This is a genomic window from Cyclobacteriaceae bacterium, assembly GCA_025808415.1.
In the GTDB taxonomy this organism is placed as follows: Bacteria; Bacteroidota; Bacteroidia; order Cytophagales; family Cyclobacteriaceae; genus UBA2336.
Genome location: CP075525.1, coordinates 3341729 through 3399399, shown reverse-complemented (window position 1 = coordinate 3399399; position 57671 = coordinate 3341729). Strand labels below are relative to the sequence as shown.

50 protein-coding genes and 1 tRNA gene (1 of these 51 cut by a window edge) are annotated in these 57671 nt (G+C 43.7%); 21 read left to right on the top strand and 30 right to left on the bottom strand.

Annotation, left to right across the window (positions count from 1 at the left end; all coding sequences use genetic code 11):
- The 3 genes from raiA to KIT51_15055 all read right to left on the bottom strand — a co-directional run.
- On the bottom strand, positions 1-274 hold the 5' portion of the coding sequence (gene raiA / locus KIT51_15065; GenBank protein UYN86173.1) for a ribosome-associated translation inhibitor RaiA. The gene continues 20 nt to the left of window position 1, outside the view; only the first 274 of its 294 coding nucleotides appear in the window; its start codon is at positions 272-274; its stop codon lies off the left edge, out of view.
- Between the two features lie 98 nt (positions 275-372).
- On the bottom strand, positions 373-2772 hold the full coding sequence (locus KIT51_15060) for a penicillin acylase family protein (protein UYN86172.1): 2400 nt from the start codon (positions 2770-2772) through the stop codon (positions 373-375).
- Positions 2773-2779: 7 nt separating this feature from the next.
- A complete protein-coding gene (locus tag KIT51_15055) occupies positions 2780-3748 on the bottom strand; it encodes a hypothetical protein (protein ID UYN86171.1) in 969 nt (322 codons plus the stop codon).
- Positions 3749-3828: 80 nt separating this feature from the next.
- On the opposite strand from KIT51_15055, the gene KIT51_15050 reads away from it, so the two are divergent.
- Together KIT51_15050 and KIT51_15045 are read left to right on the top strand one after the other, a co-directional pair.
- Positions 3829-4272: a cytochrome B gene (locus KIT51_15050; protein UYN86170.1), complete on the top strand. Its 444-nt coding sequence runs from the start codon at positions 3829-3831 to the stop codon at positions 4270-4272.
- Between the two features lie 137 nt (positions 4273-4409).
- On the top strand, positions 4410-6167 hold the full coding sequence (locus KIT51_15045; protein UYN86169.1) for an OmpA family protein: 1758 nt from the start codon (positions 4410-4412) through the stop codon (positions 6165-6167).
- A gap of 15 nt (positions 6168-6182) precedes the next feature.
- Here KIT51_15045 and KIT51_15040 read toward each other — a convergent pair whose 3' ends face one another.
- From KIT51_15040 to KIT51_14995, 10 genes are all read right to left on the bottom strand, one after another.
- Complete coding sequence (locus KIT51_15040; GenBank protein UYN86168.1) at positions 6183-7853, bottom strand: hypothetical protein; 1671 nt, start codon at positions 7851-7853, stop codon at positions 6183-6185.
- Between the two features lie 111 nt (positions 7854-7964).
- Complete coding sequence (locus tag KIT51_15035; protein ID UYN86167.1) at positions 7965-10403, bottom strand: ABC transporter permease; 2439 nt, start codon at positions 10401-10403, stop codon at positions 7965-7967.
- A gap of 405 nt (positions 10404-10808) precedes the next feature.
- On the bottom strand, positions 10809-12119 hold the full coding sequence (locus KIT51_15030) for a hypothetical protein (GenBank protein ID UYN86166.1): 1311 nt from the start codon (positions 12117-12119) through the stop codon (positions 10809-10811).
- Between the two features lie 121 nt (positions 12120-12240).
- The gene (locus tag KIT51_15025) at positions 12241-14673 is read right to left on the bottom strand and encodes an ABC transporter permease (protein ID UYN86165.1); all 2433 of its coding nucleotides are present in this window, start codon (positions 14671-14673) and stop codon (positions 12241-12243) included.
- Between the two features lie 24 nt (positions 14674-14697).
- The gene (locus tag KIT51_15020; GenBank protein UYN86164.1) at positions 14698-17067 is read right to left on the bottom strand and encodes an ABC transporter permease; all 2370 of its coding nucleotides are present in this window, start codon (positions 17065-17067) and stop codon (positions 14698-14700) included.
- A gap of 14 nt (positions 17068-17081) precedes the next feature.
- Complete coding sequence (locus KIT51_15015) at positions 17082-19472, bottom strand: ABC transporter permease (protein UYN86163.1); 2391 nt, start codon at positions 19470-19472, stop codon at positions 17082-17084.
- Positions 19473-19500: 28 nt separating this feature from the next.
- Positions 19501-21951 (bottom strand): ABC transporter permease, encoded by a 2451-nt coding sequence (locus tag KIT51_15010; protein UYN86162.1) that lies wholly within the window; start codon positions 21949-21951, stop codon positions 19501-19503.
- A gap of 12 nt (positions 21952-21963) precedes the next feature.
- Positions 21964-24381, bottom strand: coding sequence for an ABC transporter permease (locus KIT51_15005; GenBank protein UYN86161.1), 2418 nt, complete (start codon positions 24379-24381; stop codon positions 21964-21966).
- Positions 24382-24515: 134 nt separating this feature from the next.
- A complete protein-coding gene (locus KIT51_15000; protein ID UYN86160.1) occupies positions 24516-26477 on the bottom strand; it encodes a KUP/HAK/KT family potassium transporter in 1962 nt (653 codons plus the stop codon).
- Between the two features lie 32 nt (positions 26478-26509).
- Positions 26510-27814, bottom strand: a complete 1305-nt coding sequence (locus tag KIT51_14995) for an NAD(P)/FAD-dependent oxidoreductase (protein ID UYN86159.1) — start codon at positions 27812-27814, stop codon at positions 26510-26512.
- Between the two features lie 181 nt (positions 27815-27995).
- On the opposite strand from KIT51_14995, the gene KIT51_14990 reads away from it, so the two are divergent.
- Positions 27996-28736, top strand: coding sequence for a hypothetical protein (locus KIT51_14990; protein ID UYN86158.1), 741 nt, complete (start codon positions 27996-27998; stop codon positions 28734-28736).
- Between the two features lie 71 nt (positions 28737-28807).
- Here KIT51_14990 and KIT51_14985 read toward each other — a convergent pair whose 3' ends face one another.
- From KIT51_14985 to corA, 3 genes are all read right to left on the bottom strand, one after another.
- A complete protein-coding gene (locus KIT51_14985) occupies positions 28808-29770 on the bottom strand; it encodes a calcium/sodium antiporter (GenBank protein UYN86157.1) in 963 nt (320 codons plus the stop codon).
- Positions 29771-29838: 68 nt separating this feature from the next.
- Positions 29839-30828, bottom strand: a complete 990-nt coding sequence (locus tag KIT51_14980) for a calcium/sodium antiporter (protein UYN86156.1) — start codon at positions 30826-30828, stop codon at positions 29839-29841.
- A gap of 33 nt (positions 30829-30861) precedes the next feature.
- On the bottom strand, positions 30862-31881 hold the full coding sequence (gene corA / locus KIT51_14975; GenBank protein ID UYN86155.1) for a magnesium/cobalt transporter CorA: 1020 nt from the start codon (positions 31879-31881) through the stop codon (positions 30862-30864).
- Positions 31882-32007: 126 nt separating this feature from the next.
- Between corA and KIT51_14970 the strand changes: the two genes are divergently transcribed.
- Positions 32008-32982: a polyprenyl synthetase family protein gene (locus KIT51_14970; GenBank protein UYN86154.1), complete on the top strand. Its 975-nt coding sequence runs from the start codon at positions 32008-32010 to the stop codon at positions 32980-32982.
- Positions 32983-33038: 56 nt separating this feature from the next.
- On the opposite strand, the gene KIT51_14965 is transcribed toward KIT51_14970, so the two are convergent.
- The 8 genes from KIT51_14965 to KIT51_14930 all read right to left on the bottom strand — a co-directional run bounded on the left by KIT51_14965 (position 33039) and on the right by KIT51_14930 (position 38999).
- Complete coding sequence (locus KIT51_14965; protein UYN86153.1) at positions 33039-33557, bottom strand: hypothetical protein; 519 nt, start codon at positions 33555-33557, stop codon at positions 33039-33041.
- Between the two features lie 34 nt (positions 33558-33591).
- Positions 33592-34131 carry a hypothetical protein gene (locus tag KIT51_14960; protein UYN86152.1) on the bottom strand — a complete coding sequence of 180 codons (540 nt, stop codon included), beginning with the start codon at positions 34129-34131 and terminating at the stop codon, positions 33592-33594.
- Positions 34132-34140: 9 nt separating this feature from the next.
- Positions 34141-34830 carry a hypothetical protein gene (locus KIT51_14955; protein ID UYN86151.1) on the bottom strand — a complete coding sequence of 230 codons (690 nt, stop codon included), beginning with the start codon at positions 34828-34830 and terminating at the stop codon, positions 34141-34143.
- 235 nt (positions 34831-35065) lie between these two features.
- Positions 35066-35725: a hypothetical protein gene (locus KIT51_14950; protein UYN86150.1), complete on the bottom strand. Its 660-nt coding sequence runs from the start codon at positions 35723-35725 to the stop codon at positions 35066-35068.
- Positions 35685-35852 carry a hypothetical protein gene (locus KIT51_14945; protein UYN86149.1) on the bottom strand — a complete coding sequence of 56 codons (168 nt, stop codon included), beginning with the start codon at positions 35850-35852 and terminating at the stop codon, positions 35685-35687. The genes KIT51_14950 and KIT51_14945 overlap by 41 nt, the downstream gene beginning before the upstream one ends.
- Entirely contained in the window at positions 35825-36403 is a 579-nt protein-coding gene (locus KIT51_14940; GenBank protein ID UYN86148.1) for a hypothetical protein, read from the bottom strand. The genes KIT51_14945 and KIT51_14940 overlap by 28 nt, the downstream gene beginning before the upstream one ends.
- A 576-nt stretch (positions 36404-36979) precedes the next feature.
- Entirely contained in the window at positions 36980-37447 is a 468-nt protein-coding gene (locus tag KIT51_14935) for a hypothetical protein (protein UYN86147.1), read from the bottom strand.
- A 115-nt stretch (positions 37448-37562) separates the two neighbouring features.
- Entirely contained in the window at positions 37563-38999 is a 1437-nt protein-coding gene (locus KIT51_14930; GenBank protein UYN86146.1) for a DUF5106 domain-containing protein, read from the bottom strand.
- A gap of 174 nt (positions 39000-39173) precedes the next feature.
- Here KIT51_14930 and gldA point away from each other — a divergent pair, with 174 nt between their 5' ends.
- From gldA to dnaN, 5 genes are all read left to right on the top strand, one after another.
- Positions 39174-40100 (top strand): gliding motility-associated ABC transporter ATP-binding subunit GldA, encoded by a 927-nt coding sequence (gene gldA, locus KIT51_14925; protein ID UYN86145.1) that lies wholly within the window; start codon positions 39174-39176, stop codon positions 40098-40100.
- Entirely contained in the window at positions 40097-40825 is a 729-nt protein-coding gene (gene gldF, locus KIT51_14920) for a gliding motility-associated ABC transporter permease subunit GldF (GenBank protein UYN86144.1), read from the top strand. The genes gldA and gldF overlap by 4 nt, the downstream gene beginning before the upstream one ends.
- Positions 40819-42504 carry a gliding motility-associated ABC transporter substrate-binding protein GldG gene (gene gldG / locus KIT51_14915; protein ID UYN86143.1) on the top strand — a complete coding sequence of 562 codons (1686 nt, stop codon included), beginning with the start codon at positions 40819-40821 and terminating at the stop codon, positions 42502-42504. Before gldF ends, gldG begins: the two co-directional genes overlap by 7 nt.
- Positions 42501-43439, top strand: a complete 939-nt coding sequence (locus tag KIT51_14910; protein UYN86142.1) for a DUF4340 domain-containing protein — start codon at positions 42501-42503, stop codon at positions 43437-43439. The genes gldG and KIT51_14910 overlap by 4 nt, the downstream gene beginning before the upstream one ends.
- Positions 43440-43534: 95 nt before the next feature.
- Positions 43535-44659, top strand: a complete 1125-nt coding sequence (gene dnaN, locus KIT51_14905) for a DNA polymerase III subunit beta (GenBank protein ID UYN86141.1) — start codon at positions 43535-43537, stop codon at positions 44657-44659.
- Positions 44660-44712: 53 nt separating this feature from the next.
- On the opposite strand, the gene KIT51_14900 is transcribed toward dnaN, so the two are convergent.
- The gene (locus KIT51_14900) at positions 44713-45216 is read right to left on the bottom strand and encodes a metallophosphoesterase family protein (GenBank protein UYN86140.1); all 504 of its coding nucleotides are present in this window, start codon (positions 45214-45216) and stop codon (positions 44713-44715) included.
- 127 nt (positions 45217-45343) lie between these two features.
- Between KIT51_14900 and KIT51_14895 the strand changes: the two genes are divergently transcribed.
- Positions 45344-47794, top strand: a complete 2451-nt coding sequence (locus KIT51_14895; protein ID UYN86139.1) for a carbohydrate binding family 9 domain-containing protein — start codon at positions 45344-45346, stop codon at positions 47792-47794.
- Positions 47795-47917: 123 nt separating this feature from the next.
- Positions 47918-48508, top strand: a complete 591-nt coding sequence (locus tag KIT51_14890) for a hypothetical protein (protein UYN86138.1) — start codon at positions 47918-47920, stop codon at positions 48506-48508.
- A gap of 2 nt (positions 48509-48510) precedes the next feature.
- On the opposite strand, the gene KIT51_14885 is transcribed toward KIT51_14890, so the two are convergent.
- Positions 48511-49305 carry a glycoside hydrolase family 16 protein gene (locus tag KIT51_14885; GenBank protein ID UYN86137.1) on the bottom strand — a complete coding sequence of 265 codons (795 nt, stop codon included), beginning with the start codon at positions 49303-49305 and terminating at the stop codon, positions 48511-48513.
- Positions 49306-49471: 166 nt separating this feature from the next.
- Between KIT51_14885 and KIT51_14880 the strand changes: the two genes are divergently transcribed.
- From KIT51_14880 to KIT51_14855, 6 genes are all read left to right on the top strand, one after another.
- Positions 49472-49544: transfer RNA gene (locus tag KIT51_14880), tRNA-Gly, on the top strand.
- A gap of 131 nt (positions 49545-49675) precedes the next feature.
- Positions 49676-50644, top strand: coding sequence for a YafY family transcriptional regulator (locus KIT51_14875; protein ID UYN86136.1), 969 nt, complete (start codon positions 49676-49678; stop codon positions 50642-50644).
- A 6-nt stretch (positions 50645-50650) separates the two neighbouring features.
- Positions 50651-50995 (top strand): MmcQ/YjbR family DNA-binding protein, encoded by a 345-nt coding sequence (locus tag KIT51_14870; protein UYN86135.1) that lies wholly within the window; start codon positions 50651-50653, stop codon positions 50993-50995.
- A 224-nt stretch (positions 50996-51219) separates the two neighbouring features.
- Complete coding sequence (locus KIT51_14865) at positions 51220-51432, top strand: hypothetical protein (GenBank protein UYN86134.1); 213 nt, start codon at positions 51220-51222, stop codon at positions 51430-51432.
- 11 nt (positions 51433-51443) lie between these two features.
- Positions 51444-51947 carry a dihydrofolate reductase gene (locus KIT51_14860; protein UYN86133.1) on the top strand — a complete coding sequence of 168 codons (504 nt, stop codon included), beginning with the start codon at positions 51444-51446 and terminating at the stop codon, positions 51945-51947.
- A 31-nt stretch (positions 51948-51978) separates the two neighbouring features.
- Positions 51979-52551, top strand: a complete 573-nt coding sequence (locus tag KIT51_14855; GenBank protein UYN86132.1) for a YkgJ family cysteine cluster protein — start codon at positions 51979-51981, stop codon at positions 52549-52551.
- On the opposite strand, the gene KIT51_14850 is transcribed toward KIT51_14855, so the two are convergent.
- Positions 52536-52736: a hypothetical protein gene (locus KIT51_14850; GenBank protein UYN86131.1), complete on the bottom strand. Its 201-nt coding sequence runs from the start codon at positions 52734-52736 to the stop codon at positions 52536-52538. The genes KIT51_14855 and KIT51_14850 overlap by 16 nt on opposite strands.
- A gap of 215 nt (positions 52737-52951) precedes the next feature.
- Between KIT51_14850 and KIT51_14845 the strand changes: the two genes are divergently transcribed.
- Positions 52952-53500, top strand: a complete 549-nt coding sequence (locus tag KIT51_14845) for a DUF255 domain-containing protein (protein UYN88603.1) — start codon at positions 52952-52954, stop codon at positions 53498-53500.
- Between the two features lie 267 nt (positions 53501-53767).
- Here the strand turns inward: KIT51_14845 and KIT51_14840 are convergent, their stop codons facing one another.
- Together KIT51_14840 and KIT51_14835 are read right to left on the bottom strand one after the other, a co-directional pair.
- Positions 53768-54307, bottom strand: coding sequence for an HD domain-containing protein (locus KIT51_14840; protein UYN86130.1), 540 nt, complete (start codon positions 54305-54307; stop codon positions 53768-53770).
- Complete coding sequence (locus KIT51_14835) at positions 54307-55455, bottom strand: tetratricopeptide repeat protein (protein ID UYN86129.1); 1149 nt, start codon at positions 55453-55455, stop codon at positions 54307-54309. The genes KIT51_14840 and KIT51_14835 overlap by 1 nt, the downstream gene beginning before the upstream one ends.
- A 132-nt stretch (positions 55456-55587) precedes the next feature.
- Here KIT51_14835 and KIT51_14830 point away from each other — a divergent pair, with 132 nt between their 5' ends.
- Together KIT51_14830 and KIT51_14825 are read left to right on the top strand one after the other, a co-directional pair.
- Positions 55588-56079 (top strand): nuclear transport factor 2 family protein, encoded by a 492-nt coding sequence (locus KIT51_14830; GenBank protein UYN86128.1) that lies wholly within the window; start codon positions 55588-55590, stop codon positions 56077-56079.
- 31 nt (positions 56080-56110) lie between these two features.
- Positions 56111-56611, top strand: coding sequence for a histidine phosphatase family protein (locus KIT51_14825; GenBank protein UYN86127.1), 501 nt, complete (start codon positions 56111-56113; stop codon positions 56609-56611).
- A gap of 72 nt (positions 56612-56683) precedes the next feature.
- Here the strand turns inward: KIT51_14825 and KIT51_14820 are convergent, their stop codons facing one another.
- Positions 56684-57106, bottom strand: coding sequence for a hypothetical protein (locus KIT51_14820; GenBank protein UYN86126.1), 423 nt, complete (start codon positions 57104-57106; stop codon positions 56684-56686).
- An 84-nt stretch (positions 57107-57190) separates the two neighbouring features.
- Between KIT51_14820 and KIT51_14815 the strand changes: the two genes are divergently transcribed.
- Complete coding sequence (locus KIT51_14815) at positions 57191-57601, top strand: OmpA family protein (GenBank protein UYN86125.1); 411 nt, start codon at positions 57191-57193, stop codon at positions 57599-57601.
- Positions 57602-57671 lie beyond the last annotated feature (70 nt).

Genomic DNA, 57671 nt, shown 5'->3' with positions numbered 1-57671 from the left:
ATTCCTTAAGTTGGCGCTGCAGGGTGTCAGTTACCTTATGAATGCCTTCTTCGAACGATTCAAACTTTTTGCTGACGAATAAATCGTTGCCCGGAATGACCACCCTGATTTCACAGATTTTATTATCGCGCTTTTCTGACTTTTCAACGCGAAGCACCACCCGGCTTTCCACGATGCGGTCACTGAAGCGTTCAAGTTTTTCAACTTTTTCATTTACGAGATCAAGTAAGTCCTGCTTGGGACTAAAATCGAGTGTTTGAATATTGATTTTCATATGGGTATAGTATTCTGCTTATCTGAGGGTAAAGAAAGGAGTTTCGGTGTATTGTTGAACAATATCAATCATTTTTTTGAAATGATATTTGTCATCACCTATTGCGGCTTCAACACCAGCTTATTCTTGTGCCGGGCAACAATCTCATCCCTGTTCATGAGCATTTTTCGGTATTTTCCTGTGGCAAACATTTCGGCCTGGTCCTTATAATGCGGGCTCATTACGTTTCCGCTTTGTCCGGAGGGTGATATGGTTTCTCCGTTTTCGATGTTGCCAAAGTCGGTTACCTTGCGCAAGGCCGGGCCACCTGTTACGTGAAAGTACCCGGTTGTATCAAGGTTGAAATGAAGGTTATTCAATACTTCGCTGCCACCATCAACAACAAATGGCCCTGCGTTAAACATGAATCCGAGACCGGCTTCATTCAAGGCATGCTTGTGCATGAGCGTGTGGATTTTTCCCCAGGTCCACTGGTTGGGTATTTGGCCGCAATTTTTTTGAAGGAGGTCAATTGCTTTCTGAGCAGCGCGCAGCACTATTTCTTGCCGCGTTTCCTTTTTATCTTTTGTCCGTACATCATCCCACCAGGGCGATGAATCATTTCCGATAAAAGAGTGGAATGAATTTTTAGGAATGGATGTAGACTGCAACGATTTTAAGGCTGTTGTGCCTAGTTCATCCTCCATCGCCAGATAAACAATTTGCGAAAGTATGTTATAGTAAACGGAGGGAGTAATAGTGCCAGCCTTGTGATTACCATCCCAGTTTTGTAGTTCATTTAAAACGATAGTTTCGTTTTCATCAAGTGAACTGCTCTTAAGCACAAGTGCAATTTCCCGGGCCACCTCAACGTGCATGCGGGAAAGAACATCCAATTGTATGGTTTTTAGATCTTCAGTTGAAAATTTTTTATCGGCTGACAGTAACTCAAAAATTCTGCCTGCACGGCTTTTCGGATAATAATAACCCGGGTACAGTACGCCATCCACGGTATCGGGTTGGTTATTGGCTGAGTAAACAAAGCCCCACGGTGGGTTAATGGTTTGGGGATTTTTAGTAAAATCATAATAGCCTAAATACTCATCATTACCCTTGGCGCCATCCAGGTAAAGCTTACTTTGGACATGTGCAGGCCTTACGGGAAGTTTAGCTGCAGCCCACCAGGCAATGTTGCCATCGGTGTCTCCGTACATAACGTTAAGCCCAGGGGCAGAGAACATCGAGACTGCTTCGCGTGCTTGATTAAAAGTTGTAGCGTGGTTGAGTTTGAAGGCTGCTTGTAAGGCGTGGTTTTCCATCATCAACAATTGCCAGGCCAGTGCCACCGGATCGCCTTCTTCCTGCACGTTTTCAACAATGCCATTAATAATTGGCCCATGGCGGCTGGATTTTATTTCAAAAAGAACATCATCCTTTCCTTTTACTTTAATTATTTCGGTGCGCGAGGTAAGGTCTTCCCAACTTTCCTTATACTTCACCTGGTTTTTATTTTCAGGATTAGGTGTTTCCAGAAAAAAATCCACGTCATCATTTTCAAACATGGTAAGGCCAAATCCACAAAACCGGTTGTTGCCCAGCAAGCCAAACGGGATACCGGCAAGGTGATGGCCGTAAAAGCTAAAACCCGGATATTCAAGGTGGGCTTCGTACCACACGGCAGGTTGAGCGAAGCCGATGTGTGTATCGTTGGCAAGAATAGGGAAGCCAGTAGTTGATTTTTCTGCTGAAACCACCCAACCATTGCTTCCTTGCCAAAGCGGAACCGGAAGCGTGGCCAGCGCATTGTTTATTGCGGCTATGAGCTGATCATTACCTTTCGATTTAGCAGCACCAGTGAAATTTTTTATCAGCACCGCATCAGCAGGTGTTTCAACCGCCAGGTCTTTCAGGTATTCTTCCCCCCATTCGGTTTTTATTTTTTGCAATACCGGGTCGGCATGAAAGCCTTCCGCAAACCCAAACGACATAAACCCAACGGCCAGGTAAATATCCTGTGGTGTAAATTCTTCTTTGGGTATGCCGATCAACGTAAACTCGATGGGCGTTTTTCCGCTTTTAACAAACTGGTTTACGCCATTTTGATATGCGAGCGCCAACCGTTGAAAGGTGGCGGTATCGGCATTCATGAATTTTTGCGCATGTTGTTTGGCGAAATGATTCAGGCCTAAGGTCCTGAAAAGCTTATCCACTTTTACCAACTCTTCACCTAATACCTCCGCCAACCGACCCCCGGCCGCACGCCTTAGCATTTCCATCTGAAAGAGCCTGTCCTGAGCGTGAACGTAGCCTAAGGCATAGTAGGCATCTTCATCGTTTTGTGCATAAATGTGAGGGATTCCGAAATCATCGTAAAGAACCTCTGCTTCGGCTTTTAAGCCGGGCAGTGAAATAGTTCCGTTAAGTTTTGGCCCGGCAGAACGTAGGTAAATATAGCCGCCTAAAGCGACAACGATAGCAAGAATGACAATGCTTAGAACAATCCATTTAATAACTTTCATAATCGGTTTACTTAATAGCGGCAATAACCAGGATGAGATTAACAATAACAAACAGAACCAAAACCACACCGGCTGAATAATTATTTAGCTTTTGCCCGCGTGCTTCAAAGCCTTTGCTATGGAATTTTAAAACAATGGCGGATACCACCAGAATAACAAAGATGGTTAAGAAGGTTATCGAGTGTAATGAGTCCACCAACGTAAAGGTATTTGATTCAGGCAGCAGCGAATCGATGATGTATTTATTACCCACCGCAGCAAACAAACCACCTACCGGTAAACCGAAACGGGGCTCAACTTCTTTAGGATGGAGCATGAAGCTTACCATCGAAATCATGAATGCTATATACATGCCGGTAAAGAGCTTGAGAAACAAGCCCCAACCGCTGCGTTCAATATCAAACACGAGGTTAAAGGATGAATATTCTGAGTGCAGCAAGTCTGACGAAGGATCGCCAAATACAGTTGTATACTCGTTGTTGCCCACCTTCACTTCGAAGTTGCTGATCTTCCATCCATCAATGGTTAATTCACGGTCGTATGTACTGCCCAATTCATCGGGCACAAATACCAACCGGGTTTTTTCAAAAATTGTATTTTCGATGTGTACCACCAGGTGTTGTTTGTCAAACGGATAATTGGCCACCTTCCAGTTTTGTTTCATGGTGGCACGTATTTTCATCAGCTGCCATGTTTTGCCGTTCACCACATCCACGATTACCTGGGGGTCGTCAATGGACTTGGCATTAGGTATATCCAATTGCTTAGCCAGGTCGAATGCCACATTATCGTATAGCGCCCAAAGCCAAAACCGCATAGTGTATTCCTTGTCCTGGAAATTAATGTCGTGGATACTTATAATGTAGGCACCAATCCTTACGGTGTCCGGGGGCGATTCAATGGAGCCATTTTCATCTTGCGCATTAACGCAAAGCGTTGAAATAAAGAAGAGCAGGGGCAGCCAAAAGCGTTTCATATTGCTGTACCGTACAAATTATGCAGTTTTTCGGAAGTTTGGAAAAGCTTCTCTATTTTCGGGCGTAAATTTTAATTGCTATGCATACAGGTTTGTTACATACCCACTCGTTGTTGCGGTATTTTGTATTAATAATGTTGGTAGTGGTGGTGTTTGTTTCCCTGCAAAAATGGCTGGGCAAAAAGCCTTATACTGGTTTGGACAATAAATTGGGCCTTTACCTTTTTATATTTACCCATTTGCAGTTATTGGTTGGTTTGGTATTGTATTTTGTAAGCCCCATGGTTCAATATAATGCCGGCACCATGAAAAATCCTGAACTGAGGTATTGGGCCGTTGAACACATTTCATTGAATATCATTGCCATTATCTTCATTACCCTTGCCCGGACAACTTCTAAAAAAATGACCGATGACGGTGCACGGCACAAGCGCATGTTCCTGTTTAATGCATTGGCCTTGCTGTTGATTATTGTATCGCTTTCCATGAGTGGCCGCGGCATAATCCATCAAAGCCTTTTTTGATCTGCCAGCCAGTACGATTTCTTAAACAACCTGGCGCTCCTGCGATTTTAATCGTATAAATCAAGGTTTTGAAAGATAGGGTTTATTTTATCTCCCCTTTAATGTTTTTACCTTTATGAACAGTTAACCTGTTTGTAATGAAAAAACTGATCCTCTCATCTTGCTTTTTGGCTTTGTCTGTTAGTGTGCTGGGGCAGGAGTATGCCCCGCGCTATGCCGTGGTTAAACTCAATAAAGAAGTAAATACCTATTACCACGATGCAGCGCCCATTATTTCATATGATGGTAAAAAGCTCTACTTTTTCATCCATAACCATCCGCAAAACACTTTTGGCAAAGAAGGTAGCGATGATATCTGGGTTTCTTCTCTTGGTGAAAATGGCGAGTGGGGGGCACCACAACACCTCACCACTCCTTATAATATCCATCGCAGCAACCAGGTATTTACCGCATTGCCTGATGGTTCACTCTTTGTTAAAGGTGGCCGGGTAAAGGATACGAAAGGCTTTTCAATAATTAGTGCAGGTGGTTCGCTTACCGAACTGGATGTGCCCGGTTTCAAAGAAATGAACAAAGGTCGCTTTTATGGGGCCAGCATGTCGGCTGATATGAAGAACATGATAATTTTTTTAAGCGAGATTGCCGGAAGCCCCCGTAGCAGTTTATATGTGAGCAGCATAGGAAACGATGGTAAATGGACACGGCCGATAAAGCTTAATATTTCTGTTAAGGATGATGACTTTGGGCCATTTCTCGGGCCCGATGATAAAACGCTTTATTTTGCCAGTGACCGCAATGTTCCTGGGAAGTTTGGCAAGTCAGATATTTATAAAACCACCCGACTGGATGATACCTGGCAAAACTGGAGTGAGCCGGTGAATATGGGTTCACCCATTAACACAGCTGGTGGCGAAATGTATTTTTGTATTGATCGTGAAGGCCATGTGTACATGAGCCGGGCGGTTATTGGAGCTGGTGGCACACTAGATCTTTTCAAACTCATCCCGCGCGATATTTCCATTATGGTAAAGGGTACCATCTACAATGAAAAGACACAACAACCCATACCGGCCAATGTGCAGGTAAAGCCGGCCGCTCACGAGGCTACCTTGCTGCACACGAAAAGTGATGGAAAGTATGAAACTAAAATCCCTGAAGTAAGCGGATTTATGGTGGCCGCTTCGCAAGAAGGGTTTTTGCCAAAAGATATTAACTTATCGTTACCGGTATTGGGTAATGACACCACGTTGTTTGTTGATCTTTACCTTACTCCCATTGCAAAGAAACTGATTTTAGCCGGCACTATTTATGACAGTAAAACCATGAAACCTGTAGCTTCAAAGCTCCAGATTCAGCTCAAGAAAGACCGCAGTGTTAACCTTAACCTGCAGGCTGCTGCCGGAACATACGAGCAGGAGATAAAAAAATTAGGCTGGTATATGCTTACAGCTTCTGCAGAAGGTTATCTGAATGCAACGGACAGTGTTGAGGTTATTAGCGAGGAGCTTACCCCGGTAATTAAGGACCTCATCCTCCAGCCCATTGAAGTTGGACTTACTGTTCGGTTAAAAAATATTTATTTTGATTTTGATAAAACCACCTTGAAGAAAGAGTCTTTTGTCGAGCTGAACAAGGTAGTTGAGTTTTTAAAACAAAACCCAACAGTTGAAATCCAGATTGAAGGCCACACCGACAGCAAAGGTTCGGATGAGTACAACCTGAATTTGTCGCAAGGCCGCTCCCAATCGGTAGTTGATTATATTGTTAGCCAGGGTATTAATGGAGCACGTTTACGTGCCCAAGGCTATGGCGAGAGCAAACCGATTGATACCAACGATACCGATGCTGGCCGTGCTAATAACCGCAGGGTTGAATTTACGGTGGTAAAGAAGTAAAGTTACCTTGCCCTGTTAATGCTTCACTTCTTTTGATGATAAACCTTTCTCCAACCCCGTCATTTCCCATGCGCTTAGTGCTATGGGTATGTTACCTATGGCATTAAACTGATCAAAAAATTCTTTGAGATCGAATTTCTCGTTTTTTGATTCTTTCAGTTTGGCCACATCGGCCAGAGTTTGTTCAGCCAGGTATTTACCGGTAATGTAGCTTGTACCATAGCCGGGTTGGCGCAGGTACAGATGTTGTTCGAAAATCAACAAGTCCTTTTCAGTTTTCATCCAACCCCGAGGTGTATATTCGCTGTGAATACTGCCTGCTTCTTCCATGCTCATTTCATTAGCGTGCGCGTACAATGAGCCTAACCCGCGCGCGGCCCGTTGAGCAATCATGATGTACACGATTTCCCTAACGCGCGGGTCATCATCGTATAGGCCGGCCTGCATAAACATTTCTTCCACGGCTGTGGCTATGCCTTCGTTACGCGAATCGAATATATTATACAATAAAGGTTGACGTCTGATTTCACTTTTGTGAGGTTCACTATCCTGCTGTGCCAGGTCAAACCAATGGTAGAAATGCGAGTAAAGTGGTCGTGGATCATAATGCATGGTAATCAGAAAGAAATTACGCTTTCCTTCCGGAACAAACGAGCCCAGGTGCGCACGCAGGGCTGGCTCAAAATAATCCTTAACGCTTAAAATATTTTCGTCAGCTAAAAACCTGAGCAGGCTTTTTGCACTTCGATCGGCCAATGCAGCAAAAGCTTCGGGTGAATGGGCAGCAACCAGCGGGGGTAGTTTTCGGTTGCGGTGTTCTTCAAGCTTAAGGGATGTCCAGGCACGCGCCAGTTCGCGCTTCAGTATCATCACCTCATCTTCCCAGGTAAGGGGTACCAGGTGAACGTTTTGCTGGTACCAGGTATAATTTTCTTTTCCAATTCCTGACTCACCGGTTTTGGCCGCGGCTTGCTGTTCTAACCATTGTGCAAAGCTTTGTGTTGATGCAATAGCTGTTTCAATAGCGTGCACGATTTCCTTATCATTGTTAATACCATCAAAGTTCAGTAGGGTTTTTAGATCTTCCGCCTGCCTTTGAATGGGGCGAATGCCGGCTATCCAAAGTTCGTGTGCATTGCCGGTTAAATTTTGTTTGGCCTGGTTGTGTAGCGATGGTATTACGGATAAATCATTTAAAAATTTCTTCCGCTGTTCATCATTCAACGGGAACTGGTACATCCATACTTCAGTTATGGCATGGTGGGTTGGCCCTTCGTGTGCAGGCACATCACTACGTTCCATAAATACTGATGTATAAAAAGCCGGATCGCGTTGCCACGGTTTTAATATGCGGTGGTTAAAATCATATCCGTTCATTTCGGCCCATACAATCCGCCAGTCAACTTGTTGATTAACCGGCCAGTTTTTATAGTCAATGGACAGTAATTTTTTTTGCAATGCCTTAAATGCCGGCCAACGTTTTTCGAATGTGGCCTCGGTATAATCGGGTGCGCCATCGCGAAGGGGAGGTTTTTCAAATGCACGCCATTCATGAAATAGGGCAACCAGGTCATCATACTGGTTTGTAATTACGGCTATGCTACTGTCGGTATCACCTGATGGTTGACAGGTTGAGAAAAGAAGAATGAACCATAGTAGAAATATCTTAATATAAGTCTTGTTCATAACAATGATGTTTGTACCGCTAAAGATATTCTATAATACTTTGTATTAAAAAAAGGGTAGTTGCCTACCCCTTTTTTAAATGGCTTAATTACTCTCCGGGCATCAGCCACATTACTCATAGCGTAACGTAGTAGCCGGGTTGCTCATAGCCGCTTTTAGTGTTTGCGAACTAACCGTGAGGATGGCAATCAGTATGGCCACCCCGGCAGCCAGCAAGTAGAGCAAAACACTCATGTTGATATGGTAAGCAAAACCACTAAGCCATTTCTCCATGAAGTACCACGCAACCGGCCACGCAATAATATTGGCAACAATAACCAGCATAATAATTTCACGCGAGAGTAACGTGAGTATGCTGGGAACAGAAGCGCCAAGAACTTTACGGATACCAATTTCTTTTACCCGTTGCAAGGTATTAAAGGTGGCTAAGCCGAACAATCCGAGGCAAGCAATAAAAATGGCCAGCATGGAGAAACCTGTGAACAACTGACTTTGCTTCAGTTCATTTTGATAGAGGTTGTTGTACCGTTCGTTCATAAAAGTAAATTCGAATAACTGATTGGGTAAAAATTCCCGCCATACTTTTTCGATGTGGTTCAGTCCTTCCTGGAAATTATTACCGGCCACCTGAATGGAAAGATTATTGTATGCTGGTCGTTGAATCAGAAAAATCATTGGGTTGATAACCTGGTGCAGGGATTCAAAATGGAAATCTTTCACAACACCAATCACTTTGCCGTTGACACCACCGTATGAAAATTCCTGGTCGATTAGTGACGCAGGATCGTTAATACCCATAGCCACCAAAGCTGTTTCATTCAATACATAACCAAGCGAATCATCGGTACGTACTTCTTTTGAAAAGTTTCTTCCGGCAACAAAAGGAATACCATAGGTATCGAAAAAGGTATAGTCAACACGAATATAAGCAATGCGTGATCCCACACTTTGAAGTGAATCACCTTTTCGCATTTGTGCGCCCATGGAATCGAGTAACCTGCCGGTTGGAATACGAGAGGAGCGCCCCGAATTTTTTATAGCCGAGTGCCCGGTTAAGGCGTTGTAAAATGCATCATAATTATCGTTTAGCTGACTGTAGTAAGGCAGCGTGATAACCTGATCCTTGGCATACCCCAGATCTTTTTTATTCAGGTATTGAAGCTGACTGAAAATTATTCCAGTTGCAATAATCAACACAATAGAAATCGCAAATTGCACCACCACCAATGCCCTGCGGAGCACAGGCTTTCCGCCAGTTTGTTTTCCTTTTAAGATGACGGCCGGTTTAAATCCTGATATGATAACAGCAGGATATAGCCCTGCCAGTAACCCGACCGTTACAGAGCCAGCCACCATAAGGATGATGATAAGGGGCTGACTAAAGTAGCTAATGGACTTGCCGGTAAAACTATTAAGCCATTCTAACCCACTATACCCTGCACCAAGGGCAAGCAGACATGAAAACAGGGCAATTAAAACAGACTCGCTCAGGTACTGTCCCATCAATTGTGTTTTGAAAGCACCAGCAACTTTTCGAATGCCTACTTCTTTGGAACGTTTGGTTGCCTGTGCGGTGCTCAGGTTAATAAAATTGAAAGAGGCGATGAGAATGATGAACAACCCGATGGTTCCCATCAGGTACACGGTGTTGATGTTACCGGGAGGTTCAAGTTCATCATCCAGATGAGAATGTAAATGTATATCAGAAACTTTTTGAAGTTGAAGACTGGTGACTTTGGAGGCAACAAAATCGGGTGCTGCCCCAAAGTTGGCGCGTGCAAAAGTTCCAAAATGTTTGTCAAGAAAATCCGGAAGCTTGCTTTCGAGTGCTTTTGGCTGTTCGCCTTCCTTCAGTAAAAAGTAGGTACCAAAAGAATTGTTTCCCCAGTTGGTCTCGAGCCCCCGTCTTCCATAAATAGTTGAATCATTCAGGGTGCTGAACGAAATGAGAAAGTCGGGATGAAAATGGGATTGCCCGCGGAAGGGCTTGAACACTCCGGTTACCTGTACGGGAAAACCGAATACCTGCAGGGTTTTTCCTTGAATCTGTGTGGTGCCAAAATATTTTTCAGCAGCAGGTTCCGATAATAAAATGGTTGCTGGTTTTTCCAGCGCAGTGGCTTTGTTTCCCTCTGTCAACTCAATATCAAACAATTCGAATATTTCCGGCTCGCTTATAAAAATGTTCCGTTCTCTAAATGATTTATTCTCCACGCCTTCTTCAGGCAACGTTACGGTTGTATTCAGGGGGAGCATGCGACAGAGTTTTTCTATTTCCGGAAAATCATTACGCATGAGCATACCAATAGGCGGGGCCACGTTGGCCAACTTTAAGCTGGCGTTCCCATCCTGATCGTAGAAATAACGCGTTACCCGATACAGCCGATCGGCAGCCGGGTGATGCCTGTCATAACTCAACTCATCCACCACATAAAAGGTAATGAGCAAAGCGCTGGTAAGCGCCAGTGCAAGACCAGCAATATTGATAAAGGAGGTGAGCTTGTTGCGAAAGATGGAACGCAAGGCAACTTTCAGGTAATTAAAGAGCATAGGCAAACAGGGGTTATATAATGGACTTTCACTTGAGTTCACAGGTTTCCTGCAAAGACCATGAAAGTTTTTGAAGGTTGCTTTTTGATGCATCAAGAGCTGTTCTTAACGAATATTACTTACCCATACCGTTCGGATATGGCCATTGACCGTTCGGTTTTAAAATTAAAAAGGGCGGTTTCCCGCCCCTTCACCCTACAAGAGAATCAAGTTTAACCCAAAAAAGTCATTAGACTTTTTTGCACAAGGTGCTGACGATTGAAAATGAAGAAGTTGATAGTTGGTTCTAAAAGTAAGTCTTCCTTCATTTTCAATGTCAGGGTTAATCCTGACAATCCTGACGTTTTGCTGTCAGGATTCGTCATGTATTTATGTCTGACCTAATTTCTAATGACAATTCCGGGTTTAATTCTCCTTGCCCATCTTAATTAATCTTTCAACATCGTTGTTTACCGCCAGTATCAATAAACAGGTTGCGGTGCAAAACACGGGGCTGGTAATGCAATGATGTCCGTTCCAGCTACCGTCATTATTTTGAATTTTTACCAACCGGCCACTCATGTTGTCGTACCAGGTTTTCCAGGTTTGATCTTTGCCGATGATCATGCCTTCACCGGTTTGCAGATAGCTCATAAATTCTTCACCGCCATTGTTGCCAAAGCCATCCAGCACATCATCGCGTTGAGCAGTTTGTTTGGCAGATTCATACACTTCATACGCTGTTGCATAGCGAATGGCCTCATCTTTTGAGAAACCAATTTTTTCTAAATTTTCAGCAGAAGGCGGTGCACTTTGAGCTAATCGTCCGGTGCCTTTTGCTCTCTCCATTTCTTCCTGTACCCTGCGGGCTTCCTTTGCACTGGCACGGGTTGAGCCAGATACCGAGTACAGAACTATACCGGCACCACGATCAGTTTTGGATTCACCGGTTTTAGCATTATAATTATTTTTTTGAAACTCCCTCGATTTGCGCAACCCATCTTCATCAACATTGGCGCCATTGGCCTGAGCCGCTTCCAGTGCTGTGGTAGCAAACGATGACTGCAATACACCCGCCCATCCGTCACCGCTCATACTGCCATCACGATCCTGTGCGCGCTGTATTTTAGCAACGCAGGTGTTCAGGTTTTTCTTTACGCGTGCCTGCAGCGCCTTGTCGTGTTGCGTATGTTCTATCACGTTTGACAGAAACTGTGAGGCGAGCACCACGTCAATGTTCGCGCCCAGCTTGGTTTGAATTTGTGTGCCTGTAAGTTCAGTAATATTGTAGGTGGCGGCCGGTGATTGCTCCACCGCGCGAAGGATATATTCAAGAGCTTTATTTAACTGTGCAGTGTATTCGCCTTTGGTAAGTGTACTGCCGCTTCGTAAAATGGCCATAGCCACCATGCTGGTGGTGGCCGGATCAGTTTGTACGGCATGAGGATCCATAATATGCTGACGACTGTGACTGCCGGCTCCCCATCCACCATTGTTGTTTTGCGCTTTCGCCAACCATGTTAACCCACGATTTACCGATGTAGTAACACCATCGGGAGTTTTATACATAAAGCTGGAGTCCGATCTTTCTTCACCCATAACGGTTAGAAAGACACAGCCCTTCGGGATTTCCCGCAACGGTTTTTCGGGCTTTTCTACTTTTAATGTAAAGGCCACCAGCGAGAATGCCAGCGTAGCTGCCCCGAGTACAATTGGAATGAATTTAAGCGTTTTCATATGCATTGGTTTTTGTTTACAATGCCTATGATGCAAGAGAGGTCACGATTCCATAAAGAATATATTGAATGTGCTCGGATCCCTCTCCATTTCCTGTTAGGAGAGGGGAAGGGGTGAGGTTTTACTCACCCCTCAATGAATCTACCGGATTGCCCATCGCTGCGCGGAAAGCTTGTATGCTTATGGTAAGCAAAGCAACAACAAGTGCCACCAAACCAGCGGAAGCAATAATCCATGGATTAAAATGAATGCGATATGCGAAACCCTCAAGCCAATAACGCTCAAGCAGGTACCATGTTAAAGGTATGGCCAGTACAAAAGCCACAACAATGAGTTTGGCGAAGTCTTTACTTAATAAAAACACCACCTGACTTACCGTGGCACCCATCACTTTACGGATACTGATTTCTTTGGCACGTTGTTCTGCCGAATAGGTGGCAAGTCCGAGCAACCCTAAACACGCAATGATAATGGCCAACCCGGTGAAGATGATGAACACCTGACCCATGCGTTCTTCTGCTTTATATTTTGCAGCGAAGTTTGAATCGAGAAAGCTGTACTCAAGCGGTGCCTGAGGCGCGTATTTCTTCCAGACTTCTTCAACCAATTTGATATTCCTCTGAATATCATCGGATGCAAAGCGTATACCGGCTTCAAAGTTTGGTTCTGGTCCCAACATAATAATCATGGGCCGGATGTTGCTTTTCAATGATTCATAATTGAAATTTTTTATTATACCAATCACTTCCAGCTCATTACCTTCCATCGTGTTGAATCGGGAAAGAATCTTCTTACCCTCATAAGTATCCCAGCCAAGTTGACGGAATGCTGCTTCGTTAATCAAGCATGTTGCCGTATCAGTTTTGAAATCACGGGAGAAAAACCGGCCTTCAGCGAGTTGATACCCCATAGTTTCCAGGCCATCATAGTCGATAGTATACACGGTAAGCATTTGTTCTTGACCGGTATCAGGTATCCGGAATACTGAATTCCAATCTACATTGGGCGGCATGCGGTTAGCGAAGGTAACACTTTCAATTTCCGGGTATTGTTTCAATTCGTTCTTAAAGGCTTCACCATTTTTAGCGAGATTCAGAGTGTGAAGGAGCGTCATGATATTTCGTTTATCGAACCCCAGGTTTTGCTGCTGAACAAATTTGAGTTGTTGAAACACCATCAGGGTTGCAATGATTAACCCAATGGAAATAAAAAACTGAAACACCACCAACGCATTTCGGATACCTGAACTTTTAAAACCTGCCCGTACTTTTCCTTTCAACACTTCTGCAGGTTTGAAGGCGGTAAGGTAAAAGGCAGGGTAGCTTCCGGCCAGTGCACCGATAACTATTGTAAAGACAAACAGACCTCCCAGGAACATAGGGCTAAGTAAGGAAGTAAAAGCAATGTTTTTAGCGGTGATGGAATTAAAGAAATTCAACGAAAAGGACACCAGCATCAGCGCCAGCAGAATGGCAATGATCGTGTACAGATACGATTCCATCATAAACTGACCAATAAGCTTATGGCGCAACGCCCCAATGGTTTTACGAATGCCTACTTCCTTGGCGCGATTGGCTGCCCGTGCCGTGCTCAGGTTCATAAAGTTGATACACGCCAATACAATCAGAAAGATGGCGATCATCCCGAACAGGTAGAGATACCGGATGTTGCCGTTGGGTTCAAGTTCATCTGAAAGTTGCGAATGCAAATGGATACTGGTAAGCGGTTGCGAACTGAACCTTATATAACTTCCGCTTTCAGCCAATTGCTGCATCGTCATTTGAAGGAACATCTCAATTTCTTTCGCGATGTACGTATTGACAAAAAAGTCATACTTATTATCCACATCTTCAATGGTGGTGTTGGGTCTGATTTTAAAGTATGATACAACAGCACTGTTAAGCCAGATAGGATAATTTAATTGCTCCCATGTTGTGATGGAAAGAAGGAAATCAAACTTCAGGTGTGAATTGTGCGGAACATCGGCAGCAATGCCAGTTACTTCTGCTTTTGTTTCACCTTGGCTGCCGATGAAAAACATTTTTCCTATAGGGGAAAGATCACCGGGTCCGGTATAACCAAAATATTTTTTAGCGGTTGATTCGGTAATCACAACTTTATTTGGACCGTTCAAAACCTCTTTCGGATTTCCAACCAGTAGTTGAAAACTGAAAAAATTAAAAAAGTTTGAATCCGACAATAGAAAACGATTTTCGGTAAAGGTTTTGTCATCAAACCGTACAGGAATTGTATTCCATTTGGCTACCCGAATAACGGATTCTACTGCAGGCACATCTTTGAGCAGCGCCTCCGGCATGGGCAGGCCGGTGTAGATGGTGCTGAACTCCTGATCATTCAGTTTGGCAGACATTACACTGCGATACATACGATCAGCATCGGTATGAAAACGATCGTAGCTGATCTCATCTACAATGTAAAGAATCAGCAATAAGGTGCTGGTAATACCAATCGTTAACCCGAAGATGTTAATAGCCGAGTAAACCTTTTGGCGACTTAATATGCGAAGGGTGGTAAGGATGTAGTTGCGTAACATAATTTCCGAAGTATGTATTAATTATTATTCGTTGCGTAAACTGTTTACCGGGTTATTTACCGCTGCCCGTAAGGCTTGGGTGCTAACAATAACTAAGGCTACGATTAAGGCAGAGAGGCCAGCCAGTGGGTATATCCACCACGGTATGGTAATGCGGTAAGGATATTCCTCCAGGAAGCCGGTTAAGAACCAGCCTGCCAAGGGGGCAAAAAGTACGAATGAAAAAATAACCAATCGTGCGAAATCTTTGGAGATCATTAATACCAGTCCGGCTACAGAGGCTCCCAGCACTTTGCGGATGCTCACTTCTTTCGAGCGTTGTTCTGCCGTGAAAGCAGCAAGGCCAAACAACCCAAGTGCAGTGATAATCAGTGCCAGGGCGGCAAACACTTTTGCCAGGTTACCAACCAGGTTTATCGATGAGAATTTTTTATCAAACTCCACATCGGCAAAACGGTAGGCAAAAGGATAGGTTGGGTTCAATCGTTTAAAGACATCTTCTACTTTGTTAATCGCTCCGGATAAATCCGAAGTTTTTTCTAACCGAAGGGTGATGGTGCTGTTCCATTCCGGCTCAAAAACAACAACCATGGGTGCTACCGGTTCGAAAGGTGAATTCATGATGACGTTCTCGGTAACGCCAACAATCGTAAACTCCCCGCCCCACATGTTAACTTTTGATCCGACAGGCTCGGTAAGACCCATAACATCTACAGCGGCCTGGTTAATAATCACACTGGTGCTATCATTAAATTCTCTTGAAAAATCCCTGCCCTCCAACAGGTTAATGCCCATCGTTTTTACATAATCATATTCGGTGGCAATGGTGCTGAAAATAACCCGCGTTCCCGGTTCCATACCGGGCCACTCCACAATGTTGTTGGCAAAAATTGATGTTACCGGGCTATTGGATTTTGTTACGTGCTTAACTGCGCCTGTTGCAATTAATTCATTTTTAATTGTTTCATAACTATCGGATAACTCAGTATTGATCCAAATCATCATCAGGTTTTCGCGGTCAAACCCAATCTCACGGTCCTTCACATGCATAATCTGCTTATAGATTACGATTGTGCCGATGATCAGGAAGATGGAGAAGCCAAACTGTAGCGTAACCAAAATTTTACGTGGCAAACTTGTGTGCTTACCGGTTTGGATTTTTCCTTTTAAGACTTTTACCGGTTGAAAGGAGGAGAGGTAAAAGGCAGGGTAACTGCCGGCAAGGATTCCGGTAACTAAAATCAAGGCAACGGCACTACCCCATAAGTATGGATTTGAATAGTCGATTAAAAGTCTCTTGTTCACCAGGGTGTTGTACATCGGTAGCGATAACTCCACCAACACAACGGCAACAAAAAAGGCAAAGGTTGTAATGAGCAGCGACTCACCTAAAAACTGGGCGACCAGTTCTTTTTTTCGTGAGCCAATACTTTTTCGGATGCCTACTTCGCGTGCCCTTTTTTCTGAGCGGGCCGTGGCCAGGTTCATAAAATTAATGCAGGCAATGAGTAATACAAAAATGGCGATGGCACCGAAAAGTCTTACGTACTCAATCATGCCACCCGTTGCTTTTCCATTTTCAAATTTTGAGTAAAGCCTTAGGTCGGATACCGGATGGAGGAATACTTGCGGCTGGGTGAGTGTATCTGCACTGTTTTTCTTTACAATGTCTTTTATAGAGGTGTTAACTTCTTCCAGCGTACTGCCCGGCTCAAGTTCCACATACAGTTGAAATGAATTATTGTCCCACCGTTCGCGTGATTGACGCACCCAGGCTTGTATCGATTCAATAAAGGAGAATGGAATCAGGTAATGGTAATTGGAAAAAGTTGTTTGATCGGGAAAGTCCCTCATAACTCCTGTAACTTTCAACTCCTGGTTATTATCAATTTTTACCAGCTTATTCAGCGGATCTTCATTACCAAACAAGGCTTTTGCAACACTTTCCGTTAACACAATTGAATTTTGTTCGTTAAGTGCTGTATTCACATCGCCCTGCACCAACGGGAAGGTGAAAATCTTAAGAAAATCTTCGCTTACGGCCAGGCCAACCTTGGTGATTTTATTTTCATCGGCCGTGAGCAAAAAGCCTTCGCCCCAATTGGTAATTACGGTATGCTTGATTTTTGATGAGTATTCTGGTAGAGCATCCTTTAACGGATAGGGCATAGCTATTTGTGAACCTACCTTTCCGGAAAAGGTTTGGTTCATCATTACCTTATATAAGTTGTCCCGCTTTTCATGAAAGCGATCAAACTGATATTCATCGGCAATCCACAGCATTATTAAGATACTGCAGGCAATACCGATGGATAACCCGAAAATGTTGATGAACGAATACGTAAAGTTTCGTTGAAGATTACGCAGGGCGATTTTTAAATAGTTCAGTAGCATTATTCTTTCTTTTATTATTCGTTTCGTAATGAGTTCACAGGGTTTGACAGTGAGGCTTTTACCGATTCAAAACCAACGGTAATCCACGCGATCAGCAGGCTTAATGATCCGGCCAGTATAAATACGGAAATGCCTATACTGGTTTTATAGGCAAAGCTTTCCAGCCAGCGATCCGACAGGTAATAGCTAACAGGTATTCCAACAACAACGGCAATCATTACCAACATCAGAAAATCTTTTGAAAGTAAGGTTACCAATTGCGATACCGAAGCGCCCATCACTTTGCGGATGCCAATTTCTTTTGTGCGTTGCTCAGCTGTGAAAGCTGCCAATGCATACAAGCCAAGGCAAGCGATGAAAATGGCAATGACGGATGCTGTCAATACCACATTGGCCAGTTTTTGTTCAGCTTTATAAAGTCCTGCCATACGGTCGTCAATAAAGGTATAATCGAACGCGGCTGGGATAATTTTCTTGTAGGTCGATTCAAGCGTGCTGATCGTTTCCATTAAGTTATTCGTTTCTACTTTCACCAACAGGTATATATATCCGTTGTCCGTATGGTTGTTGAAACAATACGGCCCGATTTTCTGGTGCATGGAGGCAAAGTGAAAATCTTCCGTTACGCCTACCACTTCAGCAGGTGCATTATTGAAGATGAATACCTGCCGGCCTATGGCTTCTTCGGGTGTAAGTTGTAGGTAGTCCACTGCGCTTTTGTTCAATACAACTTGTATGGTTGTGTCATTGGGATCTTTTAATTCGGGAAGGGAACGACCGGCCAGTAATTTTATCCCTAACACATCCAGTACTTCATGGGTAGCCCGTGTAGTGTAGATAGAAGCTCCATTTTGTTCGTTCCTTTCGTGCCTGATGGTGTACCCGCTGGTACCAATGCCCGGATAGGCTTGGCTGCGACTAACTTGCTTTACTTCGGCCAATGATTCAAATTCTGTTTTTAATGTACGAATCAGTTCCTGATCGCGTGTTGCGGAGGTCATAATGGCAACCACCTGTTCTGGTTCGTAACCAAGCTTTTTGTTTTGGATGTAGTTCATCTGCCTGTAAAACACAATGGTGGTTACGATCAGTACCATGGATACGGTGAACTGAAAAACCACCAGTCCTTTGCGAATCATAACCTGGGTTCCGGCCGTTGTTACTTTTTGAAGCGCAGCTTTTGGCGAGAAGGAAGAGAGGTACCAGGCTGGGTATGAGCCTGCCAACACGGTAAGGATTATGCCAACCAGTACAAAGCCTGTCCAAAACAAATTGCTACTTAAAAAAACTGTTGTTACCTGCTTTCCGGTAAGTTCGTTAAAGAAGGGAAGGAGCGTAGTAAACAGAACCATGCTTAATGTAATGGCCAGTAATACAAATAAACCGGTCTCGAAATAGAATTTTTTATTCAGCAGGCTGGTAGTTGCCCCTAATGTTTTTGAAATACCAACTTCTTTATTCCTGCGTTGCGATAGTGCCGTGGCCATGTTCATATAGTTTACAGCGGCAATCAACAGGATAATAAGCGCAAGGGCTATCAGGATTTTTACCTGGTTAATGTCGCCATATGTGGTGCGGTCAAATGAAGTGTTCAGGTCGCCCGACTTCAGGTGGATGTCCAGTAGTGGCTGAAGTGAAATGGTATACCACCGGTTTTCTTTTTCCAGGTGGCGGCCCAGCATTTCCTCAATTTTATTGTCGATGGTGGCTTTTGAAACACCGTCATGAAGTAAGAAGAACGACTCAAAACTGGCATTGCCCCAGCTTTGGTTTTGTTCCCTCCCAAACCAATTTGATGCAAACGAAGCTATCAGGTTGGCCTTCAGTGATGAGTTGCCCGGAAAATCGCGGTACACACCGGTTACTTCAAACGACAGGTTGTTGTTCACGGTTATCGTTTTACCGATTGGATCAGTTTTGGCAAAATATTTTTTAGCTGCACTTTCGCTGATCACAATCGAACCTGGTTTTGATAGTGGCTGATCTGGGTTGCCTTGGACAAACTCAATAGAGAAGATGTCGAACAATTCAGGGTCGGCATAAAACAGTTGTGTTTCGCTAAACTTTTCATCATCCGTTGAAAGAAAGGCGATATCACCGAAGTTATGGTGAAAGTACCGTGTGGCTTTTTCAATTTCGGGTATTTCCTGTTGTGCTGTTGTTGCTACCCGGTTGGGTACTCGCCCCCATTTATTCACCTGCCCGTCATATTCAGCCGTAATCACAGCACGGTAAATACGATCTTTTTTGGTGTGAAACCTATCGAACGAAAATTCATCCATTATATAAAGTGTAATGGCTAAAAACAGGGTGAGCCCAATGGTTAGCCCGAGAATGTTGATGATGCTGAATGATTTATAACGCAGCAAGTTGCGTAAGGCGATTTTTAAATTGTTTAATAGCATAGTTCTCTGTTTTATCAGCCTGAACTTTTTATTCGTTTCGTAATGAATTAACCGGGTTGGCCATGGCCGCCTTAATCGATTCAAAGCCAACGGTAAGCCAGGCGATTACAAGCGAGATGATGCCGGTGATAACAAAGACCACAACATTCAATTCAATTTTATACGCGAATGACTGAAGCCATTTGTTCATGGCATAATAGCCAACCGGTGCAGCAATTATTAGAGCGATGATTACCAGAATCACAAATTCTTTGGAGAGCATCCCAACAATGCTGCTTACGGAGCCACCCAATACTTTTCGGATGCCGATTTCTTTTACTTTGCGTTCGGCTATGTATACCGATAGTCCATACAGACCGAGACAGGAAATGATGATGGCTAAACTCGTAAATACAAATATGATTTTTGAAACGCGCTGGTCATTTTGGTATTGACGCTTCACGCTATCACTTAAAAAGTCTGCTTCAAATGGCGTGCGCTGAACCAGCTGCTTCCACTTCACTTCCATTTGTTGAATGATGTGCTGGTAATTCTGCGGGCTTACTGAGGCTATGATGAAATTGTAATTTCCGCGATTAGCCGGTATCCAGAATATAAGCGGAGCAATGGATTCATGGAGTGAAAACTGATGGAAATCGTCAACTACACCTATAATTTCGTGCGTGAAGGTTTGCCCTTGCCATTCTGAAAGCAGTTGTGTTCCTAACGCTTCTTCTAATGAAATATTCAGGGTTTGCAGGCTGGCTTTGTTTACCATGATTTTGCGGCTGGGGTTCTGCCACGAAAAGCTATCGGTTTCAAACACATGCGTTCTTCCGGTCAGTAATTTGATATCTAATAAATCGAAATAGTTCTCATCTACTACAGTATTTCGATGGATTATGCCTCTGTCTTGCGATGATCCTTTCGGATATACAGCAAAATCGCTCAGCATGGGGGTTGAAGGTAAGCTGCGGGCTGCGGATATTTTCTCAACACCGCCAATCTGCGCAAACAAATTTTTGAGTTGCAGATATTGTTGCTTCGATTCATCGGTCCGTAATGGAATCATGATTTTATATTCCGGATCAAAACCCAATGGTTTGCTTTGAATAAAATTCAGTTGGCGATGGATGATGACGATTGAAGAGATTAGCGTAATGGAAATGACAAATTGAAATACAACCAGACTTTTGCGTAAAAAATTGGAGCTGCCACCACTCAGGCGTTTATCTTTTAAAACAATAGCCGGTTGAAATGACGAGAGGAAAAATGCCGGATAACTTCCCGCAACCAGCGCTGTAACAATACCAATGAGTAGCATGATCCCCAGGATGAAGGAGATGTTGATCGATTGAAGGCTTAGCGCCTTTTGGGTAAGGTCGTTGAAGAAGGGTAAGGTTATTTGTACCAGGATCAATGCCAGCAGCAGCGCCAGCAAAACAATGGTCATGGATTCGCCTAAGAACTGGCGGATAAGATTTGGACGCGTGGCGCCTAATGATTTACGCACGCCCACTTCACCGGCACGTTGCGAAGCCTTAGCCGTTGTCAGGTTCATGAAGTTGATGCAAGCCAGCAACAAAATAAATATCCCGATCGAACCCAATATATAAATGTATTCGATGTTGCCCGCCTCGGCCATGCCGAATGAATTTTGAAAATCAGAATGGAGATGAATATTGTCTAATGGCTGCAGGTACATCTCTTTTTGCAGCCCGGCATTTTTTAAATCGGTGCCTGAATGCCGGTCAATTAATGCTGAAATTTTTTCATCCACGGTGGTTGGTGAGGTGTTTGGTTTCAGCTTTACATAGCTGATAACGAAATTCTGCCAGGCCCAGGTGGTTGTGGTGTTGATGAAATTGCCCATGGGGTGCCCGTTCATGCTCATGTAAAAAGAAGCATTGACATGCGAAGGTTTGGGATTTGGTTTGAGTACGCCACTGATAAACAGGGTATCGGTATACTGACCACTGCTGATGATGATAGACTTATCCAACGCCTCCGCTTTTCCGAAAATTTTTTCGGCTAATTCAGCCGTAACCACAACAGTATTTGGGCGATCCAACGCGGTTTGCGGATTGCCTTCCTGAAACGCAAAGGAAAAAACATCGAAGAATGTTGAATCAGTAAGGTAACCTGTTTTTTCATAGAACAGGTTTTCTTCATACCGTATCAGGTGTTGTTCTACTTCCGGAATGGGAACCAGCCGGGTAGCTGTTTCTACTTCCGGAAATTCTTGTGCCAGCGCCATGGCCACCGGGGGTGAAGTTCGTGGAAATGATTCCGAGTTTCCATCGCGCGAGAAAACGCTGTAGATGCGGTAAATGCGTTCGTGGTCTGTAAAATGTTGTTCGAAGCTGAATTCATCATGGATGTAGAGAACCAGCAAAACACAACAAGCCATGCCAACGGCAAGACCGCCAATATTGATCATGGAGAATGCTTTATGCTTGAGCAGGTTTCGAAGGGCGATGGCTAAGTAGTTGCGGAACATACTAAATGAGATTTATTCGTTTCGTAATGATAGTGTTGGATTTGCCAAAGCAGCTTTTACTGATTGGTACATTACTGTAAGAAACGCAACAACCAATGTGCCGATAACGGCAATACCAAACACAGCGTAACCAATGGTGGTCTTGTAAGCAAATGCCTGCAACCATTGGTTCATGGCGTACCAGCTAATGGGTGCGGCCAGCAGAAAGGCAATGAGGACTAAACCGATAAAATTTCGGGAAAACAACAACACAATGCTCCCCACAGAGGCTCCAAAGACTTTTCGGATACCAACTTCTTTTACTTTTTGTTGCGTGAGGAATGACACAAGCCCCAGTAAACCCAGGCAGCTAATCAGGATAGCAAGACCGGAAAAGATTTGAACTAATGTAAGGGATTGCTTCTCCTGGCGATACAAATTTTCAAGGTGATTATCCAGAAAAGTATAATTGAATAAATATTCGGGAAATACTTTAGCATAAGCCTCTTCAATCGATTTCAACACTACGTTAGTACTCGCTGTATTAATCCGAATGCCTGCATCGTAATAAAAATAAGGAAAGTGGATAAGCACAACAGGCCCTATGGTTTGATGAAGCGATGTTGTGTGAAAATCTTTCACAACACCCACCACAGGTACATCTATATCATTCAACCCTATGTTGATAAGTTTGTCTAAGATTTCTTCGTTCGTACTGAACCCCAGTTGCCGTACCAGTGCCTCATTAACAAGGCAAACATACTTTCGGTCTTTAGCTGGTAACGAAAGGTCGGTCATCTTCTCTTCATTTTCATAGAACCAGCGTCCCGCTACCAATTCAATACCATAGGTTTCCAGATAATTGTAATCAACAGGTTTAATGGCCACCTCATACCGGTCTGCATTACCGCGTTCGGTCAGGTAATAGCCCGTGCCAAAATTGCTGTTTGAAGTGGGGGGCCCAAGTGAGAAAGATACCTTTTCTACTCCTGGCACTGTTTCCAGCAAGGTATTAAGGGATTCCCGTTTTTCTTTTTTGGTTTCAGGCAGTGGAATATTTATGATAGCATGCCTGGTGAAGCCTAATGGCTTTGACCCCAGATAATTCATTTGGTTGGCCACTACTAACGTACCGATAATCAACATTTGTGCAATCATAAACTGAAACACTACCAGATATTTACGCGCATACGCACCAGAACTTCCCTGATAACTCAACTTATTCTTAAGCACTGTTACAGGATTAAAGGCCGACAATACAAAGGCCGGATACAAACCAGAAAGTACAGCAGTAACAAGAATAAGACCCCCAAGAAAAGCAGGCAACATACCATTGTTCCAGTTTAGTGAAATTTCTTTCTGAAGAAATTGATTAATAAATGGCAGCGTCAATTCGGAGATCAGCAAAGCGAACCCGGTTGATACTATGGTGAGTAAGAATGCTTCGGAGAGGTATTGTGCGATAAGCTGGTTGCGTGATGCACCGAGTGTTTTACGTACGCCAATCTCACGCGACTTTTTAACTGCCATTGCCGTACTGAGGTTAACAAAATTGATGCATCCTACAACCAGAATGAATGCGCCAAGTAGGCTAAGTATAAGTAGACTCGAACGGTTAATGTATCCCTGTCCACCAGGCGTGTCAATGTATCGTTCGTCAAAGTGAATTTCGCTCAGGGGCTGTAGGCTGTAGGTTTGCCGGCTTGCATCCTCACCCACGTAGTACTTCTTAACAAATGATTCAAGCCGCTCTTCAACTGCTTGTGTCGACATTCCCGCTGGCAGCACCAGGTAACTGTATCCCGACATATTCATTCCCCACTGGTCTATAGGCAATCCTAAAAAATCCTTACCCAAGGAAGGCATGGAAACAATCATGGAAAACCGGATGTGTGAGTTTGCTGGTGGGTCTTTTACTATTCCAACCACTTCCACTTCCAGTTTATTGTCTAGGGTGAGGTGTGTAATGCCAGGCTTTAAAATTTTTGCGGCTAACGTTTCTGTAAGAAAAACTTTGCCGGGTTGACCAAGATCAACTGCCGGATTTCCCGAAAGCGTTTCATAGCTGAAGACCTTGAAAAACATGGAGTCGGCAAACAGGATATGCGCTGCTTTATATTTTTCTGTTCCTATGGTAGCCTGTACCTCTTCGTGATAATGAAACTGGGTGTTCAGTGGAATGTCATTAAAATCATTTCTGAAAGCAGCAGCAAACGGATAAGGAGTAATGGCTGAGTGTTGTATTCCGGATGCATTTGAAGCAGCCCGGGTTACGCGGAACAACCGATCGCTATTTTTATGAAACGTGTCGAACGAAAGTTCAAATTTCACTACCAGAAAAATAACCAGACAGGCGGAAAGTCCGGCACTTAAGCCCAGTATGTTAATAAGTGTGTAGCTAAGATTTCTGGTTATACCACGGTAGGCTACAACAAGCAGGTTTCGTAACATAAGCAAATGGTTGTTGACCATTGCACTTGCGAATCCGATGCCACATGCAAATAATGGCGAATTCTGTTTCGAATTGGGCCATTTTAAAAAGTAATCGGTCGATGGTGGACAAAGTTGTCCGCTATCGGGCAATTTTACCGTTCGTCATCGCGGTCGCGTTTTATCTTAACCAGGGCAGGGGGGCCAACCTGTATCGGGGCTTTTTCCAACTCCAGGTTGGCGGCTTCAATACCGTAATGGGCTTCGGTAGACAAGCTGAATTTTTTCAATAACCGGTAGCTTTGGATTATAAGCCTGTCAAAGCTTGAAATTTCACTGTCGGGTGAGGCCCATGATTGAATAATCACAAATTTAAAGTCGGCTGTCTGGCTGTATTTATGAAGCGAAGGATACGGACTGATCAGATCGATCTCGCCATTATCGGCCATTTCGTGCACAATTTTATTGAAGAGCAGGTTGATGCGGTGGTCGGCTTTGAAACCGAGTTTAATCCGAACGAAGAAACACTTTTTAGGGATGATGGTATCTACCGAATATTTACTCGTAAACGGACTGTCCACCGTATCCACATGAAGAAACCAATACACATCGGCACGCTTGGGTCGCTTGCGGAAGATGGAATAAATAATGTTTGAGTCGATATAACGTTTACTGTCAGCTACCGCCAGGAACACCAGGTTTGTAGCCTCCTTCGGAATGGTTTCATCGGCCTGCAGGTCCTTGATCATATCCACATAGTGCTTCAGGTCAACAAACTCGGTGTGGCGGGTTCGTAACCTTCGCGCACGCAGTTGAACAAACAATACCAGGAAAAGTCCGCTGGCAATGATAAACGCAAACCAGCCACCATGACTAAACTTACTCAGGTTCGAAACCAGGAACATCATTTCCAGTGAGAAGAATAAAAGAGCCAGGCCTATGGCGCGTATTGTTGATTTTCGGGATAGGGAGAAATAATAAACCAAAAGCGATGTTGTCATCAGCATATCAATGGTGATCGCTAACCCGTAAGCACCTTCCATGGCTGAAGATTCTTTGAAGTAGAGTACCACCAAAATGCATCCACTCATCAATATCCAGTTAATGGAAGGAATGTAGATCTGCCCCTTGAGCTGGCTTGGGTAACGCACCCGTGTCATGGGCCACAGTTTTAATTTCATGGCCTCATTCACAAGTGTAAACGTTCCGGAAATTAATGCCTGGCTGGCAATGATAGCTGCCGATGTGGCGATGATGATACCAAACGGAAGAAACCATTCGGGCATGATGGCATAAAATGGAATTTGTTCACCCAACGTTGTGCCTTCTTGCTTCAACAACCAGGCGGCTTGTCCAAAATAGTTGAGCAGCAACGCGGTTTTAACAAAAGCCCAACCCACACGAATGTTTTCCTTTCCACAATGGCCAAGGTCGGAGTAAAGTGCTTCAGCCCCTGTGGTACATAGAAATACTGCACCCAGTATCCAGAATCCGCCCGGATATAGGGTCAGCAACTCTACTGCATACATCGGGTTGATTGCTTTTAATACACTGGGGTTTTGAATTAACTGAATGGTTCCCAAGGTGCCTATGGTGGTAAACCATACCGTCATTACAGGGCCAAAAGTTTTGCCAACCACACCGGTGCCAAATTGTTGGAATACGAACAAGGCAATAAGGATGACGATAACAATTTGGATGATCGGCAAATCGGGATTGAAAATTTTTAAACCTTCAACCGCAGAAGAAACACTGATGGCCGGAGTTATGAAACCATCGGCAATAAGGGTAGCACACCCAATGATAGCCGGGTAAACTACCCAACCCGCTTTATACCTGCGCACCAAAGCATACAATGCGAATATACCGCCCTCGCCTTTATTGTCGGCATTAAGTGCCATGTAAATGTACTTGAGGGTGGTGACCAAGGTGAGTGTCCAAAACACACAGGATAATCCCCCGAGGATCAGCCTTTCGGAAATCTCGTGATCACCGGCAATAGCGCGGAACACATACAGCGGAGACGTACCAATATCCCCGTAAATTATCCCAAGGGAGATGAGCACACCACCAGCGGAAAGCGGGGTTTTGTGTTTATGGTACGATTCTAAAGCCATGAACTGTAAACGAATGTAACAAAATATTGTGATCAGTTAACGCCATCCTTATTGCGGCTGATGATTAACCGGTTACTCTTATCGTAAGAAAAGTAACTCCAGAACCAACTGAACATGACAAAAAATTTGTTCCGGAATCCGATGATGGAAATCAGGTGAACAAACATCCAAACAAACCACGCAAAAAATCCCTGGAACCTTAGTTTTCCTAAATCCACCACCGCGCGGTTACGGCCTATGGTAGCCATGGATCCTTTATCGAAATACAAGAATGGCTTCATGTTTTTTTGCTGGAGCAATCGCTTCAGGTTTTTGGCCAACAACTGCCCTTGTTGCATGGCGGGCGGGGCCATCATCGGGTGACCTTGTGGAAAGCCGGCATCGCCTTCCATTACAGCGGCATCGCCAATGGCAAAAATGTTTTCGTAGCCTTTTACGCGATTAAACTCATCAACAATAATCCGTCCGCTCTTTCCAATCGCATTTGCGTTTAGTCCATCAATCGGGCTCCCTTTAACCCCGGCCGCCCATATTAGTGTCCGGGAAATAAGCCTTTCCCCGGTGTTCAATAGTACTTCTGTGCCGTTATAGGATTTTACAGCCGTGCTCAGGTGCACCTTTACGCCCATGTTTTGTAGATACTCCAGCGCTTTTTCCGAGGCTTTGGCTGACATGCCATTTAATAACCGTGGCCCTGCTTCCACCAGGTGGATGTCCATATGGGTAAACTCCAGTTCTTTATAGTCTTTAGGAAAAACATGCTTTTTCAATTCGGTCAAAGCCCCGGCTAACTCCACACCAGTAGGCCCACCACCTACAATCACAAAGTCCATCAGGCTGTTCATTTGTTCCAGGTCGTCTGTAAGCAAAGCAATTTCAAGGTTGCGGATTATTTTGTTGCGCAGTTGAATGGCATCAATGATCGTTTTCATGGGAATGGCATTCTCCTCAACGTCTTTCATGCCGTAGTAATTGGTGGTGGCACCATTCGCAATAACCAGGTAATCGTACTTCAATTGTCCAATGGACGTTTCGATATAATTTTCCTGCGGTTTTATGGCGATTACCTCGCCCATTCGAAAAAAGAAATTGTTCTGATTGGCAAAGCGTTTCCGAAAAGGGAAAACGATGGAACTGGTTTCTAAACCTGAGCTGGCTACCTGGTACAAAAGGGGCTGAAAGGTGTGGTGGTTATACCGATCAAAAAGTACAACCTGCGCTTTTGATCCATTAAGTCCCTTAGCTACTTCAAGTCCCCCAAACCCACCGCCAATGATAATGATGCGGGGCTTGTTAAGGTCGGCAATGTGAGTGCGTGCAGTGTTGGCTTGTGGCATGCAGAGGGGAAAAACCCTTAAAACGGGTGCTAATTTAGAGGGTTTAATTAAACTGCTGAAAGATTATTCGCAAAACTTATGGACAGGCTTACAGGCAAAAATATTTGGTATGCCCACAACCTTTTGTACGGATTTTCAACTGTATTTTTGTGTTAAACCCTAATTAAAAGAAACCCCACCTATGAAACACCTTATTTGGATAACCGCGATAATCCTGCTGGGCGCTTGCGGTGCAAAAGAAAAAGCCGAACTGCAATCGCAGGTAGACTCTTTGCGCATTGAACTGGAAACCTCACAACGTGTTGCCAATACGCTTATGGAAGTTGGCGTGTTGATGGATAGCATTGATGCCAGCAGGCAATTGCTTCGTATCAATATGGTTGAAGGTACCACGTACGATGATTATACATCGCGCATGAAGGACTTGAACAAATATGTTAAGGATACCGAAAGGAAAATTTCAGACCTGGAGAGTGCGCTGAAAAAATCACAAGGCAATGCGGCCTCGTATGCGCGGCAAATCAAAAAACTGAAAGACGACCTCCAGGCAAAAACCAACGAGATACTGGCGTTACAGGAGCAGGTAGAGAAATACAGGAATGAAAACCAAAACCTGATTAACCTGGCCGAAATGCAAAGTGCCGAAATTGCCGATAAGGAAATCCAGATTGCTGCCAAAGAACAGGAGTTGGCTTTGATCGAGGCCCGAATCCAGGAGTTGATGATCCAATCAAAAGTGAACGAGGCCGATGCATACTATGCACGGGCCCAAGCCGTGGAAGAGGCCGCCAGCCGTACCAAACTTGCGCCCAAAAAGAAAAAGGAAACCCTGCAGGAAGCCCTCGAGCTATACAAAAAGTCATTGTCGCTTGGTAAACAAGAGGCACAAGCGAAAATCAACGAACTACAGAAGAAGATTTAGCAACCATTTATAGTTTATCGGTTACCGATAAACAGTACTGTAACAAAAGACCTTTAGCAATAAAGGTCTTTTTAGTTTTCCATATCAATCAGGTACAGGGTATAGGTAAGGTAACCCACCAACAGGATAATGGCCTCCCAACGGTCTAGTTTGCGGGTGTTGAGGGTAAACATAAAAATCATGAGCAACACGGTGGCTACACCCAACACATATAAATCGAAATTTATTGCCGTGTTGAAAGGTATGGGCGAAATGGAGCCGGAAATACCCAGCACTAAACAGATGTTGAAAATATTCGAACCCACAACATTGCCTATGGCAATATCGGTATTGCGCCTGAAAGCAGCTACAGCCGAAGTGGCCAACTCGGGTAGTGAGGTACCGGCAGCCAGTATGGTAAGCCCGATCAGCTTTTCGCTTAACCCAAAGTAATGGGCAATCTGCACGGCATTGTCAACAACCAGTTTTCCGCCACCCACCAGCATAACTAAACCGGCAAAGAACAAAGCAGCCGATTTTCCGGTGCTGTAAACTTTTATCTCTCCCTCTTCTTTATCCAATGTGCTCTTCATGGTGCGGTAGATGTAGAAAAGAAAGATGGCAAAGAGCAGTAACAGAATAACTGCGTCCGTTCGGTTAAGCGCATTTGAATCATCCCCCAAAAACCGTTCATCGTTCACCAGCAGGTAAAGGGCCACCGTTGCTATCAGTGACAAGGGGACCTCATACTTCACGGTTTTTCGTTGAACAACCAGCGGATATATTGTACCGGCCACACCCAGTATCAACAGCAGGTTAAAGTTGTTGCTGCCGATAACGTTACCAAATGCTGCATCGCTTTTACCACTGATGGCCGATATTATATTGACCACCATTTCGGGCATGGAGGTGCCGAAGGCCACTACCGTAAGGCCAATAGCCAGGTTGGAAATATTGAATTTTTTAGCAACGGAAGCGGCCCCATCGACCAGGAAATCGGCACCCTTTATCAGGATGACGAACCCAACGAGCAAGAGAAAAACCGCAAGAACCATAGGCTATAGACAACTTAATTCTTTAAAAATAGAAGATTTCAAGTCGATAACGCAAGGAGCTAAATAAATTAGTTTCGGTTAATAAGGTAATAAGTGTAAAGGATATAAAGCAGCAGAAATCCAAGGGCTTCCCAGCGATCAATTTTATTTTTGCTCAGGGTAAACATGGCAATTAAAAGGGCTACGGTTCCTATGGCCAAAACATAGAGGTCGGTATTTAATACAGCTTGCTCAATATACGTTGCGTGGTTATGGTCTGGGTATTCAATGGGCTTGATCATGCCATTCACGCCCAGGATTAAAAAAATGTTGAAAATATTTGACCCGATAACATTGCCAATAGCAATATCGGTTTGCTTTTTAAATGCTGCTACAACCGTAGTGGCCAATTCGGGCAGCGAAGTGCCCACAGCCAATATGGTTAAGCCGATGAGCTTTTCACTTAATCCAAATACCCTGGCAATACCCACAGCATTTTCGGTAACCAGGTAACCTCCTCCCACCAGCATACCCACACCCCCTGTCACCATTAATAATGACAGGCCTATGTTGTATTCCTTTATCGGCTCACCTTCATCATCGGTTTTGGTTTTTAGCGATTGGTATATGTATCCTAAGAAAATCAGAAACCCGGTAAAGAGAATCAGTGCATCCCAACGGCTAAGGATATCGATGTCGGTACCTTTTATAAGTTGATCGTTTACCAAAACCCACAACAGCACAATACCAAAAAGTGAAAAGGGAACTTCAAATTTTACAGAAGATTTTTGTACGACCAGCGGATAGATGAGCCCGGTAACACCTAATATAAATAACAGGTTGAACATGTTGCTGCCGATAATATTGCCAAAGATGGCCTCGTTACGGCCGGCCAGTGAATTGATAACATTAACAGTCATTTCAGGGGCTGAAGTGCCAAACGACACCACGGTTAACCCGATAATTAAACTGGAAACGTTAAACCGTTTTGCCAACGATGAGGCCCCGGCCACTAAAAAATCGGCACCTTTTATAAGAGTGATAAAACCGACCAAAAGCAAAACAATATAGAGGGCCATGAGCAAGCGTGTTAACGAACAGTGGCTTTAAGGTTAAAACCATTTTTTAAACCGGAAGTACCCCAACATGCCAACGGTCATTAAAACCATAATCAGCCAGGTAAACGGGTAGCCATACTCCCATTCAATCTCGGGCATGTACCTGAAATTCATCCCATAAACCCCAACAATAAAAGTGAGCGGTATGAATATGGTAGAGATAATGGTTAGTACTTTAATGATTTTGTTCAGTTGGTTGTTTTGGGTGTTGATGTGTATGTCGAGCAAACTGGATGTAAGGTCTTTGTAGGTGTCCAGGGAGTCGATCAGGTGCACAACATGATCGTACACATCGTCAAAGAAACGTTCATTCTCTTCTTCAATCAGTTCATTCTTATCTTTTAACAAAGCCGAAAGAGCATCGCGCAAGGGGTACACTGCTTTTCGCAAGTAAATCAACTCTTTCTTCAGGTTTTGGATGCGTTGAAAGGTATGTTCGGAATGTTCGTTGTGTAAAGTTTCTTCAATGTCCTCAATCTGCTCACCAATCGCGTCCAATACGTTGTAGTAATTGTCAACAATTATATCGATAAGCCGGTAAAGCAGGTAATCGGCTTTCTTTTTTCGCACGCGCCCCTGGTCCAGGCGTATGCGGTCACGGAAATTATCAAACAAGTCACCTTCTTTTTCCTGAAAACAAATCAGGTAATGGCTGCCCAATACGAAACTGATTTGTTCATACTCAATTTCGCCACCGTTAATACTGTACAGCATTTTTAACGTGAAAAACAGGTAATCATCATACTCTTCAACCTTAGGTCGCTGATCTTGGAGCACGTCTTCAATCAGCAGCGAATGGAGATTAAAGTGAGTTTGTAGTTTCTCAATAATGCTTTGGTCGTACAGTCCATCAACGTTAACCCAGTTTACCCGATCGGGTTGGATGCGCTGGATGATTTCTTCAATGGAAAGGTTGTCGGCTTTTTCATAGTGCTCGCGATTGTAGCCTATAAGTTCCAGGATCACCTTATTTGTGCGGCCATTGTTAGTGAGATCGGTCACGGAGTTTTCCATGGGTAATCGGGCTGTGAGGGAATTTTTATGTGCCCTCCAAGATAGAATGATGAGGCCATTTAACCATAATTTCGGTTTGAATTATCCATTTTGAAAGCGGTAGCAGGCATTGTAATATTGTGCCGCATGTCGCTACGCCTAGAAGATATCAAGGTTCCTATTGCCCGGGAGATGGGTGAGTTTGAGCAGAAGTTCAGGGACTCCATGAAGACCCGGGTGATGCTGCTTGACCGGATCATGAATTATATCGTGAAGCGCAAGGGCAAGCAAATGCGCCCCATGTTTGTGTTTCTAAGTGCAGGTACATGCGGCTCCATCAATGAGTCTACCTATCGGGGAGCTGCCCTAATTGAATTGCTACACACGGCTACCCTGGTACATGACGATGTAGTGGATGATGCCAACTACAGGCGTGGGTTTTTTTCGATCAATGCGTTGTGGAAAAACAAAGTAGCCGTTTTGGTAGGCGACTTCCTGCTCTCCAAAGGGTTATTGTTGTCCGTTGAGAATAAAGATTATCACCTGCTGGACATTGTTTCCAATGCGGTGCGCGAAATGAGCGAAGGCGAATTGCTGCAAATGGAGAAGGCCCGTTCACTCAATATTACAGAGGAGCTCTATTATGAAATTATCCGTCAAAAAACAGCCTCGCTTATTGCTTCGTGCTGCGCAGTAGGTGCCAGTTCATCGGGTGCCGCAAATGATGTGGTGAAAACCATGCGTGCATTTGGTGAAAAGGTTGGTATGGCATTTCAAATTAAAGATGATTTGTTCGACTATGGTGAAGATGAAATTGGAAAACCACTGGGAATTGACATTAAGGAAAAAAAGATGACCCTTCCGTTGATTTATGGGCTTTCCAAAGCAAGCTGGTTGGAGAAGCGAAAGATTATCGGAATTATAAGGAGTGAAAGCGAGAAGCCTAAGAAGGTAAGCGAGGTTATTTCATTTGTAAAACAATCCGGTGGCATTGAGTATGCCAACGAAGTAATGAACAAGTATCATCAGGAAGCACTTCAGTTGCTGATTGGTTTGCCTGAATCGGATTATAAAAAATCCCTGATCCAATTGGTGCAGTTCACAATCGATCGGAGCAAGTAACATACCACCTGCACAAACCAACAACGCCAAAGGGATAAGTTTCTTTCAACGGCTGCTTAACGTTCTTTAATGGGTGGTGTTAATGTACGTGAAAGATACGGTGTCATTCGCTTTACGTAAAATTCGGGTAATGGTTTATTGGCTTTGTGCAGGGCGAGCAGCCGATCGTACTTTTTTACCGTATAGGGGTTTAAGGCAATGTACGAAATACCCAACGCGGTACCACTCGCCAGTACTCCTGCCGTTCCGACAAACATCAGTGTAAGCCCGGCATAATTGGCTTGATCGTATGTAGCTGTCGGGGAACTGTTCAGGTCGCGTTCAAGCATAAGGCCTCCACCTATCATGGCGGCTGTTGATGCGCCTAAAACCAGGTACAGGGGCTTTTGATTTTTTGTATGGACGTTCCGCTTATTTATAAATAGCCACGCCAGGGCTTTGGTGGTATCGTCATAAGCAGCCAACCACATTCTTTCACCCTTTGTAAGTTTCACTACTGGTAATCCCTCTTGTGCACAGGCAGTGTTAGCCATTATGCAAATCAAGGCACTAAAAAGGATAATCTTAGTGTTCATAGTTTGTTCACGTAATAAATGAAACATTGCGAAGTTAAAACCGAAGTCTTACCCCCAGCATAAGTTGGGTAAGTACTTCAACATATTGGCCGTCAGGTTCGTTTTGTTTATAAGGGCCAAACCCTTTTAGGTCTACCGCAAGGGCTCGTTCTTTGCCACACAAAATGGGTGTAAATCGATAGCCCAGGTTAAAAGCCGCGAGCCAATACCGTGGTTTTTCCACCATAAGTTCTTCCGGGGCTTGCCTGCGGTATTGCCAGGCAGGGCCGACTCCAATGTACAACCCGTGGCCTTTACGGAAGGGGTTTTGAAATTGAAAAACGGGTACAAGGTCAACGGTATGGGTCAAAAACGTTTCGGGGCCGCTTATGCGGGAATAGTAAAACGTATACGATGTGCTGACGGACACGTAATCACCCAGGTTTATACCTGCACCAGCAGAAATGGCAGGCCCGATAAAAACCATTTCGGCATCCGTGCCCAGGCGCAGGGCAGTTTCAAAAAATAATTTTTTGTCCTGCCCAAAGGTTTGTGCGGTAGCGGCCAAGGCCAGTAAAAGATAAATGCTTCTCATACCTTATTTTTATTCAACAACCCGAAAAGTAAAGCTGCCTTTTTCTTCACTTGGTACTATATCTGTTCCCGGCTTGGCATACTGCTTGAATAATTCAAAGTTTGTGCTGCCATTATTAACAATGAAAAGAAAAGCTTCGTAAACAGGTATTTTTTTTCTTCCATCAGATGCAACACCTAAATTGATGTATGGAACTAAATCAATTTGTTCATCTGGAAAGCCATGTAAATCCACGGGACGATTAACGAAAATATTGAATACTCCAGTATTTTTTGGAATAAGGGCTACTTTGTAAAAATATTGACCATTTGAATAATTAAATGTTACTGGGCCACAGATTGAACTTGTTTGATAGACATCACCATAATAGCTGAATTCATTAAATGCTGGTTGTTGTTGTGATGTATATAATTGATTGTTGTTTATTCTAGATATACAGATTTTACTTTTAAAATCAAAGTTTTTAAGTTTAAAGTATTTTCCTGAATGAATATCCAATAGAGTATCTGAAAATTGACCATTAATCCAAAGAGTGTCACCTAGGGTAAGTGTTTCGCCAGTTGGATTAATTGTAATAGGAATCTCAAACGTCATAAACACAAACTCCGGATCTTTTTCTTCGTTACATTTAGCGGAGAGGAGAAGTAGTAGTAACAGGCTCCATGAGCCTGTTACTACTCTTTGTAAATTACCAGCCATAGCTTGTAACTAAGTTGTTTACCTGGGTTGCCCTTGCCCTTGTTGGTGTTGCGGGCTGTAACGTGCGCAGCCCACCAACAAGGAATTTTGCGAAAAGATTTAACCATTATCCATAAATTTTTAATAACAATCGTTGTTGGTGACCTGCCCGCATAGCCGCTGCACAACACCAACAACGGCATAGGTTTTTGTTGCTGTAATTGCTTTTTGCATTCATATTTCTAAATTCATTTCCCTACTCAACAACACGGAAAGTAAAGGTGCCTTTTTGCTCATAATAGAAAGCCCTATAATTATTGGGATTTGAATCTGAACTAAGAATACAGTTCTCCCGAAGTAGAGACAAATTATTATTACCGCCATTGATAATGAAGAACAGAGTTTCATAAGCTGGTATTCGTTGTCTGCCATCTAAAGTTCTCCCTAAGTCGGTTACTGACTTAAGCTCAAGTTGGCTTGGTCCTAAAAAGTTTAAACAGTATACGCCAGTGCTTTGTGGGATAATTCCAATTTTCGAAACATACTTTTCATTGATGTAGACTAATTTAAAATCACTGAATGTTTCTCCGAAAAATGGTATCGATCCTATTTCCTGGATAAAATTGAATTGGGCGGTAGCTCCAGGTTGATCACCAAAATTGAATCCTCCTGAAACTAGTTTCCTTATTCCTAAACTAAAACTGAAATCAAAATTTACAATTTTGTAATAATCGCCAGAATAATACTCATGGATGGTATCCGGAATTTCTGAGGTAATCCACAAGGTATCCCCCACATTTATGTAATCATTGCCCGGAGTCACATTAAAAGGTAACTCAAAAATCATGAATACAAACTCAGGGCTTTTATCTTCTTCACACCTGAAAGCAAAAAATGAAATCGATAGAAAGATCATTCGCTTTCAGGTCATCTTCATAGCCCGCCAAAATCATCATTTGGTTATAAAGCTCCATCAGGTCAACGCCACCCTCTAACAAATATTTTGTGGTTTTCTTTACCAGGTCTTCCCGAAGGTCAACCATTCCTTCACCAGAAGTACGGGCACAAGGCCCTTCATAACATGGGCAATTTGGGTTATATGGATCGGGGCAATTCTCCGGGTCGGGTATCCACGGGTCATCCTCAATATCCTGTTCGTCACCTGCGTTGTCATCAAACAAAATAACCTGCGAAAGTATGGTGTAGGTACATTTTGGGTTATCGAATAATTTTCAGGGATGAGTGTATAGAAGTAATTCAATGAATCGGGCAAGCCAGGATGCTGATAATAGTCGCCAGCGTATTCAATATGTTGGTCAAGCGGTTCGTCCCACAGGTCGTAGCCTAAATCCTGCAGCAGCATAACCTGGTCGAGGTTTTGGGGTTGGAACTGCACATAGTTGTGGGTGGTTGATGGCACTGCTATCTTAATCCGTCCGCCTGAGCGGGCCACCAGGTTTTCAAAGGCCTGGGTTACGTTTTCAACCGAGTAGGGGTTTTTCTTGTTCACCGTTTCAGGGGGTTTAACCGGGTCAATGGTTTGTTCCTCTTCAACGGTACAGGTCACCAGCAAGGCCGGTAAAAGCAGCAACATTATCCTGAAGATAAGGTTGCGGGGGGGGTAGTTTAAAGCTGTTCATATACGGGGGATTTGTTTAATCAAACTTACCACGTACTTTGCTGCGTTGCACGGCAACTATTTCAAAAAACCTACATTTTTAAAATGGTGGTTTTGCACTATTAACCATTGACAGATTGTACTAGCGACAGTGCGCATTTTATACTACTACCCTTTAAATTTTGCAAGATTTAAAGATCGGCTGTTTTCAGGGAGGTTGAAAACGGAGGGAAATATTACATGGTTAAAAATACATTTTTAATGATGCAGATTGAATGGCGGATAATGAATTACAATCTAGAAGCCTTCTCAAAAATATGTTTAACCACTAAGGGCACGAAGAAAGCACCAAGTTCACAGAGAAGAGGCCGCCTGTATCGCTTTGCGCCCTTTGTGCGTACTCTGCGGTTCAATAATTGCATCATTGAGATGGCTTCCAATGATCTTCAAACATTCTGATAATCTGGAAATGCACTTAACTGTCATGAAGGCCCAAGAGCCGGAATCTAAGTGATTGTGTAGGATTGCGGGTCAAAATTGGGTAGGCTGATCTTATAAAACCGGTACACGGTTTCGTCCTGCTTCCAGCACGGCATAGTCTTTAAACGATTGAAATACTTTTGGCTCTAACTTTTCAACAGCCGGGCCGGCTTCCTTCGGCACAAAGTTTCCTTCGTTTTCCCACCATTGTTTGGCACGTTGGCGGGCTTCGCCTTTATCCACATCAAATAAGTTAATGCACGAGTCGGAGATGATCCATGGCTTTTCGATGGAGCTGTATTTTTCAAAAATGAGGTTGCGCATTTGTGTGCCGTTGGGCTGGTTGCTGAAATGCGAAATGGTGTATGAAAGCGTTTCAGGTTCGGTCATCACCATGTCCCAGTATTTCCTGGAGGCAACTACTTCTGCGGTGGTAAGCATGTAGCCAAATCCATTCTCAATGGATTCTTTCGTAATCGGACAGCGGGCCTTAATTTCTTTTTTAGGGCTTTTGCCAAGAAGTTTACTGAGTAATGTCATAGTGTTCGTCCTTTAATACCGTAATAGATACTCCGATACCCCGGAATAGTTGCATCTATGACGTTAAAAAATCAAAAAATGTTACAAAAGGCCGATTACTGAGTGGAATTGCCCGTTAGGTTCCCTGTTTCTTTTTGAATTTTTCATAATTGATAAAGAAGTCCTCCAGTCGTTCAACCGGAAGTTTCTTACCAATGATTTTTTTCTTGTCATCCAGAATATATATCGTGGGTGTAGTCATGGCATCGTATAAGTCGTGGTAGGAGCCAACATAGGTGCGCGGGCCATTCACCGTAATCCATTTCATGTTCATGGTTTTTATGTAGTCGCGCATTTTTTGCATGGAAGTGTCGGCACTTACAGCAAACACCTCCAGGTCGAACCTGGCTTTGTTTTTCGTATAGAAGTCAACCAGTTTGGGTGTTTCGGTTTTACAATGTCCGCAGTCAGGATCGAAGAAGTAGATAATGGTGTATTTGTTTTTGATGTTATGCAAGTTTCGCGGTTGCAGGGCGGCATCCTGCATAATCAGGTTGGGGGCGGTAATGCCAATCAGGCTTTTGCGCAATCGGTCGGCATGGTCTTTTAAATTTTTCTTTAGCCGGTCGTTTACCCAAAAATCCATTTCGCCTGAAGCAAAGTATTTATCGTTCAGGTAAACAAACAACTCGTCCAACCCCATAAATTCCGGGGTCTGGTATTTCAGCATCAGGGTCCAAACCAAGTACTTATAGGTTTCCGGGTTTGGTTTTGCGCGCGTAATAAGCGGTTCGATGGCTTTTTTCAAGGTGTCGACCTGGGGTGCGTAAAGTTTGTCGAGGTACTCATTTATCTTTTGGCTGTAAATGGGTTGAGGCAAACGGATGAGGGCATCATCACTGATGTCGAAATTATCGAAGAAGTGTTTGCGATAGTAGCGCAGTTGAAAAGTGGAGTCTATGCTGCCATCTGCTTTTTTCGGAGGCTCGGGTATATCAATTCGTTTGGTGCTTTTAAGCAATCGGGCAGTCATGGTTTTTGGGTGCATGGCAATCAACTCGTTTTGGTAGGCCATAACTTTATCGTTGATTTTGCCGAACGCATCGCGGGCTTCCTTCTTTTTGGCTTCGTCTTTTAGCGTAGTGTCCTGTACTATTTTAATGTAGGGATCAGCTTCTTTGTTTCGATCCAGGTTAAAGTGCATGTTTTCAAAGAAGAGTTTGTTGTCAACATCATTTTTTACCACCATGTTTTTTATGTAGTCGGTAGTGTTTGTTTCCATTGAAAAATACTGGTTGACGCCAACGGCAAAATCAAAAAGCCGGGTTTTGTCGAGCACAATAAAGTAAATGCCTTGTGGAAGCGTTTGCTTATTATCGAAAACAAACTCGCCTTTGTTGTTTACGCGTGCCGTATCCCGCACGTAGGTGCTTTCGGCATAGTAATAGCCCAGGTAAACGGTGGTATCTTTAAGGCCGGTAATTTTAAAACGCAGTTCATAGCCGGGTTTGGTCTGTGCGAATGTTTTACCAGCACTTAGGACTACCAGCATTGCAATGATCCATAACCGCATATCCTTCACTTTTTTAGTTTTCAATATTATTACTAATTCTGGTTTGAGGCAATTTACATGCCGTTAACCCGGAATAAACGTTGATGCGCTTCGTTCAGTATGCGTAACCTGTTTAGGACCGAATGGCTTTAGTTCCCAAGCTTAATTTTTTTAGTTTTGCCCCTTACTTGAACTATGTCGTTAAGCGTTCAGCACCTTACCAAACTTTACGGGCAACAAAAGGCCGTTAACGATATTTCCTTTAACGTTAGGGCAGGTGAAATTGTGGGCTTTCTGGGGCCTAACGGGGCAGGCAAATCTACTACCATGAAGATCGCCACCACGTACCTTCCTCCATCGGCCGGAAAAATCAAAGTTGAGCATTGGGATGTTACCGAACACCCCATGAAGGTGAAGCAAATCATTGGGTACCTGCCTGAACATAATCCACTTTACCTCGACATGTACGTGCACGAATACCTTCGTTTTATCGGCAGCCTTTACGGCTTGCGCGGAACAAGTTTGAAGAAACGGGTAGGAGAGATGGTGGAGCGCTGTGGCCTTGAGCAGGAGCAATACAAAAAAATTGAAATGCTCTCCAAGGGGTATCGGCAGCGGGTGGGGTTGGCGCAGGCGCTTATCCATAACCCTAAAGTCTTGATATTGGATGAGCCCACTTCCGGACTGGATCCGAACCAGTTGGTGGAAATCAGAAAACTTATTAAAGATGTAAGTGCTGATAAAACAGTTATTTTCTCTACCCATATTATGCAGGAAGTTCAAGCCCTATGCGATCGGGTTATTGTTATTAACAAGGGCAGTATTGTAGCCGATGACCAATTGAACAACCTGCTTGGTAAAAGCGGTAGTTCAACGGTTGTACTTGTTGAGTTTGACCAACCAGTCGGTCTGGATGATCTTCGTGTTGTGCATGGTGTAGTACAGGTGGACAGTGTAACGCCAACAACACTCAGGTTGGTTTCGGATGGCTCAACAGACATACGCCCCGAAATTTTCAAGTTTGCTGCTCAACGGAATATTGCGTTGCTGGGATTGAAGGTGGAGGAAAATTCGCTGGAGAATATTTTCAGGTCGTTAACCACAAATTCAGCTGAGGCATGATCCATATTCTGGTTAAAGAGTTCAATGGTTTCTTAAATTCCCTCATCGCCTATATCGTGATTGGTGTGTTTCTTACAGCCATTGGATTGTTAATGTGGGTGTTTCCTGAAACCTCGGTACTGGAGTACGGCTATGCCGATATGGATACCCTTTTTTCGCTGGCACCATACGTGTACATTTTTTTGATACCAGCTATTACCATGCGCAGTTTTTCGGAAGAGAAACGGGCAGGAACAATGGAGTTATTACTCACCCGGCCACTTTCCGATTGGGATATCATCATCGGAAAATACCTGGCAGGCTTCATGTTGATTATTTTTTCAATTCTTCCCACCCTTATTTATTATTTCTCTATTCGTTTATTGGGCGATCCGCAAGGTAACATTGATACTTCGGGTGTAATCGGATCGTACATAGGTTTGATTTTACTGGGCGGTGTATTTTGCTCGGTGGGTATATTCGCTTCCTCCATTACGCCCAATCAGATTGTAGCCTTTATTATGGCTGCCTTTTTATGTTTTATTGTCTTTACGGGTTTTGATTCTATCTCTACTATTAATGTTTGGGCATCCAATGCCTTATTAATAAAGCAGCTTGGTATTCTGTATCATTATGAATCCATGGGCAAAGGATTGATAGATAGCCGGGATCTGATTTATTTTTTCAGCGTAGCGTTTGTCTTTTTGCTGTTCACCAAACTTGTTATCAGCTCACGGTCATGGTAAATCTGAAAGGCAAAAAAACAGGCGATCTACTTCTACTGGCTAATGGCCTGGTGCTGATTATTCTTTTAAACCTGGTCAGTGCAGATCGTTTCTTTAGAATCGACCTTACGGAAGAAAAGCGATTTTCCATTAAACCACAAACCAAGGCTTTGCTGAATAGCCTGGTTGATGATATCTACATTGAAGTTTACCTGGAAGGCGACCTTAACGCCAGTTTCAGACGACTGAAAAATTCCATACGTGAAGTGTTGGATGAGTTCAGGATATACTCCGGCAACAGAGTCAAAGTTACATTTGTTGATCCATCGGCTGCGATGAGTCAGCAAGCGAGGAATGAATTTATGGAAGCGTTGGCCAGGAAGGGCGTAACGCCTACCCGATTGGTTGATCGGAAGGATGGACAGACTTCTGAGAAATTAATTTTTCCGGGTGCCGTATTGTCGTATGGTGGAATGGAAACCGGTGTAACATTATTAAAAGGAAATAAGGCCAGAAGGCCGGAAGAAGAAATCAATCAATCTATTGAAGGATTGGAATATGAATTAGCCAATGTCATTTACAAACTCACCAATACAGATCGGAAACGGATCGGGTTTTTGCAGGGACATGGCGAGTTGGATAGCTTGGCGGTGGCCAGTTTAAACAATGCCTTACTGGATGTTTATGATGTGTATAAGGTTAACCTTCAGCGCAAGCCGGTTTTAAAAGATTATGATGCGCTGATTGTTGCAAAGCCAACACGCCCCTTCAGTGAGCAGGATAAGTATAAGCTTGATCAGTATATAATGAGCGGTGGGCGTGTGCTGTTTTTATTGGATAGGCTGGAGGCCACTATGGACAGCGCTTCACGTGAAGACTATTTTGCATTTCCCTACGAACTGCGCCTGGATGATTTACTCTTTAAATATGGTGTGCGCATCAATGCCGACTTAATTCAGGATAGAACTGCTGGTATGTATCCGGTAATTACCGGAGAGCAGGGGGGGAAGCCGCAGTTGCAACTTATGGATTGGCCATTTTTTCCGCTGATCAACCGGTATGCGGATCACCCGATTGCCCTTAACCTTGATGCGATCATGGTGAAGTTTGTCAGCACCATCGATACGGTAAAAGCTGACGGTATTATAAAAACTCCGTTAGCATTCACATCAGCTTTTTCACGCAAAGTGACTGCGCCCGTTCCGGTAAGTATTAATGAAATCCGGAGAAATATAAAGCCCGAAAGTTTTTCTTCCGGCAATTTGCCGGTTGCGTATTTGCTCGAAGGCAAGTTTACCTCTGTTTTTAAGAACAGATTTTTGCCGGAAGGAGCAGAGCAGTCGGGTTTTAAAGCCGAAGGTTCGCCATCAAAAATTATTGTTGTGTCCGATGGTGACATCGCGCGTAATGATATTAATCCGCGAACCGGTAATCCGCAGCAACTAGGCTTAGATCCGTTTACCAACTACACATTTGCCAATGAGGAATTTTTGCTGAATGCCATTGCCTGGCTGGTGGATGAAAACGGATTGATTAAAGCACGTTCCAAAGAAGTGAAAATCCGTCCGTTGAATAAAGAGAAAATCCGGACGGAAAAAACAAAGTGGCAAGTAATTAATTTAGTGCTGCCAATAGTGGTGCTGATGGTGTACGGCATGTTGTTGATGTATTTACGAAAACGAAAATTTGCTGCACGGTGAGCCATCAGGAAAAATATAATAGGAACCTGTTAATTTCCCTGCTTGTACTGGTAGTGGTTACACTGGTATACGTTGGCTTTTACAAACGCGATCGCTCTGTAGTTGATACCAGTGCATTTCAGCTTACTGATTTTACCACGATAAACGAAGTGACGTTGGAGCGCGGACAGCATAAAACCACCTTAAACTTTGATGGCGTGCGCTGGAACGTGAACGGAGAACTTGCGGATCGAAACCTTATTGATGTTTTGTTCGCCACGCTACAGCAAGCCCGACCGGTACGCCCTGTGGCACAGGCGTTGAGGGATTCGGTTAACCGTATTTTAGAAGCTTCGGCAGTAAAAGTAAGTTTACGCAGCGATGACCAAACACGCCTTGAGTTTTTAGCCGGGGGCAACGCACGAAAATCAGAGGCGTATTTTAAACGTGCAGGTGATGACGCTGTTTATGTCATGGTTATTCCCGGCTACCGTGTGTATGTTTCCGGAATTTTTGAACTGGACAAGAGTGGATGGAAAGACAAGCGTGTCTATCAACTCAACTGGCGGAATTTTCAACGCCTGGAAACAACATTCCCTGAATCTCCAAAGGATGATTTCAAGGTTAGCCTCATTGAAAATTATTTTTCGATTGAAAACATGGCGGCTGTGGATACCACCAAATTGAATGACTACCTGGATGCAGTATCCCTGCTTATGGTAGATGAGTACCTGGCGGACAATGAAGTGTATGAAAATCTCATCAACACCCCACCACAGGTGAAGATTACTGCCTACGACATAGGGGGCCGGTCGTATTCCCTCGCCCTGTATCAAACGGGACCAGTGGCGGGTAAAAAATATGGGCTTGTTAACCAATCACAACTCGCTTATTTCGATCTAAAAAAACTGGAAGCCATCACCAAAACGCGTTCTTCCTTCGCACCAAGCCGGTAAATTTTCAGTGCGCTAAATCTGCTTTTGGCGCGTTTCCATTATTGCCTTTTCTTTATAACTTTACCGCGTTTAACCACTAACTCAACAACCACGAAATGAAGTTCATTGTTAATTCTGCTTACCTGTTGAAGCAGCTTTCCAATATCAATGGCGTAATCACCACCAACCCGGTAGTGCCTATACTTGAAAATTTTTTGTTTGAACTGGAAAAAGGAAGTCTCACGGTAACCGCTTCCGACCTTCAAACTTCCATGATCACCGAATTGCAGGTGGAATCCAAGGAGAAGGGCAATATTGCCGTTCCGGCCCGCATTCTTTTGGAAACCCTGAAGAACCTGCCCGAACAACCCGTTACGTTTTCTATTGACGAATCGACCTACAGTGTAGAAATAATTTCAGATAACGGCCGCTATAAGCTGTCCGGTGAAAATGCTACCGACTTCCCGAAAGTGCCGTCTGTCAGCAACGATTTCTCAGCTGAGATTTCCTCCGATGTTTTAGCCCGTGCTGTAAACAATACGATTTTCGCTACCAGCAATGATGAACTTCGCCCTGCCATGACAGGTGTTTATGTAAACCTGGGCGAAAAGAATGCAACGTTTGTGGCTACTGATGGTCACCGGTTGGTACGCTACCGCAGAACAGATATTAAATCCGATAATGGCAATGCTATTATTATTCCGCGTAAAGCATTGAACTTATTAAAGGCTACCTTACCGGGAGAGAATACGCCAGTGAGTATCGATTTCAATTTATCGAATGCCTTTTTCAAGTTCGGCAACATCCGCATGATCTGCCGCCTGATCGATGAGCGTTTCCCGGACTACGAAAACGTAATCCCTACGCAAAACCCGATTAAGATGACCATTGGAAGATCAGAAATACTAAGCGCGCTTAAACGTATTTCTATCTATGCCAATAAAACCACTCACCAGGTAAGGTTAAAGATTACCGGCAGTGAGTTGCAGATTTCAGCGGAAGACCTGGATTTTTCCAACGAAGCCAACGAACGCCTATCGTGTGAACACGAAGGCGATGATATTGAAATTGGGTTCAATGCCAAGTTTTTAATTGAAATGCTTTCCAACCTGGATGCTGACCAGATTAAACTAAATATGTCGGCACCGAACAAGGCAGGTGTTATCTTCCCTTCCGAGCAGGACAAGAGCGAAGATATTCTCATGCTGGTAATGCCGGTGATGTTGAATCAATACGTTTAACGATTTAACAGAGCAAGGTTCAACACCGTTATAGCGGATTTTGAACCTTGCTTTTATAGTGCCCCCCGCTTTCCAATTTCTATAACCTCCATGTTTCTTATCGCCATTTGCGTGAGTTCAAAACGTAGCAACGTTTTCATGTGGTGAAATCCATGGTTGCCCGCTGCCCCCGGGTTCAGGTAAAGCATATTATTATACTTCGGATCTTTCTTGATGCGTAATATGTGCGAGTGGCCACAGATAAAAATATCGGGTACACGTTCCGTTAAAATTTTCATGACCCTGGGATTATAATTTGGAGGGGCACCACCAATATGGGTCATCCATACGGTAAGTCCTTCTACCCTAAACCAGAGATCTTCAGGAAGCTTTGCCTGAAGTGTGCGGTCATCAATGTTGCCGAACACCGCCCGTACAGGTTTGAACGCCTCCAATTGCTGAAGTAAGGTCGCATCGCCAATGTCGCCTGCATGCCAAACCTCATCACAGTCTTTAAAGTGTTCGAAAATGGAATTGTCTAAAAAACCATGTGTATCTGACAGGAGACCGATTTTCATTTAAATCAATAAAAAAGTGCCTTTGGTAACGACAATCTTGCCGGTTGTAAAGATTGGCAATTTTTTAACAATCCGGATGCAACCATCACCCGGGTGATCAAGTATCTATACAAGCCCAACAAACCTCATGAAATACCTGGCCGCCCATCTTACGTGTTTATGCCTCGCTGTATTCGTACCCGACTCGTTTGCAATCGACAAAAGGGAATTCAAGACCAAACGTGTAGAGGATGCACCTCGCATTGATGGCATATTGGATGACCAAGCCTGGCAAGGGGGTGGCGAACAAATGCAGTTCTTTCAGTTTTCGCCAAACAATGGCAAACTTTCAGACTTTAAAACAACTGTGTTGATGGCCTATACGGATCGGGCCATTTATGTGGCTGCGCGCATGTATGATCCGGAACCTGATAAGATTTTAAGGGAATTTGGCCTGCGCGATGATGGCGACCGCAATGCAGATGCATTTGGTATTTTAATCGATCCGTATAACAGCGGTATTAATGCGTTTTCATTTTTTGTGACTGCAGCCGGTGTTCAGGCCGATTTCTTTTTGACCGGAAGTAACTTTGACGCCAGTTGGGATGCGGTTTGGAAAAGCGCCAGTAAAATTGACGAATACGGGTGGACGATTGAGTTTGAGATCCCGTATTACGCCATTCGTTTTCCCAGGCAAGATGAGCAACAATGGAGCATAAATTTTTATCGAAGGGTAATGCGCATCCAGGAAGAATCGTACTGGAACTATATTGATAACGGCATACAGGGAACGGTAAACCAATTCGGTACACTTACCGGCATACAAAACATTGCGCCCCCATTGCGCCTTTCATTTTCACCATACACAACTTCCATTTACACACACGATGGTACTACCAACACCGGCAAGCTTTCGTTTGCAGGAGGTATGGATTTAAAATATGGGTTAAATGAAAGCTATACACTTGACATGAGCCTGATACCGGATTTCAGCCAGGTTCAATCCGATAATATCGTGTACAACATTTCAGCCTTTGAAGTTCGGTTCAACGAAAACCGTCAGTTTTTCACTGAAGGGACTGAGCTGTTCAATAAATCAAACCTGTTTTACTCGCGTAGGATTGGCCAATCGTTTGGATCTGTTACCTACGATAGCGAAACCGAAGAAGTGGTGAACCGACCAACCGGGGCTAACCTGATCAATGCCACCAAAATTTCGGGCCGCAATAAAAAAGGGCTTGGACTTGGTTTCTTTAATGCTATTACCAACCGCACGTTTGCCAAAATCCGCAATATTGAAACGGGCAAAACCCACGAACAACAGGTTGACCCGCTTACTAATTTTAATGTGTTGGTCGTTGATCAAAACCTGAAGAACAACTCCAATATAAATTTTACAAACACAAGTGTCATCCGTGGCGATGGTGGCCGCGATGCCAACGTAAGTGGGTTACGGGTTAGTTTGCGTGATAAAACCAACACCTACCAGGTAAGTTCATTTGCCTCTGTAAATGCAATTATAAAGCCGGCAGAGAAAACCGATGTTGGCTATAAGTATTTTTTTGAGCTCGCAAAGATAAGCGGTACCTGGCAGTATGGTATGGGGCGCGTAGTGGAAAGCGATAACTATAATATCAATGACCTTGGTTTTTTACAGGCACCAAATGAAATATCACATTATGGTTGGTTGCGTTACAGCATCCTTAAACCAAAGGGCATCATTAACACCATGCGTACAACACTTAATTTGTTTCATGAAAATCTGTACGAACCAAATACCTTCACCTCATTTCAGTCGGGGGTTAATGTAAATGCACAGTTTAAAAATTTTTGGTGGGCAGGCTTTAATGTGAACGGTAGGCCCTTGTTGAGTTACGATTACTTTGAGCCCCGTGTTAAAGGGTACTATGTAGCGTTGCCCCAGAGTTATAATTTTAATTTTTGGGTGGAAAGTGATAGCCGAAAACCCTTGCAGGTTAATGGCTATACGGGGCAATGGCACAGGCCTGAGTGGGAGCAAACCTTTCGATGGTGGGGTACATTTTTACGCTACCGTGTAAACAATAAGCTTTCTTTTAATACCGAGATCAACTATGAACGGGGCGATGGGCGGGGGTTCGCCACTAAATTGTACGATGAAGAGGGTAATCTTTCAGATATTATATTCGGTGCGCGCGATGTTTTAACAACCAGCAACATCGTTGGATTGAATTATACCTTTAACAATAAAATGGGCTTGACACTTCGTGTTCGCCACTATTGGTCAAAGGTAAGGTATGAGAAATTCTTTACCCTTGGTACTGATGGTAAACTCAATGATACGGACTACGAGGGTTTAAATTCAACCGGATCACCAGCGCATGATGCTAACTTCAATGCCATGAACGTGGACCTGGTTTATTTCTTTCAGATAGCCCCGGGGTCGTTCCTGAATTTTGTGTGGAAGGATGCCATTCAGACGTTTAGCAACAATACGGCTCCGGATTACTTTGCCAATGTGCGTGACGTGTCACGATCGCCACAGGTAAACAGTGTTTCCCTCAGGTTAACTTATTTTATTGATTACCTCACCTTGAAGAAAAGCATTTCCCGCAGTTAAAAGTATTACAACTTATCGTGGTAAGCCTTGAGTTTACCGTGAAAATCAGGGGTTGGCATAGTGAAGTTTTAGTAACGGCCAGTGCGCTTATATATTTACCGTTCACTAAAATCGTATACGACCATGAACCGGATTATTGCAACAACCCTTTTCGTGATGATGTGCGCAACGTTGCTGGCCAATGAGCCAGGCCAGCAAAAGCCTGGTTTGGCACAGCAAATGCAAGCCATTCGTGAACAATCACAATTTGTTGAACCCTTTCGTATGGTAAAAGCCTACCAGGTAGAGAATTTCTGGAAAGCTGTTCAGGATACTTTGCGTGAAAAGGATGAGGCACTGTTGGCTGTTCAAAACCGTGTTGCAGGTTTTGAAAATGAAATAGCCAGGCTGCAATCAACTATTGATCAAAAGGAAGTTTCTGCTCAGGAGGTGCAGTTTGCCGCTACGCATATCTCGTTTGTGGGTATGGACATTGAAAAGGGAAAATTTATCTGGATGGTCGTGGTTATTCTTTGTTCCATGCTGGCCCTTATGGTAATTGCCTATTTTGCCTTTCGGGTAAGTTTGCGTTCAGCTTCAGAAGCCCGGAATTTATACGATGAATTGAGCCATGATTTTGATACCTATAAGCGGAACACGGTGGAGAAGGAAGTTAAGCTTTATCGCGAATTGCAGGATTACAGAAACCGCCTTACCGAATTAAAGAGCGCCTGACTTTATTGGTAAACACGAACGTAATCAACCTCCATGCGCTGCGGCCAAATGGAATCATCAACACCCTGCATGCCACCCCAGTTGCCGCCTACGGCCAGGTTCATAATCAGGTGAAAGCGTTTGTCGAATGGCCAGCGCCTAAAATCGTCAGCGGGGTCGCGCGTTACGGTGTGGTATAACTGATCATCTACAAAAAAATCAATTTTGTTTTCCTGCCAGTCAATAGCATAACGGTGAAATTCATCCTGGCAATCGGGAATGGTTATTGTACCTTCTTTTTGTGTCTGGCTGAGGTGATTATACTTTTGCGTATGGATGGTTCCGTGAATCACGCCCGGGTCAAACCCCACGTGTTCCATAATATCAATCTCACCGCTTGCAGGCCAACCCCCGTACAACCAGTCGGTTGAAAGCATCCAGATGGCCGGCCATGTACCTTTGCCTCGTGGAAGTTTAGCGCGTACCTCAATACGTCCATACAACCAATCGCCTTTTGTTTTAGAAACAATGCGTGTTGAGGTGTATGGTTTTCCACCAAGGGAATCCTTGTGGGCTTCAATAATCAACACTCCGTTCTCAATCCGAACATTTTTTGGATTATTCGTATAGAATTGAAGTTCGTTATTTCCCCAACCACAAACATTTGGGCAGCCATCCCCCAGGTCATAATTCCATTTGGTGGAATCAGGTGAACCGGAATAGTTAAACTCATCGGACCAAACCAACGTATATTGTTTCTTGCAACCTGTTAAACTGCCGATAAGCATACACAGGATGCCAGCAACTAAAATTTTCATAGTGTTTATTTAAAGGATCAATAAATATCTATAATTTTCACATCTATATGCGGGAGCCCAGACGTTGCGGAGCAAGTCTGGATGCAGACAAGGCAAAGCCTTCGTCTGCATAGCTCAATAATGAGTCCCTATTTAATGAAAAGCTCTCTTAAAGAAGAGAAAATAAGCGGGAGTAGCTCAGTTGGTAGAGCGTTGGCTTCCCAAGCCGAAGGTCGCGGGTTCGAGCCCCGTTTCCCGCTCAGCGTACTTAAAGAATTTATTGATTTAATTTGTTTTTTGTTTTGGATTCGCGACCAAGGTCGCGCCTGCCTGCCGGCAGGGGTTCGAGCCCCGTTTCCCGCTCATTATCCGTTGCCTTGCTTTCAAATCAATGAACCGAATCGATCGCCTTACTGCCATTTTAATTCAACTTCAAACCAAAAAGGTTGTAAAGGCGCAAGAGATAGCCGACCGTTTTGAAATTAGTTTACGCACGGTTTACCGTGATGTGCAGGCATTGATGGAAGCTGGTGTTCCCATTGGCTCGGAGGCCGGGAAGGGGTACTTTATTGTTGAGGGCTACCATCTTCCACCGGTTATGTTTACCCAAGATGAAGCCAGTTCGATGTTGCTGGCGGGTAAACTGGTTGAAAAGATGGGCGATAAATCGGTGCGGCAAGCGTTTGATTCGGCTTTGCAAAAAGTAAAGGCAGTATTGAATGAAACCGAAAAAGACCATATTCAAAACCTGGAGCCTCACATTGAAATTTACTTGCGCTCGCGGTACGAAAATCGTGAACGCGATGGTTTCCCGGACCACTTCCTTACTGAGATTCAACGTGCGCTGGCAAAAAAGCAGGTTTTGATTATTGATTACTGCAACAATAAAGAGGAGGTAACCAAGCGTGAAATTGAACCAATCGGCATCTTTTATTACAGCATGACATGGCATTTAATCGGCTGGTGCCGGTTGCGAAAAGATTACCGCGATTTCCGCTCAGACCGGATCAAAAACCTGGAGAATACCGGGAAACCTTTTGAAAGCCGTAACCTCTTGTCGTTGAAGGAGTATTTCAACACAGTATTCCAAAATAACAGTTCGCTTATTCGTGTGTCGGTATTATTTGATAAAGCAGTATTAGGAGGCCGCCCGATTTTTGGCAGCATTTCACAAACCGACCTGGGCGATACCCTGCGTGTTGAATTTATGATGGATAACCTGCGGCACCTGGCGCATTGGTTGTTGATGTATGGTAGTGCTGTAAAGGTTGAAAGTCCTGATGAACTAAAGAGCATAATGACCGAACTGGCAGAAGAGCTTTATGGGCATTACAAGGCTAATGAAGTGCTGCATTCGTAAAGGGCTATGGTAAGTAATGTCATGGTGCAAAAGCTTGCACTTGCTTTTGATCAGGCGGAGGATAAACCGCATTTTGAAAAGACATCTTTTCGTGTAAAAAATAAAATTTTTGCCACGCTGGATAAAGCTAAGCGCAAGTTGGTTGTGAAGCTCTCAAATGTTGATCAATCTGTTTTTTCCTCCATCGATCGAAAAGCAGTGTTTCCTGTTCCTGGCGGTTGGGGCAAGCAAGGGTGGACAATTATTGAGTTAAAGCATGCCAAAAAGAGCCTGGTTATCGATGCGTTAACAACATCGTATACAAATGTGGCACCTAAAAAATTAGCAGATAAGTACTTACCTAAAGTGTAGGTCTTTTCTCTTGCTATAGGGAATGCACTTCTATTAAAAATTTAAAAAAAATCTTTTCCTGTTGCCACAGGGCTGTCACCGGTCAATCGTTTTTTTGGTGTATGATCCAGGCGAAATCACCTATGTCTGTTACCCGAAAGGTACTTTTGATTGCCGGAGTTCTGGTTGGGGTTCTTATTACGGTGATTTTGCTATCTGAATCGCTAACATTTTAAACCATAGTTATGCAGGTAATTGTACTCGCCACCTCTGTTCAATCACCACTTCAGGTGAAATCGCTCGTGCCAGTGCTCAACGAATTGGCCGGTCAGGGAAACTGGAATTTTGCGTTAGATGACATAGACCGGGTGCTCCGCATTGTATCCGATACGGTTAAGCCGACCGATGCCGTTAAACTTTTGCGAAGCTGGGGTATTGAGTGTAATGAACTGGAATAAAATCTATCGGTATGCGAAAAGTAATTTTGGGAGTAGCCGTGAGCCTCGATGGCTTCATCGAAGGCCCGAATGGTGAATACGATTGGTGCCCACCTCCAACAGGTAATGAAATGAGTGAATTTTTAGATGGGATTGATGTGGTGTTTTTTGGGCGCAAGAGTTATGAATTATTTGGCACAGCCGAGTATGCCAGCAAAACCTGCTATGTGTTTTCCAATACCTTGAAAGCTGTAACGGGTAAAAATACGCATCTTCTTAGTGGCGATATAGTGAGTGCCGTAAAGAAAATCAAAGCAGAAGAAGGAAAAAATATTTGGTTATGGGGTGGTGCCAGCCTTACAACCACATTTATAAACAACGCCTTAGTGGATGAATTGTGGCTTGGCCTTATACCGATTGTGCTGGGAGAAGGTAAGCCATTGTTTCAGAATGTTAAACAGCGCGAACATTTTGAGTTTATGGAAGTAAACAATCAGCACAGCTATCTTTCGATGAAACTTCGCTACAAAGGCTGAGGAGGTTTCCATTATCTTTATGCCCATGACCATGGAGGAAAAGGTGCAAGCCGTTGAGTATGTTTTTGAAAAGCTCGATCAGGAAATTTCACAGTTTCAAAATTGGTCAGGCTTGCAGTGTAAATGGGGGTGTGGCAAATGTTGTTTCAAGCCCGACATTGAAGCTACAATTCTCGAGTTTCTTCCGTTTGCACATGCATTGCATCAGGCTGGTGAGGCATTTACATGGCTCGAAAGACTAAAACAACCAGGTTCCCCCATTTGCCTGATCCTTAATCCAACTCAATCGGGGGCAGGTTTATGCACTCAGTACAAACATCGCGGGTTGATTTGCCGCCTTTTTGGGTTCTCGGCACGCACCAATAAACATGGAAAAAAGGAATTGGTCACCTGTGAAATTATTAAAACAGAACAAGCCGATCAGTATACGATGGCATACCATAAAGTTGAACAGGAAGTTGAATCCATACCCGTAATGCATCAATATTATATGCAACTCCATGCAATTGATTATGAGTTGACAAAGGTTTTTTACCCGATCAATCAGGCTATTGGAAAAGCCATTGAAACGGTGTTAGCGTACTACGCTTACAGGAATAGTTGAGCCACCGATTGGATTTTTTCAAGGGCTGCCTTGAAAGTGTGTAGCTTTAAAAAGGGCTGAACATGGTCGCCAACTTCAGAAGCTTCACTGCCGGTAGGGTATAACCAAACTACCAGCAAAATGATAACGGCTACCATTATGCCCAACAAAATTGAAAATTCTTTATAGGTAAATTTTCTGTTCACAATCGTGGTTTTTACGAAAGTTGTGCCATTCTTAAAATCACCTGAAACAACCATTTTTTGCCTTTTTGCGGGTGATATGTGTGCGATTATGGACATTCAGTTTCAGTGTTCCGAACAGTAATACCTTGATATTTACAGTAGGTTACCCGGTTTTATGAAAAAAGATTAACCGGGTGATTGAACCTACTTTCATGCTAAATTTGTTGCTTTCGCAGATGAATAATTACAAAATGAACAGGTTTTTTCTTAACCTCTTTAGTACTTCGGTACTGCTCTTAAGTTCTTTTAACGTACCCATGGGCGTTAGCCCCGTAAAGTGGATGACGTTTGAGGAGGCTGTCGAAAGGTCGAAAATTGAAAAGCGCAAAATTTTTATTGATGTGTACACCGACTGGTGTGGTTGGTGCAAAGTTATGGATAAAAACACCTTCAGCGATCCTAAGGTTGCAAAAATCCTGAACGATCATTTTTACCCGGTTAAGTTTAATGCCGAGCAACGCGAAGATGTAGTCTTTGCCGGAAACACATTTAAGTTTATTGATAATGGCCGCAGTGGTTACCATCAATTGGCCGCATCGTTGCTAAACAATCAACTCAGTTACCCAACCGTGGTTTTCCTGGATGATGAGTTCCGCATGATCCAGCCGCTGCCGGGATACCAAAAGCCTGAGGAATTCCACAAAATAATCCAGTTCATTGGGGAGGATCATTATAAAAGCCTTACCTGGAAGGATTGGCAGGTGAAGTATAAATCGCCTTATTAGCCTGCGAAAAAAAAAGCCATATCGGTATAGATATGGCTATCGTAATATTGTTCTGGAAGAAACTAGTCTTTCTTTTCTTCTTTCTTCGTCTTCATAAAGTCAACATACCCTAATGCTGCAGCAAAACCGATAATTACCGCTACGATAGTGATGAAAATGTTGGCTCCGCTTCCGGTATATAAGTCGAACATGGCTTTAAAATTTTGTATGCAAATGTATGGGTTATCGGTTAATCGGTAAAGCTAAATTCAAATAATTTACCCCGTATCATATACCCAGTTCTGTCTTGTTTTGCCGCAAAACATCAATAATAAAGGCAATATGTTCGGTCAGTTCAACACCAAAAAGTTCAGCGCCTTTGTAAACCTCATCGCGTTCAACTTTGGCTGCAAAGGTCTTGTCTTTCAACTTTTTTATTACTGATTTGGGTTCCAGGCTGGCGATGCCATCGGGCCTTACCTGGCAGCAGGCAATGATGAATCCGGTCAGTTCATCGCAGGCCAGCAAACCTTTGTCCAGCGTGTTGGTATACGGAATGTTCCATTTTGTATAATGAGCTGAAATAGCATGGGCAATTTTTTCTTCCCCCAGGTTCTTTAACTTATCAACAATAATAGCAGGGTGTTTATCAGGGAAAGCCTCGTAATCGGCATCGTGCAGTAAACCGGTAATGGCCCATTCTTCCTGCGGTTCGCCAAGCTTTTTGGCGTAAGCCTCCATAACCAGTTCAATACTGCGCATGTGCCGAAGCAGGCTGGTGCTTTGGGTCATGGAATAAAGTATGCTGCGGGCCTCTTCGCGCGTCATTACTTAAATAGTTCTTTGCGCTTGTTCATGTAAATGAAGTTGGCGGCCGCGATAAGCAACAAAAGCCCCAGGATGATCAGTACGATAAACAACCGGCTACTTTTCAGTTGAAGGCTCTTTACTTCGGTTTCCTTTTTCAGGATTTCGTACTGCTTTTCTTTTTCGCTCAGTTCAAGTGCCAATTCCATCTGGGCTATCCTGCGTGTGCTCTCTTCACCATAAACCTGTTCGCGTGCAGAGTCGTACTGCAGCAGTTTTTCGTATGCTTCCCGTAGTTTGCCCTGACGATAAAAGTTGTATGAAGTATTTTTTAAAATATCCGGAACCCCGGTGTTGGCTTGTAACTCAACTGAGAGTTTTAAAGCTTCGTTCAGGTATTGCTGTGCGGGCACAGGCTGGCCGGCCTTGGTGTAGGCAATACCTATATTAGTGATGGTATTGAGCATGCCAAGCTTGTTGTCGTTGGCACGTTCAATTTCAAGGGCGCGCTGATAATACTCAATGGCACGTTGGTAGTTGCCTTGCTTAAAATAAAGAATACCAATGTTGTTGAGCGGGTCAGGAAAAGGTTCATTCATTTTTTCGCTTAACTGGTATGCTTCGGAGAAGAAGCGCATGGCTTTTTCATAAAGTTGAAGGTCGCTGTTGAGGTTGCCCATGTTGTTCATGGAGCCAATAAGCTTTCGCTGATCACCCAATTGAATGAACATATTGTGCGATTCCTCCAGGAACTTCATCGCTTGCCCGAAATCTTTTTTAATCGAGTAAACAGTGGCAATATTATTTTTTGTGGTGGCAATGCCTTCTTTGTTTTGAAGCGTATCATAGATGGCGAGCGAACGAATATAATATTCAAGGGCTTTGTCCAGGGCGCCCTGGTTACGATAGGCAACACCAAGGTTATTGTATGCTGCGGCTTTGCCCCGCTTGTCATTTATGTCACTGGCTAAACTTAATGCTTCCCGTGTATAGCCTATGGCTTTCAAGGGGTCGGATTGGATATAGGCCCGGAAAAGTTCATTCAATGTTTTAACCTTTCGCTCATTACGGGCCGTGTCCAAAACAGCCATTAAACTGTCAATAGCCTGGGCGTCAGCGGCTTGGGTGATCATACTGAAAAACACGAAAAACGCAGTAGCGAACCTCATAGGGGAAGATTTAAAGTATTAAAGTAACGTAAAAAGTGGTAAATCATGAACATTATCCGCTGGGTTTCCCGCTTGGATAAAATAGCTTTACCGGCACCGTGGGGAGCCACAAATTTGGGTAAAATGATGCGAATGAAAAAATTAATCGGAACGTTGGTACTTCTTGTTCTTTTTAACCTTGCCGCACTGGCTCAAACTGAAGAAACGAATATAAAGGAAGTTATTGAACATCTTTTTAGGGGGATGCAATTGGGTGACAGCTCCATGGTGCGCAGTGTATTCCACAAAGAAGTTACCATGGCCACGGTTTATCGAAACCGTGAGAATGCTATTGTGCTCAGGCGTGAATCATCGATCGAAGATTTTGTGAAGTCGGTGGGCACGCCCCGTGCTGATGCATTGAACGAAGAAATATGGGATCTTACTATTCAGCGCGATGGCGATTTTGCACAGGCCTGGTGCGACTACGCATTTTATATTGGAAAAAAATTCAGTCATTGTGGTGTAGATGCCTTTCACCTGTTCAAGACCGAAAACGGCTGGAAGATTTTTCATTTGGCCGATACAAGAAGATCAACAAATTGCACCATACCTCCGGCTATCGGTAATAAGTATAAAAATTAATTGTTGGTTATCATTTTAAACCCACTAAACTATGGCTAAGCAGTTGAGTGCAGCATTTTTCGTTTTTGTGATTTACTCATCCATTGCACAAGATAAAATCACAACGTTTGTATTGATCCGTCATGCTGAAAAGGCCATGGATCAAAGTACAAACGATCCTGACCTTTCGGCTGTGGGTAAAAAGCGCGCCCAACGCCTGGCCGACTTACTTAACGAAGGTGAAGTAAGTGCTATTTACAGTACACCCTTTAAACGTACGCGGCAAACGGTAGAACCTTTGGCCATAAAAAAGGGATTAACCATTCTGGATTATGAGATCAACAAAGAAGAGGAGATTGATAAAATGATTGCGGCATATGCAGGGGGTACTATAGTGGTGGTGGGACATTCTAACACCATTCCGTGGATGGCGAATAAACTGTTGGGTGTACAGAAGTACCATCCGTGGGAGGATGGCGATTACGATAACGTCTGGATAATTTCGGTAGTTGAAAAGGGCAAGTCGGCCAAACTTGTTTGGGTGAATTATTAACTATGTTTTTGATCACGTAGCTATTGATGGTTTAGTGCTTAAGCAGTTAAACACTAAAGCACAAAACAGTCATTAATCACCCATATTTTTTCTGTACTTCACAAGTGTTGCTTTGATTTGCTGGCCGCGTTCATACTTGGTTTTACTTCCAAAAAGGCCAAAGAAAAATCCTCTTCTTGTCCCTTTTCCGGCAACACCGCCACCCGTAGCTGCACCGGTCGTGGTTAAGGAGATGTCGTCAAAAATAATGGCATCCGCGCCTTTTCTTTTTACACGCTCAATAATTTTTTGTTGAACTTTATCAGAACGTTTTCTGGCGCTCACCTCATAAGTAAGTTTTCCCATGATTTCATTCGATTCTTTTACATCGCTTTCGCGGAAATAAATATCAACGTGTGTAGTCTCAGCGTATTCACGGCCGAAGTAAATAATTTTATTTCCACAGCTACAAAGGAGAAGGAACAAGAACAAAACAAGGGCTTTTGATAGTTTCATATAAGGTTTAATCGTTGGCTTGTTAACACCACTAAAATAAAGGTAATACTAAAGAGGATCTGATTTTCTATTGTAAATTTAACAATGCGCATTGGCTTACTGATCATAATACTCTTACGCAGCATACTTGCTGTTGGCCAGCACGAAGACGAACTGCGCAAAAGCATTTATTTCGGGGGTGGCAGTTATTATGTAGACGAGTTTCAGGCTGAAGATCTTTTTCATTGGCTGGACTCCATACCAAACTTATTGGATAAGTACGAAATCCATCTGATCAGCCATACCGACCCGATTGGGGGCCGGCAATACAACGAATGGTTATCAAAAATGCGCAGCCAGGCCGTTCAGGAATTGCTGCTTTTGCGTGATATCCCGGAACATAAAATTTCTGTTAAGGACTGGGGGCTCGATAACCCTGTTTTTCGAAACGATACCCGAAAGGGCATGAGCCTTAACCGAAGGGTAGACGTAATCCTGTATCCGATTATCTTTTAACACTACTGTCCGCTTTCAGACACCTTTTTTCAATAGCGGACGCCACACCGTGAAACATAGCGTTGATTTC

Bases quoted from the DNA above. Each gene is read 5' to 3' on its own strand.
- gldF (UYN86144.1), top strand. From the start codon at position 40,097: ATGATCCATATTCTGGTTAAAGAGTTCAATGGTTTCTTAAATTCCCTC.
- KIT51_15025 (UYN86165.1), bottom strand. From the start codon at position 14,673: ATGTTACGCAACTACATCCTTACCACCCTTCGCATATTAAGTCGCCAA.
- KIT51_14965 (UYN86153.1), bottom strand. From the start codon at position 33,557: ATGAACACTAAGATTATCCTTTTTAGTGCCTTGATTTGCATAATGGCT.
- dnaN (UYN86141.1), top strand. From the start codon at position 43,535: ATGAAGTTCATTGTTAATTCTGCTTACCTGTTGAAGCAGCTTTCCAAT.
- KIT51_14885 (UYN86137.1), bottom strand. From the start codon at position 49,305: ATGAAAATTTTAGTTGCTGGCATCCTGTGTATGCTTATCGGCAGTTTA.
- KIT51_14855 (UYN86132.1), top strand. From the start codon at position 51,979: ATGGAGGAAAAGGTGCAAGCCGTTGAGTATGTTTTTGAAAAGCTCGAT.
- KIT51_14815 (UYN86125.1), top strand. From the start codon at position 57,191: ATGCGCATTGGCTTACTGATCATAATACTCTTACGCAGCATACTTGCT.
- KIT51_14945 (UYN86149.1), bottom strand. From the start codon at position 35,852: ATGGTTGACCTTCGGGAAGACCTGGTAAAGAAAACCACAAAATATTTG.
- KIT51_15060 (UYN86172.1), bottom strand. From the start codon at position 2,772: ATGAAAGTTATTAAATGGATTGTTCTAAGCATTGTCATTCTTGCTATC.
- KIT51_15055 (UYN86171.1), bottom strand. From the start codon at position 3,748: ATGAAACGCTTTTGGCTGCCCCTGCTCTTCTTTATTTCAACGCTTTGC.
- corA (UYN86155.1), bottom strand. From the start codon at position 31,881: ATGGAAAACTCCGTGACCGATCTCACTAACAATGGCCGCACAAATAAG.
- KIT51_15000 (UYN86160.1), bottom strand. From the start codon at position 26,477: ATGGCTTTAGAATCGTACCATAAACACAAAACCCCGCTTTCCGCTGGT.
- KIT51_15035 (UYN86167.1), bottom strand. From the start codon at position 10,403: ATGCTCTTTAATTACCTGAAAGTTGCCTTGCGTTCCATCTTTCGCAAC.
- KIT51_14955 (UYN86151.1), bottom strand. From the start codon at position 34,830: ATGGCTGGTAATTTACAAAGAGTAGTAACAGGCTCATGGAGCCTGTTA.
- KIT51_14970 (UYN86154.1), top strand. From the start codon at position 32,008: ATGTCGCTACGCCTAGAAGATATCAAGGTTCCTATTGCCCGGGAGATG.
- KIT51_14990 (UYN86158.1), top strand. From the start codon at position 27,996: ATGAAACACCTTATTTGGATAACCGCGATAATCCTGCTGGGCGCTTGC.
- KIT51_14820 (UYN86126.1), bottom strand. From the start codon at position 57,106: ATGAAACTATCAAAAGCCCTTGTTTTGTTCTTGTTCCTTCTCCTTTGT.
- KIT51_14980 (UYN86156.1), bottom strand. From the start codon at position 30,828: ATGGCCCTCTATATTGTTTTGCTTTTGGTCGGTTTTATCACTCTTATA.
- KIT51_15050 (UYN86170.1), top strand. From the start codon at position 3,829: ATGCATACAGGTTTGTTACATACCCACTCGTTGTTGCGGTATTTTGTA.
- KIT51_14940 (UYN86148.1), bottom strand. From the start codon at position 36,403: ATGTTGCTGCTTTTACCGGCCTTGCTGGTGACCTGTACCGTTGAAGAG.
- KIT51_14935 (UYN86147.1), bottom strand. From the start codon at position 37,447: ATGACATTACTCAGTAAACTTCTTGGCAAAAGCCCTAAAAAAGAAATT.
- KIT51_15040 (UYN86168.1), bottom strand. From the start codon at position 7,853: ATGAACAAGACTTATATTAAGATATTTCTACTATGGTTCATTCTTCTT.
- KIT51_15005 (UYN86161.1), bottom strand. From the start codon at position 24,381: ATGTTACGAAACCTGCTTGTTGTAGCCTACCGTGGTATAACCAGAAAT.
- KIT51_15020 (UYN86164.1), bottom strand. From the start codon at position 17,067: ATGCTACTGAACTATTTAAAAATCGCCCTGCGTAATCTTCAACGAAAC.
- KIT51_15030 (UYN86166.1), bottom strand. From the start codon at position 12,119: ATGAAAACGCTTAAATTCATTCCAATTGTACTCGGGGCAGCTACGCTG.
- KIT51_14930 (UYN86146.1), bottom strand. From the start codon at position 38,999: ATGCGGTTATGGATCATTGCAATGCTGGTAGTCCTAAGTGCTGGTAAA.
- KIT51_14860 (UYN86133.1), top strand. From the start codon at position 51,444: ATGCGAAAAGTAATTTTGGGAGTAGCCGTGAGCCTCGATGGCTTCATC.
- KIT51_15010 (UYN86162.1), bottom strand. From the start codon at position 21,951: ATGTTCCGCAACTACTTAGCCATCGCCCTTCGAAACCTGCTCAAGCAT.
- KIT51_15045 (UYN86169.1), top strand. From the start codon at position 4,410: ATGAAAAAACTGATCCTCTCATCTTGCTTTTTGGCTTTGTCTGTTAGT.
- KIT51_14830 (UYN86128.1), top strand. From the start codon at position 55,588: ATGAAAAAATTAATCGGAACGTTGGTACTTCTTGTTCTTTTTAACCTT.
- KIT51_14865 (UYN86134.1), top strand. From the start codon at position 51,220: ATGCAGGTAATTGTACTCGCCACCTCTGTTCAATCACCACTTCAGGTG.
- KIT51_14900 (UYN86140.1), bottom strand. From the start codon at position 45,216: ATGAAAATCGGTCTCCTGTCAGATACACATGGTTTTTTAGACAATTCC.
- KIT51_14870 (UYN86135.1), top strand. From the start codon at position 50,651: ATGGTAAGTAATGTCATGGTGCAAAAGCTTGCACTTGCTTTTGATCAG.
- KIT51_14840 (UYN86130.1), bottom strand. From the start codon at position 54,307: ATGACGCGCGAAGAGGCCCGCAGCATACTTTATTCCATGACCCAAAGC.
- KIT51_14960 (UYN86152.1), bottom strand. From the start codon at position 34,131: ATGAGAAGCATTTATCTTTTACTGGCCTTGGCCGCTACCGCACAAACC.
- KIT51_14845 (UYN88603.1), top strand. From the start codon at position 52,952: ATGAATAATTACAAAATGAACAGGTTTTTTCTTAACCTCTTTAGTACT.
- KIT51_14835 (UYN86129.1), bottom strand. From the start codon at position 55,455: ATGAGGTTCGCTACTGCGTTTTTCGTGTTTTTCAGTATGATCACCCAA.
- KIT51_14825 (UYN86127.1), top strand. From the start codon at position 56,111: ATGGCTAAGCAGTTGAGTGCAGCATTTTTCGTTTTTGTGATTTACTCA.
- gldA (UYN86145.1), top strand. From the start codon at position 39,174: ATGTCGTTAAGCGTTCAGCACCTTACCAAACTTTACGGGCAACAAAAG.
- KIT51_14875 (UYN86136.1), top strand. From the start codon at position 49,676: ATGAACCGAATCGATCGCCTTACTGCCATTTTAATTCAACTTCAAACC.
- KIT51_14890 (UYN86138.1), top strand. From the start codon at position 47,918: ATGAACCGGATTATTGCAACAACCCTTTTCGTGATGATGTGCGCAACG.
- gldG (UYN86143.1), top strand. From the start codon at position 40,819: ATGGTAAATCTGAAAGGCAAAAAAACAGGCGATCTACTTCTACTGGCT.
- KIT51_15015 (UYN86163.1), bottom strand. From the start codon at position 19,472: ATGCTATTAAACAATTTAAAAATCGCCTTACGCAACTTGCTGCGTTAT.
- KIT51_14950 (UYN86150.1), bottom strand. From the start codon at position 35,725: ATGATCTTTCTATCGATTTCATTTTTTGCTTTCAGGTGTGAAGAAGAT.
- KIT51_14895 (UYN86139.1), top strand. From the start codon at position 45,344: ATGAAATACCTGGCCGCCCATCTTACGTGTTTATGCCTCGCTGTATTC.
- KIT51_14995 (UYN86159.1), bottom strand. From the start codon at position 27,814: ATGCCACAAGCCAACACTGCACGCACTCACATTGCCGACCTTAACAAG.
- KIT51_14985 (UYN86157.1), bottom strand. From the start codon at position 29,770: ATGGTTCTTGCGGTTTTTCTCTTGCTCGTTGGGTTCGTCATCCTGATA.